The organism is Photobacterium sp. TY1-4 (genome assembly GCF_025398175.1).
GTDB lineage: Bacteria > Pseudomonadota > Gammaproteobacteria > Enterobacterales > Vibrionaceae > Photobacterium.
Window position 1 is genome coordinate 858,359 of record NZ_CP099734.1, and the last position, 57,671, is coordinate 916,029.

The following is a 57,671-nucleotide window of genomic DNA, read 5'->3' on the forward strand; positions in this document are numbered from 1 at the left end:
TTTTGTAATTAGAGCCACTAGTTACGGCAATCCCCGCCTTGCATTTGGTTATTTTTTCTCATGAAAAAGTAGGCCATCTATTGGTTCACATGGGTATGGCAGGAGAAGAAAGGCTGACAAAACAATGCAGGGCCACCGTGAACCGGTGGCCCTGCAGGTCGGTGTGGTCGAGAAGAAACCGGGGATGTTTACAAGGTGCCGGTTTGCTCAAAGGCTTCGAGCTGGCTGAGATAAGGCGTGATATCGCCGATGTTCTCGCGCACCCACTGGGCATCAAAATAGGTATCGAGGTAGCGCTCACCGCTGTCGCACAGCAGGGTGACAATCGAGCCGGTTTCGCCGCGGGCTTTCATTTCACTGGCCAACTGCAATACGCCGTACAGGTTGGTGCCGGTTGACGCCCCGGCTTTACGGCCGAGCAGTTTTTCCAGCCAGTGCACAGTGGCGATACTGGCAGCATCCGGGATGGTGCGCATGTCATCGACCACATCGGGAATAAAGCTTGGTTCGACCCGTGGTCGGCCAATGCCTTCAATCCGGCTGCAGGCCGGGCTGATCAGGCTGAGATCCCGCGACTTGTAGTAGTCATGGAACACAGAGTTTTCCGGATCGACCACGCACAAGCTGGTGGCATGCATCTGATGGCGGATATAGCGGCCGATGGTGGCAGAGGTGCCGCCGGTGCCCGGGCTCATGACAATCCAGGTTGGGATCGGATGGGCTTCCAGCTTCATCTGCTCGAAAATGCTGTTGGCAATATTGTTGTTGCCGCGCCAGTCGGTGGCGCGCTCGGCGTAGGTGAACTGATCCATGTAGTGGCCGCCCAGCTCTTTCGCCAGTCGACGGGACTCATCATAGATTGCGCTCGGGCTGTCGACGAAGTGGGCCCGGCCGCCGTAGAACTCGATCTGTTCGATTTTTTTGCGCGCCGTTTTGCGCGGCACCACGGCAATGAACGGCAGGCCCAGCATCCGGGCAAAGTAGGCTTCAGAAACCGCCGTGCTGCCGGAAGATGACTCAATGATCGGGGTATCTTTACCAATCCAGCCGTTACACAGGGCATACAGAAATAGCGAGCGGGCCAGACGGTGCTTGAGGCTGCCGGTCGGGTGGGTGCTTTCATCTTTGAGGTAGATGTCAATGCCGTCCAGGCTCGGCAGATCCAGCTTGATCAAATGGGTATCGGCTGAGCGCTGATAATCCGCTTCGATGGTACGGATAGCATGGTTGATCCATTGTTGATCATGGCACATGGGGGAGACCTTCTGATTTCGGCTGCGTGAAACGGGCGCCGGATATTCATTATCGATAGGGAACATATTAATCGAATGCACAGAAAAAGCTTTGCTTAATTTGCTCTGGAATCACTAAAATAGAGAAATATTTTCTACTAATGTTGAGTTTTATAGAAATGTATCATCTGGATCAGACCGACCGGGCACTCTTGCGCCGATTGCAGCAGGATGCGACGGTTTCACTGGCGGAGCTGGCCGAAGCCGTGAACCTGACGACCACCCCGTGCTGGAAGCGGCTCAAGCGGCTGGAAGAGAGCGGGATCCTGCGCCAGCGGGTGGCATTGCTGGATCCGGTGAAATTAGGACTGACCTTTACCGCGTTTGTCCAAATCAAAACCAGCGACCATTCCAAAGAGTGGTATCACGCTTTTGCCGACACCGTGGTTGATTTTCCGGAAGTCATGGAGTTTTACCGGATGGCCGGTGAATACGATTACATGATGAAGGTGCAGGTGGCGGACATGACGGCGTTTGACTTGTTTTACAAAAAACTGGTTAACAGCATTGAAGGGCTGACCAATGTGACCTCGACATTTGCCATGGAATCCCTGAAATATACAACTGCTTTACCCCTCTAAAGTACTGTATAAAAAAGCATATTCATTAGGATTTATAAAATGGTGCCGAGGATTTCTTCGTATTCCCGGCTTTGGTTCGCTACATCTTTGATTATCTGTCTACTTTTCAGATAATAACCCCATCTGTTCCAATCGGGGAGCAGCGGGGATTGCCCCGTTTCGAATCGGTTCCGTGACCTTGTCGGCTCGCGCGCCGGTTATCTTCTTGTCAGGATACGGTTTCACACCTTCCGTTTTATCCGCAGAGCATTTGTTGCTCTGACTCACTTTGATTCATCATAAATTAAATGATGGCATGCCTGTTTCTGTGGAGGGATTATGCAGATTTTCTGGCAGCTGAGATGGTATTTTCGCCAGCAGTGGCGCCGTTACGGCGGGGCGATTGCTATCTTGGTTCTGGTTTCGTTATTTGAATTGTTGCCGCCGCGGGCAATCGGCTGGATCGTTGATGGCGTGGTCGCCGGGACGATGCAATTGCCGCAGATGCTGGCTTGGCTGGCCGGTCTGGCCGGCTTGTGGTTTGGCGTTTATCTGCTGCGCATTATCTGGCGGGTCTGGTTGTTTGGCGCCGCTGCCGAACTCGGAACGGTGCTGCGCAATCGCCTGTATCGTCACTTTTCATCTCATCCGCCGATTTTCTTTGAGCGTTATAAAACCGGCGATCTGATGGCGCGCTCGACCAATGATGTCAACGCGGTGGTGATGACAGCCGGGGAAGGCGTGCTCACCGCAGCAGACTCGTTGATCACCGGGATCGCCGTCCTGCTGGTGATGACTACCACGCTGAGCTGGGAGCTGACACTGCTGGCCCTGTTGCCGATGCCGCTGATGGCGTTGGCGGTCTTCCGGTTTGGCCGCCAGCTTCATACCTGTTTTTCCAAATCTCAGGCCGCTTTTTCGGATCTGACCGAAAAGACTCAGGAATCCCTCAATGGCGTGCGGATGATCCGGGCGTTCGGGTTAGAGCAGCGCCAGCAGGCGGATTTCGCTGCGGTGGTGGATCAGGTCGGAGAGAAAAACCTGGCGGTGGAAAGAGTCGATGCCAAGTTTGATCCGGTGATCCAACTCACCATCGGAATGTCGTTTTTCCTCAGCGTGGCCGGGGGCGGTTATATGGTGTCGCAGGGACGGCTGAGCCTGGGGGATCTGACCGCGTTTGTATTGTATCAGGGCCTGATGGTCTGGCCGATGCTGGCGATGGCCTGGCTGTTTAACATTCTTGAGCGCGGCTCGGCGGCCTGGGAGCGCCTGCAGCATATTTTTGATGAATCCCCGGAAATCGTCAGTGGCGAGGTGGCGCTGAAAGCCTCGCGCCAGTCGTTGACCGTTGACATCCAACAGTTCTGCTGGCGCAGCCAGAGCCATCCGGCGTTGAGTGAGGTTCATTTTACCCTCCGGCCCGGCATGCTGCTCGGCCTTGCCGGGCCGATCGGCAGCGGTAAATCGACCCTGATGTCGCTGCTGCTCCGTCAGCAGGAGCTGGCACAAGGCCGTATTTGCTACGGCGGCGTCAGTATTATTGAGGCGGATCTGAACCAGTGGCGCAGTCGATTTGCTGTGGTCAGCCAAAGCCCGTTCCTGTTCTCCCGCTCGGTGGCGGATAACATCGCCCTGGGCAAACCGGATGCGTCGATGGCTGAGATCCGCGAAGCGGCGCGTGCGGCTTGTATCGATGAAGATATCAGCCAGTTCCCGGCCGGGTATGACACCCTGGTCGGTGAAAAAGGGATCACACTTTCCGGTGGGCAGAAGCAGCGTATCGCCATTGCTCGGGCTTTGTTGTTGGGGGCGGAAATTCTGGTGCTGGATGACGCGCTGTCTGCCGTCGACGGCAAAACCGAACACCGGATCCTGACCAACCTGCGCCGGAAGAAACAACAGACCGTGATTGTGATTGCCCACCGTCTGACCGCGATGGAGCAGGCCGATACCATTCTGGTGCTGCAACATGGCCGGATTGCCGAGCAGGGCAACCACGCCCAATTGTTGGCCGCCGGCAGTTGGTATGCCGAAATGTATCAATATCAGAAACTCGAACGCGTGATTGAGGGGGCGCAATGACCGATCATACCGTCAATAAAGCCGTGTTGCGGCGGCTGCTCAGCTATGCGCTGCATGACAAGAAAAAACTCGGCTACGCCATTTTGCTGTTGCTGGTTGCTTCTCTGGCCGATGTCTCCGGCCCCTGGTTGATCCAGCATTTTATCGATCACTACATCGCCAAGGATCAGTACCCGCTGGCGATGGTGGCGGGACTGGCGCTGGCTTACGTGACCCTGATGGTGACGGCGGCCTGGTTTCGCTATAAACAATCGTTACAGTTTAACCAGATCGCCATCAGCGTGGTGCAGCGGGTCCGCAAGCAGCTGTTTGAGCGGATGATTAACCAGCCGCTGTCGGCGTTTGACTATATGCCGACCGGCAAGCTGGTGTCGCGGATCACCAATGACACCGAGTCGATCAAGGACTTTTATGTGTTTGTGATTGGTTCGGTGTTGAAAAACTTAGTGCTGATCGCCGTGATGCTGGTGGTGATGTGTTTGCTGAGTCCACGATTAGCCGCCGTGGTCGCCGTTTTGCTGCCGGTGGTTCTGGCGATCATGGTGATTTACCAGCGCAAAAGCGCCGATGCCTACCGGACCATGCGCGATTTGCTGGCCGATATCAACGCGTCGATGAGCGAGTCGATTCAGGGCATGAGCCTGATCCAGCTGATGCGCCAGGAAAAGGCGTTCAGCGAGCAGTTTTCCGCGCTGACCCGTCGTCATCTGGCCTCGCAAATCGGGGTCATGAAGCTGAACGGATTGCTGTTGCGACCCCTGATCGATTTCCTCTCCGGGGTGGCCCTGCTGTCACTGGTGGCTTTGTTCGGGGTCAGCGGCACAGAGCTGATTGGGGTTGGGGTGCTGTATGCTTTCATCAGTTATTTGGGCCGGGTGACCGAGCCGCTGATCGAGCTGACCCAACAGCTGTCCTTGTTGCAACAGGCGATGGTCGCCAGTGAGCGGATCTTCGGCTTTATCGATGCCAAGCAGCAAGCTTACGGCGATGATACCCAACCGCTGGTATCCGGCCGGCTGGCCTGTCGTGATGTCTCGTTTAGTTATGACGGTCAGCAATCGGTCCTGGATGGGATCGATGTCGAGCTGCCGCATCGCGGCTTTCTGGCGCTGGTCGGTCACACCGGCAGCGGCAAGAGTACCCTGGCCTCGCTGATGATGGGTTTTTATCCGCTGACGCAGGGAGAGCTGACGCTGGACGGTCGGCCGCTGTCTTCACTGGCTCAACCGGTATTGCGTGAAGGAATTGCCATGGTGCAGCAGGATCCGCACGTGCTCAGTGACACGGTGCGGGAAAACGTTAGCCTGGGACGGCCGGTCAGCGATGACGCCATCTGGCAGGCGCTGGATAAAGTCGGACTGGCGGCGCAAATCCGCCTGTATGATGCGGGGCTGGATACCCGGTTGGGCAGCGGCGAAGCCAATTTATCTGCCGGTCAGAAGCAACTGCTGGCGCTGGCCCGGGTGCTGGTGGCCCGGCCGAAGATCCTGATCCTCGATGAAGCGACGGCAAATATTGATTCCGGCACCGAGCATCAGATCCAGCAGGCGCTGCAGATTCTGCGTCAGGATATGAGTATCGTGGTGATTGCCCACCGGCTGTCGACCATCATCGAGGCCGATGAAATTCTGGTGCTGAGCCGGGGGCAGATCATCGAGCGTGGGAATCACCCGCAGTTGCTGACGCAGCAAGGCCATTATTGGCAGATGTACCAGCTGCAACAGGCCGGTGAACACCTACATCAGCTCGAAGAAGCCGCAGGTGTCCCGGAGGTGTCATAAACCTGACACTCAGATGACATTCCCGTGACGGCTGTCACGTATAACTCCCGCCACAGAACTGAACACTGTACAGCAGCCATGAATTCAGCGCTGCTGTACAGTGACGACTACTTTCTCTGACGCATCAGGCCTTCCTGCACGGCCGAGGCAACCAACTCACCTTGCTGGTTATAGATCTCGCCGCGCACCAGGCCACGCGAGCCACTTGCCGACGGACTGTCGATGGCATACAGCAGCCATTCGTCCATCCGGAACGGGCGGTGGAACCACATGGAGTGATCGATGGTTGCGACTTTCATGCCCGGGGTCATCATGGTGACGCCATGGGGATGCAGGGCAGTGACCAGGAATCCCCAGTCAGACGCGTAAGCGAGCACATACTGGTGGATCCGCGGATCATCGGGCATCGCGCCGTTGGCCTTGATCCACAGGTATTGCTTGGGCGCTTCGACTTTAGGGGCCAGCGGATTGACGGGGGTAACCGGGCGAACTTCAATCGGACGTTGTCGGCCGAAGGTTTCGACCGCCTGTTTCGGCAGTTTGTCCGCAATGGCGTGGACCAGCGCTTGTTCCGAGAGCAGCGATTCCGGCGGTGGTACGTCCGGCATGGTGGACTGGTGGTTCAGTCCGGGCTCTTCAGCCTGATAGGAAGCCGTCAGGTAGAAAATCGGGCGGCCGTACTGAACGGCTTTGACGCGTCGGGTACTGAAGCTTCGGCCGTCGCGCAGGTTTTCGACATCGTAGATGATCGGCTTTTGCGGATCACCCGGACGCAGGAAGTAACTGTGAAAAGAGTGGACCTGGCGGTGTTCGTCGACGGTTTCTTTGGCAGCCGACAGGGATTGACCAATCACCTGACCGCCATACACCTGCGGTAGACCCAAATGTTCACTCTGGCCACGGAATAACCCTTGCTCAAGCTGCTCTAAGTGTAACAGAGTGAGAAGTTCATTCAGTTCTTTGCTCATCGGAGCTCCAAGTTCCATGTTATTATTTGTTGATTTTTACGGATTGTTTGACATGAATTCAAGTCACGACGTTATCTATCTGTAAAATATTCAGTTTGTCTCTAGGTTTAAAGGGGAGAGGAATGAAAAAGCTTTTTACACTGTTCTCAGCGTTAATGGTGGTATTGGTAATTTCTGCGTGTACGAACTTAATGCAGCAAAACGCAGATATCGGGACAGTGGAAGGCACGTTGGCATATCGTGAAAGAGTGGCCCTGCCGGCCAATGCACGGATCACCGTGACCTTAGCGGATGTGTCTAAAATGGATGCCCCTGCCGAAGTGATCAGCCAGCAAACGTTCCTGGCCGACGGACAACAAGTGCCGTTCGCATTCCAGCTCGATTTCATGAAAGATGAAATTAAGCCCAATCATACATACGCAGTCAGTGCCCGCATTGAAGTGGGTGACAAGCTGTACTTTATTACCGATACCCGCAATGCGGTGCTGACCGACCCTGCGGCGACCACCAAGCTGGATATCCGACTGGTGAAAACGAACTAATATTACCTGAGCGCCTGCACACAGCTTGTGCGGTCGCTGTGACCGCGGTTGTTACAGCCCGTCCCAGCGATAGCGTCTCAGCGGCAGTTTCCCCGCCTCCGACACCTCAATCCCCTCGGCCAGCAGCCTTTGTCGCTGGCGATGTAAGTCCTCCCCTTGTTGGGAAATCATTCCTGCAGCATTGACCACCCGGTGCCAGGGCAGCGTTGAGCCTTCCGGCAGCGTCGCCAGTAAACGCCCGACCTGGCGGTGATAGCCGGGGTAGCCGGCAAACTTGGCGATGTCACCATAAGTCGACACTTTTCCTGGGGGAATTTGGTGAACCTGGCTATAGATTTGGCCTGCAAAATCGTCCATATTTAAACCTGAACCAAACAAACATTCCGATAGTGGCATAAATTCTGCAATTTTCCTACGTGCGCTATCGGTCAACGCATGGAGGAGCATCGATGTTGTATGCCGCGTTGCTTGTTGTGGTCAGTATTGCACTGACTGTATTGGGGGTCAGTGCGTTAGGGCATAGCCATGGAGAGCTGCCCGCGTTAGCACTGGCTATTCCCGCTTTATGGCTGCTCCCGCAAGGGGGGATCTACGCCTGGTTACTGTTGGTGGCGCTCGGCGCATACGGGATGGTGTTACCGGAGCAGCCGCTGGCGCTGTCAATCAGCCTGTTTATGATGATGCCGGTGTTTGCAGTCAGCTTCTCGCCCAAAGGCGGCTGGCAGCTGGCGGCTTTACTGATCTCGATTGTGCTGGCGATGGATGTCGGCCTGATGGCCTTGCAAGGGGAAGGCAAACTCGCCGGTTCGGCGTCCTATACCGTGATTCAAATTCTGGCGGTGGCTTTAATGTGGTATGTGGGCCGTTGCTGGCGTCCGGTGCATGGCAACACCTGGTGGCCGCTGTTTCTGGTGGTGCCATTGTGGGTCGGCGGGATGGAGCATGCGGCGCTGGTCGCCCTGTGCATCACCGGCCTGATTGCCGCCTTGCAGGAGATGATGAAGAGCAAGCTTCATGACTGGGTGCCGCGATTGGCCTGGATCCTGCCGGCTGTCGGCTTTGCCACCCTGGTGCTGGTGCCTTATTTCGACGTGCCGAATCCGATCCTGGTGGCTTGGCTGCTGGTGCTAGGGGGGGCCTTGCTGGGTGAGTTCTTGTTGCAAGAGAGCGAAGAAGAAATCTAATTGCCTGATTTTTCAGGTGAGCTGTTGTAATCCATCACTAAATTGTCATTTTTGGGTAATAAAACAGCAGTCAGTCGAAAAAGGCTGGCTGCTCCCTTGCATTGTATTCCACGTTCACGGATAATCGCTCTCGTTCTCGCAGCAAAGCATCCTCGCTTCTGCTCTAGAGACAAAGAATCTATGGAGGCCCCCATTGGTCCTCCCGCAACACTAACTTGTGAACCCGGTCAGGCCCGGAAGGGAGCAGCCGCAGCGAGCGATGTGTGTGCCGGGATGTGGCTGGTGGGGGCTTCCACCCATCTGGCGTTTGTGTAGTTTGCACCATAAGCCTGCATAATTCCCCTAAAAGCGTACATAATTGGCACCATAAGTCTGCATAAGCTATTTTTGTTGTAGTTTAACAACAAATCGGGTGAGGGCTTATGTATCGTCGTCAGCTCAAACACTCTCGAGTGAAGAACCTTTTCAAGTTCGTCAGTGCCAAGATGAACCAAGTGATGACCGTTGAGTCGTACCTTGAGTACTCTCCTAAAGTCACCTCATATATTGCTCAGCCTGAAGGCTTTTTTATCGCTTTGCCGAAAAAGGCTGTCCCTATACACCGGATTTCGAGGTGACGGAGAGCGGCCAAGTGGAATGGCTTGAAGTCAAACCCTATTCAAAAGCACAACATTCGGACTTTTTCATTCAATTCAAAGCGAAGCAAGCCAAAGCGCAAGAGATAGGTATTCCATTGATTCTGGTGACAGAAAAGCAAATCAGGGTGAATCCAGTATTAAATGGTAATCCTCCCATTTTTAACCGCAGTTAAAAGTAGAAGTTAAGCAGCCATCAACGGTGGTTTCCCTCAGTTGGCTTTGTGTGGTCGCTCATGATTGTAGAACCACAACCATTTTGTTGCATAGTCCTGAACTTCTTCCAGTGAGTCAAACAGATGCTTGCTCACCCAGCTATATCTCATCGTACGATTATGACGCTCAATATACGCGTTCTGTTGTGGATTACCTGGCTGAATATAATCTATTCGTATCCCTTTTCTTTTTGCCCACGCTGTAAACTCATGGGAAATGAACTCGGGACCATTGTCACAACGAATGGCAACTGGTGTGTCGCACCATTCTATAAGCTGTTCCAAAACTCTAATCACACGCAGTGTCGGCAGCAATAAGCCTGCTTCAATCGCGATACCTTCACGATGGAAGTCATCGATGATATTGAGTAGCCTATAGCTCCGTCCATCCGACAGTTGATCATGCATAAAGTCCAACGGCCAGACTTGATCGGCGCGGGCCGGCTCTTTCCATGGCTCCGGCTTGTTTCGGTTGAGCCTTCTCCGGGGACGTATCCGCAGGTTCAGTGCCAACGCACAATAGATACGGTAAACCCGCTTATGATTCCACAGGAAGCCTTTAACATTGCGCAAATAATCAAAACATAGCACGAAGCCCCAGTCACTTTGCTCAGAAGTGAGCGTGACAAGCAATTGAGTTATCTCAACGTTTTCCGTTGCCATCTTAGGCTGATAACGGTACCCGGTTTCGCTGATGCTGAACCACCGGCAAGCCTTGCGAATGCTAATTGAAAATCGCGCCATCGAATGCTGAGCAAGCAAGCGTCGCTCACAGGGCTTTACCACTTTTTTCCATGGCGTCTTTGATGACTTCTGCCTGTTTTAAGATCGCCAGGATCTGACTGTCCGTGTACCGTGATTTTTTCATGCAGAATCTCCTTTCGTTTAGGTTACGAGAAAATTCTACTTTTGGCTGCTGTTATTTTTCGCGGGGATTACCTTTGAACGCTAGCGAAAAATCTGCTTTGGTATCTACTCACACCGTGGGGATCTGTTCAGCTCACACGTATTGTCGGTGGTGGGAACATGTATGAAACGAGGGTTTTCTGCGCTGGGTATCATCAGCGGCATCGTGATGGCGGTCATTCGAAAGCAGACCCACTCGGATTTTTTGGTCTCATTCCTGCCTAGTCAATCCCCTCTGGTGAAGGATTACATCGTCGCATGATTGCTGCTGCTATTTGTATAATAAAAATATGCACCATTGAGCATATGCGTTCTAAGATATGAAGGAAGGTTCATTTAAGTCATTCTATTCCCAACTTTTTTGGGCAACAAAGTAACGGAGTACACCATGACAAAAGCACTCGTTTTTTTTTCAGTAGCGCTAGGAGGACTGGCTTGGTCGTCTGCACCTTACAGTGCAACAGCCAGTGGGACAATTAATGTATCTATCACGCTGGAGACTGGATGCGTCGTGAATAGCCAGCATATGCTCAATGGTGATACGGGCGGGAATTTCGGAACGCTGGGCTTCGGGAGTGTACCGACTGTGTTTACCCAACAGGATGTCGCGGTGAATGGCGGTGGCGCTAATGGTATTTCGGTTGTCTGCTCGAGTGGAACCACGCCGCAGTTTTCGATCACGAGTGGGGCGAATGACGGCAGCGTTGATGGTGGCTCCCCGGGAAACCACGCCATGAAGAATGGCGCGAATGTAATCAACTACGCTATTTTTACGGATGCTGCCCGCACGAATCAGCTCGAGAATGGTGTCGCAGTCAATCTTGCCCCGTTTACAGATAATACCCCCCAGACAATTGAGCTCTATGGCCGGGCATATGGCAGTAGTAATGTGGCTGGAGCATATAGCGATACGCTTAATGTGACTTTGAGCTGGTAACCCTGTGTTCAAATCTGTATTGATCGCGGTTTTCATATTGGCCAGTAGGCACGGTTTGTTGCATGCGGCGACCAGCGATACGTTTCAAGTTTCTGCGACAATTGAGGACGGCTGCCTGGTGAATGGTGCTGTCGCCGACCCGGATCACGTGCTCGGCATCATCGCGACGATGGACTTTGGTAGCGTACCGGTAACACTTCCGACAGCTGTTTCGGCGTCGCTGATTTACCAGTCGACTTTTACACTCAGTTGCACGCCGGGCATCACGATGAATGTTTCGGTCAATGGCGGCACCAATCAAACCGATGGTAGTCGCCATCTCAAACACCAAAGTGAGCCAGAGTTGATTGCTTATCAGTTGTATCGGGATGCTGCCAAATCGCAGGCTCTTGCAATTGGGGTGGCTTATCCGGTCGATACGAGTTCGGATCCTGATGATATAAAAATATTCTTGTGGGGATTGGCCACAATCACAGGAAACGAGCCTGCGGGAACCTATTCTGATGCATTGACCCTGACGCTGTCGTGGTAACTGTTATCGGTGGAGAATATAAAATGCATGGTTTGTCGATAAAATGGGGAATGGTATTTTTTCTCTTGATGTGGCCTGTCATTTCGGCCGCAAACTCGTTGCTGATCTGGCCTATTTACCCGAAAATTCTGGCGAACCAAAAGGCGACTTCTGTTTGGATTGAAAATCGGGGAAGGAATACGGCTTTCTTACAAGTTCGTATTTTCCGTTGGGATCAACGTGACGGTCAGGATATTTTCGCCACGCAAACACAATTGCTTGCAACGCCTCCATTTGTTCAGATCCCTGCCGGTGAAAAACAGCTGATCCGTGTGATCGATCAGACACTGGAAAACCAGACTCAGGAGTATGCTTTTCGAGTACTGATCGACGAGCTTCCGCCCCTCCGGCCCCCGGGCCAGCCGGAAGATCAGCATTCGAGGATGGGGGTGAATATTCGAATGCGCTATTCCCTGCCTTTATTTGTGTACGGGAAAGGCTTCGCAGAGGCTGGGGCACAACGTATTGCTACACCCTCTTTGCAAGCCTGGCTTGTAACTGAAGCGGGGGAACACTACCTCCGGATCTGGAATCATGGCCGTTATCATGTTCGCCTTACCAATATGGATGTGAGCACAGATGAAAACTCTGCTCAGTTCAGCATCCCCGGCTTGGCTGGGTATATTCTTCCGAATCAGTATAGGCAATGGCCTATTTCATCTGTTGCATTTTCCGGTACCCGTTTGAGTTTCGAACTATATGGAACACGTTATACGATTCCACTCAATCGTGATGCTAGCTAGGTTCATTTCAGGGTGCTGGGTGCTTGTTCTTTTAGGGGGATGGGTCGCCACCGGATATACCAAAGAGCCAGTGCCTGATTTACAGGTTATTCCTTTGTCACCGGAAGTTTATTCCGAAGCATTGTTCAATACTATGACCTTGCAACTCGAATTGATTATCAACCAGAATCCGACTGGGGTGGTGACAACTGTAGAGCGTCAAGAGAATGTATTTGTTGTGCCGCGTCACAGCTTAATCAATGCCGGCCTGGTTGCCGAACATCTTCCTGAAGCGGCACTCGTGAATGTAACAGCATTGTCAGATGTGAGGGTGAACTATCTTCAGGCGTCACAGCAACTCGCTCTGGAAGTACCCACGAGTTGGCTGCCGGTACAGTTTTACTCAGCACACGAAAACAATCGGTATCTCCCGGCTAAATATGGCCGGGGAGGGCTGATCAATTATCGGCTTTTTGGTACGCGTAGTACTGACGGGCAGGAAGAGTTGTCACTTAGTCATGACTTCCGGGCATTTTCTGAGTGGGGAATCGTTTCGTCAACCGGCGTGTTCAAACATCAATGGCAAGAAGCTGATACTGATAAATCCCGGTTAGATAGTTATACCCGGTTTGACAGTCGGTATGAGTATGCAGATCAGGATCGTTTAGTGCGATGGGAAGTTGGGGATTTTATTACGCGACCGTTAGCCTGGACTCAGCCAGTACGCATGGCCGGGATCCAATTTTCACATGACTTCTCTATGCGGCCGGATATCGTAACGGCGCCGTTGCCTGCATTTTATGGCGCAGCTACTGCGCCAACAACATTGGAGTTATTTGTGAACGGACTTAAAACGGATGAGCTACAAGTTGAGGCTGGTCCGTACGTTATCAATAATATTCCGATGATATCCGGCGCCGGTGAAGCAACGGTGATTGCCACTGATATACAGGGGCGGCAAACTGTGATCACGACGCCGTTTTTTCTTGCTTCGCAGTTGTTGAAAGCTGGCTATGCCTCATACAACATCAGTGTGGGGGCAATGCGGGATAATTTTGGATTGAAATCCAACGACTATGCAGACGGTGCTTTAACGGGAGCTTGGCGGTATGGTTTGTCGGACTCCCTGACACTTGAGTTACAAACTGAGGCCTCTGATGATCTCTTGGTATCCGGGAGCGGCTTGGTTGCCAGTATTTTTCGTCTTGGAACTTTAGATACAGCAGTACGAGTCAGCCGATATCAGCAACGCAGTGGTTACGCATGGTCTGCTGGTTATAGTTATCAGGCGCAGGGAATGAATATCAGTCTGCGAACACAACGGGAAGCAGCGGTATTTACGGATTTGTCGCAAGTCAATGTACACCCTTCTATGCCCAGTGATTCTCAGAGCCGGGTCACTCAGGCTACATTCGGTATGAGCCTGGGAGCGTTCGGTTCACTTTCAGGGGGATATTTTGATATCGATCAGAATGATTCGCGCTCGCGAAATGTCAACCTGACATACAGTTATACTTTACCTTTCCAGATCAATATGTCTGTATCGGCTAATCAGGAGATTGGTGGCGATACGGTAGCCCTTGCTCAGTTTACACTGCCGCTCGGGCCTGAAACCGGCAATATCGGATTATCCCTGAAGCGGGAAAATGAGGGCAGGGTGGCTGGTCGTGTCAGCTATAGTCGACATGCTCCCATTGATGGCGGGTGGGGGGAAGCATTTCCCATGATTTCAATGAACAGCCTACAAACCGTGGTCAGTTTGATCTCACCTATCGTGCGCCATGGGCGCAGTTGCGCGGAGGCTTGTCCGGGACTGCCGGGTCGTATAATCATTTTGCTGAGATCGATGGTGCACTGGCTGTAATGGATAACCAGTGGTTCGCAGCCAACCAGGTTAATGACAGCTTCGTGGTGGTTAGCACTGATGGTTTTGAGGGAGTGCCGGTAAAATATGAGAATCAAGTCGTGGGACATACAAATGGCAGTGGCTATTTCCTCGTTCCCTGGTCAACCGCATATTACACCGCAAAGTATGCGATCGATCCGTTGGGGCTACCGGCGAATGCGCAAATGCCGGAGATCGAGCAATTTGCCTCCGTTCATGCCGGTTACGGTTATTTACTGCGTTTTCCTATTCGGCTGCAGGTCGCACTGAGTCTGACCGTGACCGATTCGCTGGACCAGTATTTGCCGCTGGGTACCTATGGTGTGAGCGAATCGGGCCTCAGCGGTCAGATTGGTTGGGATGGGATGGTCTATTTTGAAGGCATTGAACCAGGTCGTTTTGTTACGTTTTATCCGGTAGGGTCATTACCATGCCGTGTCTGGACCGAGGGAATGTACACGCGCGATGTTGAAGGAATACAAACCTTGGGCTCCCTGCGTTGTTATCCGCTCAACCAAGGAAGCCAACCATGAGAACTATGTTCCTCTGTCTGATATTACTTCAGCTCAGCTTTCTGTCACCAGTCCTCGCCTGTACATTAACAGCCTCGTCACCGTTAGCACAATTTGGTTCGGCATCGTCATTCACCGTAAAATCCGCCCCGCAACAAACATCTGCCCAACCACATGCCGGCTTGTCTTGCGATTTCTCTAAGCTCTTGTCGGTGCTAAGCGGTGATCGGATTTCAGTGACTTTGGTCAGCGCCGCCAGCGGGCAGTTAACGACTGCAAGTGATCCAGGCTCAGTGATCGACTATCAAGTTTTTGGCAATCCGGATTTGACGTTTCAATATATTTTAGGCCAGACCTATAACTATTTTGAAACCGAATTGATTGATGTACTCGGATTATGGGGGGGGACAGCCGAGTTTCCGCTCTATATACGAACGCAAAACGGGAGTAATTTATCTGCCGGCCTCTATACCGACCAAATTACTGTTTTCTGGGACTGGGATTACTGCTCAGGAATTGGTGTTATGGGGGCTTGTTTGGGGCGAAGAAGTGGGACGGCACAGAGTCTCATCACCTTAGAACTGACAGTGACGTCTGATTGTGTCATTACGGCTCCGGATTTGAATTTTGGAACGGCACCTCTTGTCGCAGGCTTTGTACCTGTAAATCAGACAATTACCCTGACTTGTACCAAGGGGAGTGCGTACAGTATCGGCCTTGGAGATGGCGCTCATGTCAGTGGTAGCCAGCGACGAATGAGTTCAGGAACGGATTACTTGGCTTATGAAATCTATAAATCGGCAGGAAATGAGCGGTGGGGGAGTTTAGGGGGAGAGCGTCGTGAGCACACTGATGCGAACAACCGTAGCGGGCTCCCAGACGGTCTGACCCCCCAAGGATTTGACTATCGGGGGGTCATCTTGTCGGGCCAGGTTACCCCGCCCCCGGGAACTTACAGCGATAGTGTTATTGTTGATGTGCATTTTTAACGCTCAATAGGCGTTTATCATCATGGGTACGGTGACATAAAAAGCATAAAGTAACGACCAAGCTTTATCCCAAGCCCTCCCCTTCAAATTACTCAACAGTCTCTGTAAACAGCTCTAGATCTTACAGGAGCGGCTCACCACACCGAACTCCATCAGCACCCAGACTATTAGTTGAACCCCTGGATTACACGCCCCCAATTTTTCATTTAACCGGTACAGATGACGATCGATTTCAAACCTCCGTATTTCACTCATTGCTGTAGAGCCTGACTGATGCAACGGGGATACGTCGCTCGCCGCACCGCGAAGGCGGGAAGTGGTATGGGAAAACGACATGCTGCGGTTCAAAAAACAGATAACACAAACACTTTAATTGTTCATTTTGTCACCCACACACTTGCATCAGGAGCAGCACTCGACTAGATTGGCCCGGTAATTCCCTCCAGCCTTTTCCACGACCGACCAAGGTATCACCTTTTATGGCGCAATCCCCGACGTTGAAAGTTGATCTACGTAAATTGATTCTATTACTGACCGTTGTCAGCGTATTCGTCACGATGAGTAATTCGTTTTACTCTATTTATAAAGTCCAGCGTGACCTGCTGATCAAAAAAACGATGGAATCCAACCAGGTTTACGCGCGGAAAATGGCGGAAACGACGGACACCTTCATTGAATCGGCCCAGGAACAACTAGCCTTTAGCGCTCACCGATTAAGTTCATTGATGCAGGACGAATCGCAGCTAATGGCGGAGACTGATCGGCTGCGCCGGCAAACCAAAACCTTCAACTCCGTGGTCATTGTAAACGCAACGGGAAAAATTGTTGCCGTATCTCCGGAAACCCTGCAAATCAAAGGGATCCGCCTGAGTACAGAAAACTCAATGCAGTCTTTACAAGCCAAGCGGCCTCTGGTGACCGATCCCTTCGTTTCACCTGCAGGAAACTACCTCATCAGTATTTCCCACCCTATTTTTTCTGTGCAGGGGAAATACCTGGGTTATATCTCTGGAAGCATTTACCTGGAAAAGAAAAATATCTTGTCTGATGTTTTAGGCAAGCACAGTTACCAGGACGGCTCTTATCTATATGTTGTTGATCGCAATAAAACGCTGATTTATCACCCGGAACAATCCAGGATCGGAGAAGTGATTGACAATAACGATGCCATCAATTACGTACTCTCCGGCAATCAAGGCTCAATGAATATGATGAACTCTTTAGGCATCGACATGTTAGCCGGATTCTCGCCTGTTGAGCGTACCGGATGGGGGATTGTTGCCCAACGGCCGAAAGTCAGTACACTTTCCGAGCTGGACGAGCAAATGATGGCGGTGTTTGTCACGACCATTCCGGTCGGACTCCTGACCCTTGCTGGGATCTGGATCTCAGCCATCTTTATTTCACGGCCCCTCTGGCAATTGGCCCGGGAAGTGAAAACACTGGATCATAGCGATACTGTTGAGCACATTCAGGATATCCGCTCCTGGTACTTTGAAGCAGCACAACTGAAAGCCGCGATCACCAAATGCCTGGATATGATGGCACGAAAGATCAGCCAATTAGATGCCGACAGCCATACCGACCCGTTAACCAACCTTTTTAACCGGCGCGGAATGCTGAAGGCCTTAGATGCTTTCAGTGACAATCATCAGGCCTTTTCCGTGATGGCCTTAGATATCGATCGATTCAAACAGGTCAACGATACCTATGGTCATGATGTGGGAGATAGGGTGATAGCCACCGTTGCCGAGCTGATGCGATCTCATGCCAGGCAAGGAGATGTCCTGTGTCGCTCGGGTGGTGAAGAATTTCTCATTTTTCTCACCGACACCGACCTTGAGCACACGTTTAAGGTTGCTGAACGCCTAAGGGAAGCCATCTCAGCTTATGAGATTCCTTCCGTAGGAAAAATCACAGTATCTATCGGGATTGCGCATTGTACGGGGGAACACGCCCATGTTCATGATTCCATCAAACGGGCAGACAGCGCCCTGTATGCGGCTAAATCCAACGGACGAAACCGCACCGTGCGCAGTGATGAAAAGTTGCTTGTCTAGCGGTCAGTTATGGCAGAAACATGAGTTGCTCCTGTCGCAACTCATGTTTGAATATTAACGCATGGGTGACTTGTCAGTTCAGGCTACATTCTTAAACGAGAATAGGGAGTTGACTAAGTCAACCAGGGGCAGCTTTCATGACTAAAGCTGCTTAGCAAAACTCCCTACAGCCTCGTCAACCTTTTCAGCTCCCAAGCGAATATCATTCATCACCTGCCCGGCTTCGTTTGAAAGCTGAAGGGCCTCTGATGCCTGTAATAAACTTTGCTTGATTAAAGTCACGGCATTTTCCGTTAATGACAAGTTTTCTGACACCACAGCCACAATTTCTTCGGTGGTCTGGCTAGTTCGCGACGCTAACTGACGCACTTCATCAGCCACCACGGCAAACCCCCGCCCCTGATCACCTGCCCTGGCGGCTTCAATTGCTGCATTCAGTGCCAGAAGATTCGTTTGGCCAGCAATACCATCAATGCTGGTTACCAAGTCATTGATTTTTTGCGACTGGGTATTTAAAGCCTGAATTCCCTCGTTCGCCCGAGTCATTTGTGATGCCAACTCTTCAACCTTATGAATTGTCGCCTCGATGACTTCCATCCCTTGGGATGTCTGTAGCCCCGTTTCTGTCGAGACTTCATGCGCTATTCCTGCCGCCTCAGCAATTACATTTTCACGCACGACTTGGTCTGTAATCACCGTGGCAAACTTCACGACCTTATACAGTTCACCATGGGCGTTATAAATCGGATTGTACGAGGCTTCCAGCCAAACTGTATTCCCGTAGCTGTCAATACGCTTAAAACGATCTGAAACAAATTCACCTCGGCCCAATTTCTGCCAGAAAGCTTCATAAGCCAGGGATTTTGCATCTGAAGTCTCACAAAACATCCGGTGATGCTGGCCAATAATCTGAGATTTTTGATACCCCATAGAGGCCAAAAAGTTCTCATTCGCATCGACAATAGTCCCGTCCAGGTTAAACTCAATTACAGCAGTCGAACGATGCAGCGCCTTAATCAAATCTTCCTGTTCACGGGAAGTTGTAATCGTTCTGGTCAACTCTGAAGCATAAATATGAATATGACGAATAATTGCATCAGATTCCACGATTGGCTGGAGAATCGCCCTTAACCAAGCGACATCTCCATTATTCTTTCTAACTTCGATGGCACCGTTCCAATGATGCCCCTTCTTGATTGCTTCCGCCATCCGCTGACAGTGCAAGGTATTCCGGGATTTTTCAGGCACTAAATCCGTAATATGCTTTCCCTGAATGACCATCTCATCCAATTGAGTTTCTTGTTGGAATAAAGAGTTTGCAGAAAGGATCACCCCGTGACTATCTAGGGTTAAACGTAACATACTCGACTCTAGACTCGATTTCACTTGCGATAAGACATTTAACTCGTTTTTCAGTTTTTGATGTTCTTGCTGCGCCGATCTATTAAAAAACATATGGTGTCTCTTCTGAGGTTTAAGCATCAAGAAAAACGTAACCATAACGTATTTTTTGCACTACACAAAGTTCAGGTGGAGACAATCAACGCATTTTAATAAATTATAGCCGACTGATAGTGCAGGTTTGGCAAATACACGTCATAACACCGACAGATTAAATACAGCAAATGTTCAATCCGCAAGCAACGCAGTAGTGCAACGAATATGCGGCTGGACAAAGGATATGAGATATTATTGCTCGGAAGTATTTCCTGGGCTGGACAGCCAGGCGGCGATCAGTCGGTGAGAGGATAATATAGGCGTTCGAATAACCTCCAGAAACCCCGAACGTATCACGTCTGACAAATAAGCCGCGATAATATATGCTTTACCCATTACGCCTGCCAGACCAACATCGCCTCAACCATCATTGATAAAGGTGGTGATTATTTACTTGCAGTTGAAGGTAACCAGGAAACACTGGCTAAAGCTGTACGTCAGGCGTTGTCTGCGAAGACTTCGATTCAGAGCGCCCCTGAAAATGTCACGGTGGAGCAAAGCCACGGACGAATCGAAGCCCGAGAATATCATGTACTACCTGCTGGTGAGTTGGTACAACAGTTTCCTGATTGGAAAGGGCTCAACAGCATCGGCGTTAACATTGGTTATCACATTGATAAATCAGGTAAAGAGTCACTCGAATATCGCTATTACATCAGCTCAGCTGAGTTGGAGAAAGAGCGTTTTGCCACCGCTGTGCGTGGCCACTGGGGAATTGAAAACAGCCTGCACTGGGTACTTGATGCATCAATGAACGATAATGCTTGTCAGATTTATCGCGGAGATGCAGCTGAGATCATGGCCTGTTTTCGGCACATTGCACTGAACATGTTGCGAGCCGAAACCTCGAAAAAGGCTAGTATCCGACGTAAACAGAACATTGCAGCGATGAATTCCGCTTATCTGGACAAGGTGTTACTGGCTGGTTTTAAGGCGGCGCTCAAAAAATGAGCATTCATGCTCTCGCCCTGTCCCAAAAGCCATCACTGATGTCGATGGACTCTTCTATACTTCCATGTTTATTCAAAGCTATTCCTTGCTGTTTTATTGTCCAGATAAATTAAAATCAGAAACTCAATTGACATGATTGTCCTCTGAGTGATGATGAGTTTTATATTTTTTTGATTTTACGCTGGTCTGACAAGCAATAATTTCTGACGTACGGTTAAGATAAACTTAACTGTGGATCGCCACTCACACGGTAGACACTCATCTGGCGTTTGCTATCTGTACCGCCAGTTAACATCGTTAATTCATCTTACTTGTTAATCGCATCTCTGTCGTTCAGGGGCTTTGTGAGTGGCCTCGTTGCTTGCCTTAAACTTACTCGGCCCCAGCACCTACTTGTATGCTCGCGGCTTGAACATACTCAATAAACAAATCAACTGATTTGGAGGTTCTGGCCGGGTTCCAGACCATATGAATATCCCAGCGGGTCTCTTCTGCAAACGGGATGAGTTTGATGGCGTCATAAATGCCGAGAATAGACTTCTTCGGGAGAATCGCCACGCCGGCATTGGAGAGGATTAAGGTGATAATAGTTTGAATGTCAGCAGAGATATTGGTGATGTTATGTGATCTGTCTTTCAGTAAGGCCATGGTTTTGATATTCATCATGGATTTACTGTGATTGCTCATCATCAATAAATTGAAATTCTCCAGATAGAAATCAATCTGATCTTCAGTATAGAGATCTTTGGATACGGCCAGCACAAATTCATCGCTGGAAATCGGCATGCTGTGGAGAACTTTAGATTTCGGTTGCCGCATAAATCCAATATCTAAAGAGCCGGAAAGTAATTGTTCCTCCTGCTCAAAAGAACAGATATCCGAGAGTGAAATGGAAATATTTTTATACTTGTTCTTAAATTCTCGAATATAACCCGGCAGGAAATCATTACTCGATTTTCCGAAACCAATCGATAAGCTGGCGAAATGATTCTGGGCGACACTTAAAATATGATCGTTTGTTTTCTGGATGTGCCGATTTAAGGCAATGATCTCATCGATGATCAGCTTCCCTGTATCGGAGAGTGTCGCCCCCTGATTATCCCGGATGAATAGCTCAATGTCGTAGGTTTCCTCAACATTCTTGATTTGCTTGGACAGTGCCGGTTGTGAAATGCAAAGGATTTCGGCGGCGACTCTGAAGTTCTGGACTCTGGCCAGGGTTTCAACGGAATGCAAATACTTGGGATTGATCTTCATAACTTTTGGTTATCACCCTTCAATAAAAGTCACTAGGCACTATAGCATAACAGTGGATAATTCCAATTTGTCATATTGAGTTGGAGGTGTTTGAGATGCAGTTCTGTGTTTTAGCAAAAGAAGATGTATTTATTTTTGAAGATATTCATACCGAGTGTTCATCGGAAATTATATTGAGCTTATTAAAGCAGGGTTTTATTTACCTGCCGGTGTCCATTGAGGCCAATAATGCAGAAAACGCCCGCGTTTGTTTTCACAACCGATATCAATGGGCCGATCTGACGCAGGCATTTCAATCTAAACAGGTGTTGCGGTGCTAAGGGGATCTTAAAACTCGGTGAGATTTGACTTGATTGATCACTCGGGTGGCAGTGTGACCAAGTCCATGATTCACCCATCATGGGCGGCATGGCGTGAGTCATGCGAACCTTTTTCTGGAGAGCACGTCATCAAACGCACCGTCGATGCTGGGGCGTTTGATGGGTGCCATGTGACCCCCTTTCGTTTTATACCCGGCGCGAGAGGGTGATTGCCACGATGCCAATGCCACAGGCGATCAGGACGGTGCCGAGGTTCTGAGCCGCACCCGCCAGACCCAGGCCACTCCCAATCAGCAGATAATACATCAGTCCGAATAGGGCGCCGGCACTGCCTGCTTGCTGTTTGTAATGGTTCAATGCCATGCTGAGTACATTGGGGATCGCAATGCCGAATGCCATCACGACCATCATCATCGGGGCGAGAAACCCAATCGAAGTTAACATGGCATCCACACCGACAGCACCCAGCGTAAATAACATGGCGGCGACTTGTAATAACCGGGGCTGCGATACATTTTTCGCCAGCAGGTATTTGTTGAGGTAACTGCCCAGCAGCGAGCCCAGCCCCAGCACAACGCCGCTGTAACCGAATTGTTCCGGCGTGAAGCCAAGCGCTGCCAACTGAAATCCGCCCAGCTGGTAATAAGAAAACAGGGCGATGTTGTATAACGCCACGATCAGGGCAGATTGCCAAATGTGCCCATCTTTCAGCATTCGAGCACTGAGAGAGCCGAGCTTGAACGGCTGCTTGGTGGTTTGGGTTTCAGGCAACCGAAAGAAGTTATAGCAGAATAAACCAAGGGCCATCGCAAAGAGCGCGAAGAACACATAGGTGTGGCCGCCGGCTTGGGAGAGCTGGCCGCCCAGGAACATGCCGATCACTGGACTGATGGCGATCCCCAATCCCATGACACTGAACACTTTGCCGAGGGCTGCGCCATCGAATGCGTCACGCAGCATGGTTTGGGTGACCACAGAGCCGACCGCAATGCCGAAAGCACTCAAAGCGCGAGCCATCATCAGTACGGCGAAGCTTTCCGTTTGCATGGCGACAAATGCCGCCCATCCGTAGATCACCAGGCCCAGCAGCATGGTTGGCCGTCGGCCTAATTGATCCGCCAGAACGCCCCAGACGGCAACGCCAACAGCGAAAGCTGAAAAGTACACCGATAATGTTTGCGCGGCCTGTGTTTCAGAGACGGCGAATGATTGTGCAATTGAACCTAAAGCCGGGCTGTAGATGGTCTCGACAATCTGCGGAAACATCAACATGAGCACCATCAGCCACAGAGAGGGTTGAGTCTTCATTGTTTTTTCTCATCATGCTTGAACTTGGCGCGCAGTGTATACTGGCGTTTGTCAGGCAGGTTAACGATATTCAGACTCAAAACATCAAGATTCGGACAAATGGCGATTATTACTCAACAGACAGTGTTTGATGCGGATGCCTTGGCGGCGAGCGTGATTGGGATCGCTGCCGATGTCGGTCAGCATGACTCGGGGGTCCACCAGCACCGGAAAGGTCAACTCCTGTATGCGCCGCAAGGGTGCATGACTTTTGTGCTGGACGATGCCCTGTGTCTCTTGCCGCCGACCAAGGCGGTCTGGATCCCGCCTCACACTTCACATCGGGCCGTAATGACCAATGTTGTCGCTTACCGTTCTCTTTACTTCGATGCTGCGGTGTCCGAGGGGCCCGATGCGGTGACAATGATTGAGGTCGATGCGTTGCTCAAGGCCTTGATTGATAAAATGGCGTTCTGGCCCTGGGATAAAGCGGAAGGGGAGATGACCAATACCGTGGCGCTGTTCTGGGAAGAGTTTTTTGCCGCGAAACGTCATTTTTACCAGTTGCCGTTGCCGTCAGATCCCCGGCTTAACCAGTTCCGGATGCAAATGATGCAGGAGGCGTTCTTAGCGCCGCCGGCTGCCGACTTGGCGCAAGCGGTTGGGCTAAGCACCAAAACCGTCACCCGGCTGTTCAAAGTCGATACCGGCATGTCTTATCAGGCGTGGCGGCAGCAATGGCGTGTGCTCAAAGCCATTGAACTGTTGTCTGCCGGGATGCTGGTCGCGGATGTGAGTGCCTGGCTGGAGTTTTCATCCGACAGCGCGTTCATTGCCTTCTTTAAACAGCAAACCGGGCAAACGCCGTTGAATTTTATCAAGTCCGCAGCGGTTACGGACGAAGGCATCGCTCGTTGAGCCCCGCACCGTTTTCCCGGCAACCTGCGGGTTGATATGCTGAAACCGGCACAATCTTGATGCTTCAGGCATTCATCGTCCGTGGCGACTTGTCACAATCTCAATATTCTGAGGTTGAAACGACGGCCCTCGCCATCGAGATCGCCCTTGATCAAGGCTAAGAAGGGAAACAGAAGCGAGCCTGCGGCTGCACGGCGGGCTCGCTTCCTGTAAATAGACCGGGACTGATCCATATCGGCATCAACAAGACGGGCTGTGACCAGCAATCCCGGCAGGTTACGACTGCTGCTCGACCAGTGCTTCTTCCGGCTTTGGCTTTTTTTCCGCCAGGATTTTGATCACGCCTTTTTGCAGGATCAGGTTGTTCGGGTAAGTGATGATATTGCCGCTCTCGTGGCGGAGGATCACGTGGAACATGGTAATTTCAATGATCACGCCGCTGATATCTTCGTCCTTGTCTGAGACTTTAACTTTGTCGCCGATACGGTAGGGAAACACGAAGAAAATCAGCACGCTGGCGGTAAGGTTGCTGAGAATCGACCACTGCGCGAACAGGGCAACCCCCAAGACCGCGAAAATCGAGGACAGGAACAGGGATATATCCCCGAAGCCTAAATCGAGAATAATGGTAAAAATCGCGATAAACATCAGGAACGCCGACGCATTGAAACACTTCAGCACAAACTGGGTGCGCTTGAGTGTCACGCGCTTGTTTTCAGCCAGCGTTTCGATCCACTTTCGGCCAATGCGCCGGATGGCGACATAAGCCAGAATTAACAGCAGCCCCAGGGCAATCTGCTTGACGAGCATGTTGGACTGAAGAAACTCAATCATCAAATAAACCTTAATTTTTTCAGAATAATCACTTCAAGGGCCACCACAATCAGGAGGCCGATACAGAACACCGTAAATGCGACCGGGTTTTCAACGCCGGGGATCCCGCCGATGTTCACGCCGAGTAGTCCCGTAAAGAAACCGGCAGGCAGGAAAATACCTGCAATCACCGAAAACAGATAGGTATTTCTGTTCATCATCTCGGCTTGCTGCTGATTAACGTTCGCGAGGTAGAGGTTGATTTGGTCGATGTAGAACTCAATCGATTCATTGAGCCGCGCGATGGTGTCGAGGCAGTTCTTAAAATGGTTTTTCTGAGCGCTCAGCGCCGGGATATCCGCATGCAGCAGATCATCAAACACGTAGCGTTGCGGCTTGAGGTAACGGCGAAGCCGGAGCAGCCGGGAATGCAGGGCATGCAGGGCTTTGACATCGACCTGGGTGTCGATATCCAAATCATCAATTCGCGTTTCCACCGGAGCCAGGAAATCAGAGATAATGCCGCTGATCCCGTTTGAAATCTCGACCAGCAAGGACGGCAGGCTGTCCGGACCGGCACCATCTTCAAGCTGTTTGACCAAATTGGACACCGCGCGCGAGGACAGTTTACGGGTGGAAATCAGTGCGCCCTTGTACCAGAGGATGCGCAGGCTCAGCATGTCATCCGGCGCCGAACCTTCATTGAGGTTGATACAGCGCAGGATCATCAAAAAACAGTCGTGGTTGAACTGTTCAAACCGGGGCCGGGTATCATCCGTGAGCAGGGAGTCAATAATCGCATCCGGCAGGGCTTGTGCTTCCAGCCAGTCCCGTAAACCAGCGGCGTCGCGTTGGCAGTGGTACCAGTGACCCGAACGAATTTCCCGGGCTTCCGGCGGGTTTGGTTGCGCCGTGCCCGAGGTGAAATCCCAGCTGGAAATCATAAAGCCGTCCATGCGGTATCTCCTTATGCAAGTGAATGTGTTATTAACCATCCAAAGCGCACGTATTGCAACGTTTTTCGGCCGTGTATTTGGATGGTCATCATTCAATTACCGGGTCATTCTGGGGTACTATGCCCACTGGACGTGCGACGGCAAGAATGCGCTCACGTGACACACAAACATTGGAACGGACGGCAGGAGGAATCATGGCGCAGGAGCTTTATATCGGCGTGATGTCGGGCACCAGTATGGATGGGGTCGATACCGCGCTGGTCGCGATTGAAGGGGAGCGCATTGCGTTACTGGCCAGTGACGATTTTCCGATGCCGGCCGCGTTGAAACAGCAACTGCTGGACATTTGTCTCGGCCAGCAAACCAGCCTGGTTGAAATCGGCCGGTTGGATCATCTGCTGGGCCATCTGTTTGCCGATGCGGTGAATGCCTTGCTGGCGAAATCCGGCTACCAGCCTTCCCAAATCCGGGCGATTGGTAACCACGGCCAGACCGTGTTCCATCAGCCGACCGGTGACACGCCGTTTACCATGCAGCTCGGCGATGCCAATATCATTGCTGCCAAAACCGGGATTGATACCGTGGCTGATTTTCGCCGCAAAGATATGGCGCTGGGCGGTCAGGGTGCGCCGCTGGTGCCTGCGTTTCACAAAACAATTTTTCATTCCACCGACTCAAGTGTGGTGGTGCTTAACATCGGCGGGATTGCCAATATCTCGGTGATTTGCCCGGATGCGCCGGTGTTGGGATACGATACCGGCCCCGGCAATATGCTGATGGACGCCTGGTGTTATGAGCATACCGGCGAGAAGTTTGACCGGGACGCAGCCTTTGCCCGTCAGGGCGAGGTGAATCTGCCGCTGCTGGCCAAACTGATGCAAGAGCCGTATTTTGAGCTGTCGCCGCCGAAAAGCACCGGCCGGGAGCTGTTTAACTTGCCCTGGCTGATGGCGCAGTTAGCAGACATGCACGTGTCGGCGGCTGATGTTCAACGCACTTTGTGTGAATTTACCGCCGTCACCATTGCCAATGAGGTGCGCCGTCATCAGACCGGCCCGAAGCCGGAGCTGCTGGTCTGCGGCGGTGGGGCACGCAATCCGCTGTTGATGGCGCGGTTAGCCCAGCTGTTGGACGACTGGCAGGTCGCTCCGACCAGTGCCAAAGGCGTGGACCATGATTATATGGAAGCGATGGCGTTTGCCTGGCTGGCACAGCGTCGGCTTCATCATTTACCTAGCAATTTACCCGAGGTGACCGGTGCCAGTCGGCTGGCCTCTCTGGGTGTTGTTTATTATGCGTAGCCGTGTTGATACGACGGCGTGAAAGGACAGATATGACTCACGATACATTGCTCGCCGATCTTGCCAAACTGGTGTCTGAAGGGCGAAACCCGGACACCATGGATATCGATCTGCTGCCTGCATTGGAGATCGTCAAGCGGATGAACCTGCAGGATCAGCAGGTGCCGCTGGCGGTCGAAAAAGTGCTGCCGGAGATTGCGCAAGCGGTCGATCAAATCACCGCAGCGTTCGAGCGCGGTGGGCGACTGGTCTATATGGGCGCGGGCACCAGTGGCCGGTTGGGCGTGCTGGATGCCTCGGAGTGCCCGCCAACATTCGGGGTGTCGGATCAGATGGTAGTCGGCCTGATTGCCGGTGGACCGGAAGCGATCCTGAAAGCCAAGGAAGGAGCGGAAGACTCGCCGGAACTGGGCGTCGCCGATCTGAAAAGTATTCAGTTCAGCGCGCAGGATGTGCTGGTCGGGATTGCAGCCAGCGGGCGGACCCCTTATGTGATTGGCGGGCTGAATTATGCCAATGAGCTCGGTGCAACCACGGTGTCGCTTTCGTGCAACCCGGACTCCGCGATTGCCGAGATCGCGCAGATCGCCATCAGCCCGGTGGTCGGCCCGGAAGCCCTGACCGGCTCGACCCGGCTCAAGTCCGGCACCGCGCAAAAGCTGGTGCTCAATATGCTGACCACGGCCAGTATGATCCGTCTTGGCAAAAGCTATCAAAACCTGATGGTGGATGTGAAAGCGACCAATGAGAAGCTGGTGGCCCGTGCGGTACGGATTGTGATGCAGGCGACCGACTGTGAACAGGCGCTGGCGGCCGCCACGCTGGCGCAAACGGCAAATGATGTGAAGCTGGCGATTTTGATGATCTTGACCGGATTGGATCGGGACGCGGCCCGGCAGCAACTGGCGCAGCAGCAAGGCTTTTTGCGTCGCGCAGTGGAAGCACAGGCGACGGATGAAGATTAAAGCCCGCACAGGCGGCGGAGGCTTTGATGCTGAATCCCGCTGAAACCGCCTCCCCTGCCTTGGATGCGACGGCCGGAGCCATTGCGGCGCTGCGCATGCCGCAGTTTACGGCGCAGTTTGTTGCCTTGCTGTCGCAGCTGATTGATTTCGACTGTGTCGTGATCCTCGGCTACCGGCAGGGCAAACATCCCATTTATCTCTATGATTCGATTCAGCGTCGTCGGGAGTTACTGTTTCAGCGTTACCTGACCGATTCATTTTTGCAGGACCCGTTTTATCTGGCGCTGACCCAAGGCGCCGAAGAGGGCGTCTACAGTCTGAGCGAGGTTTCCCGGCGGATCAGACAGTCGCCGGATTACCGGCAGCAGTTTTATGATCAAACCGGCTGGGAAGATGAAGTCAGCCTCTCGGTCCGGTTGGACCCGACACGCTGGATTGTGGTCTATCTGGGCTATCTTGATCGGCCACTGCGCGCGGCATCGCCAACGCAGCTTGCCGCGTTGAAACAGCACTATGGTGTGTTGCGGGCGTTGTGCGTGCAGCACTGGCAACCGGCTGATTTCAGTCTGGCCCAGCCGCCGGGCGAACAGGCGGTGATGCGCCTTGCCGTCGATCAGGCGCTTGCCAGCTTCGGCCAGTCGTTGCTGACGGCGCGAGAGCAACAGGTGACGGCGCTGCTGGTCCAGGGGCTGGATTCGCGGGAAATTGCCGAGGCGTTGGACATTGGGATCGGCACGGTCAAGAACCACCGCAAGCGAATTTATGCCCAGCTTAAGGTCTCCTCCCTCAGCGAACTGTTTCAATTGTTCCTCAATCACCTGATTGCGGCGACCTGATCGGCAACCAAGTCGCCGATCTGTCCCTTTAGGGATATCGTCCTGGCCGCTGCCCTTCTTTACGCTTGCTGATTCATCCATGAAGAGCAAGCAATCCATGACTTCTGAACTACTCCAAGACCTGAACTGCCGGGGCCTGATCGCCCAGAGCACCCATCCGCAATTATTGGCCGAGACATTGCAGTCACCTCTGGCGGTCTATTGCGGCTTTGACCCGACTGCGGGCAGCCTGCATATCGGTCATCTGGTGCCGTTGCTCATGCTCAAGCGTTTTCAGGATGCGGGGCACCGGGCCATCGCCCTCGTAGGTGGGGCTACCGGAATGATTGGCGATCCGAGCTTCAAAGCGGCTGAGCGAAGCCTGAACGAAAGTTCGACCGTGGCGCAATGGGTGGCGGATTTGAGCGGGCAAATCGAGCGGCTGATGACGCCGCATTTGGATACGCCGCTGACGCTGGTAAATAACGCCGACTGGCTGGGACCGTTGGATGTGATCACTTTTTTCCGCGAGGTCGGTAAGCACTTCTCGGTCAATGCGATGGTGAACAAGGAGTCGGTCAGGCAGCGACTGGCGCGCCCGGATCAGGGGATCTCATTTACCGAGTTCAGCTACAGCCTGCTGCAAGCTTATGACTTCACGCAACTGAATCAGCGATTCGGTTGCCGTTTGCAAATCGGCGGCAACGATCAGTGGGGCAATATTGTCAGCGGGATCGATCTGACCCGGCGACTGAACCAAGCGCAGGTGTTCGGCCTGACGTTGCCGCTGATCACCAAATCAGACGGGACCAAATTTGGAAAAACCGAAAGTGGCGCGATTTGGCTGGATGCTGAGAAGACCTCGCCGTATGCCTTCTACCAGTTCTGGCTTAATACGGCCGATGCCGATGTGTATCGTTTCCTGCGTTACTACACCTTTCTTTCGTGTGAGCAGATAGAGGCCATTGAAACGGCCGATCGCGCCGGGAGTGGCAAACCGCAGGCCCAGCGGGTGCTGGCAGAGGCGCTGACCTGCTTTGTCCATGGCAAAGCCGGGCTGTTGAGTGCGCAGCGGATCACCCGGGCGCTGTTTGGCGGCGAGGGCCACACCAGCGGCCATGTTCATTCGCTGACCCTGGCGGAACTGGACCAACTGGCACTGGACGGATTGCCGTGTACGGCGATCAAGATAGATCAGGACACGCCGCTGGATGTGCCGCAGCTGCTGATGACAGTGGAGCTGGCCAGCTCCAAGCGCGTGGCCAGAGAGCTGATCACCAGCGGGGCTGTGCGAATCAATGGCGAGCGGATTGCTGATGAGGTGATCTCACCGGGTCTGGCGCTGTTTGAACGCTACCTGGTGTTGCAGCGGGGGAAAAAGCAGTTTCACTTGTTCAGGCTCCAGGGCCCGTGTAATCAAGTGTAATGTACATTTGCGCGCAAAAATAAGAATTTATGTCATGTAGCTGTGCCGCGTGATTCACGGGCATGCTTCCGTGAGTGCGATGAAATGAGCATGTTTATCCCTCACGCGTTGTACCGCCGGGATTGTTGCTGAGGGTGGCAGCAATCCCGGCAACTATTCAGACAACCCTGTTGTGACAGGCGCTGCAACCCTGTGTGTTGTAACACGGTACTTCGCAGCACTTTTTTCTGTTCCAGCTACCCATTCGACATGGAATGGGTGGCTGTTTTTTTGCGGGTTAGGTCGCTGGGGTGGGCGCAGTGTTGGCTGGCGATGCTGGTGTGAGTTCGGTGTCGTCGGCAGGCTCCGGCCAGTGGCTGCGGGTTTCCAGGATCTCCGACAGGCATTTGAAAAACGCATCAACCATCGCCGGGTCAAAGTGGCTGCCGGCTTCGCTGCGGATCAGGTCGGTCGCCTTGTCGATCGGCCAGGCCGGTTTGTAGGGACGGGCGCTGGTAAGAGCATCGAAGACGTCGGCAATCGCAACAATCCGGGCAGAAACGGGGATCGCTTCGCCTTTGAGACCGACGGGATAGCCACTGCCGTCCCATTTTTCATGGTGGTACAGGGCGATGTCCCGGGCCATGCGCATGAGCGGGGAGTCATCTTCACCGATGATCTCTGCGCCGATTTCGGCATGACGGCGCATGACGGCCCACTCATCCGGATCCAGTTTGCCCGGTTTTTGTAAAATTATATCCGGGATCCCGATCTTGCCGATGTCGTGCATGGGGGCAGCGTGGAGCAAATTTTCGGCCTGGTATTCGCTGAATCCGGCTGCCCGGGCAATGATCTGGGCATAGCGGCTCATCCGGATCACATGCAGGCCGGTTTCATTGTCTTTGTATTCCGCGGCGCGGCCGAGCCGCTGCACGACGGAAAGCCGGGTGGATTTGAGCTCTTCCATCCGCACCAAGGAAAGATGATTCTTGATCCGGGCCTGGACGATCGAAGGGCTGACCGGTTTGGTGATATAATCCACGGCACCCAGCTCAAACCCCTGGGCTTCCTCGTTTTCACCCGACAGGGCAGTAACGAAGATCACCGGGATATGCCGGGTCGCATCGTCGCGCTTGAGCGTTTCACACACCTGATACCCGGACATGCCCGGCATCATCACATCCAACAGGATCAAGTCCGGGGTTTCGCGCCGGGCCAGCGCCAGGGCGCGCTCGCCGTCTTTGGCAAACAGCAACCGGTAGGAAGTCGCCAGAATATTTTTCAGGACCTGCAGGTTGGTTGGTTCGTCGTCCACCAACAGCAGGGTTTTCTTGTCATTCAACATCGTCATGGCAGGCTAAACTGTGCTTTTTATAGGTGATTAATAGATCTGCCGCGCGTTCCGGTTCGAAATCGTGGAGTGCTTCCGCAACGTTGTCGGCCACATCAGCCGGAAGTTGCATTTTCAGCCCGGCAAACATTTCTTCCGGAATCTCCCCTTGCTGGAGCAGGCTGATCAAGGTATTCAATTGCTTGATATCTAAAGGTTCAACCGGTGTGAGGGACGCTTCCGCCGTTTCTGGTGTAGGTGAGTGTTCATCCAGTAGTTCGGTGATTTCAGTCAAAGACTGTTGGTACATCTCGAGCAGGGATGGAATTTCCGCGACATCTTCCTGTTTGAGTAGCGCTTCGATATTCTCGGCACAACGGGCCAACTGCGGCAGGCACAAGTTCCCGGCAATGCCTTTTAACCGATGGGCTGGTGCAATGGCTGCTTGCGGGCTCTGCGCAAAGGCAGGTGTCAGGCGATCTTCTGTCCCTTCGCTGTCCATAAAGCGTCGAATGGCATCCAGGTGTTTCTGGGTGCTGCCCCACAGGGTTCGGCCCATTTCATAGTCGATCGGAAGCTGCAAATCATTCTTGCGCAGCTCCGGATACATATGCTGACTGGCGGCTTGGCGGCCAAGGACCCGGGCGATTTCTCCCGTCAGCTCGATCACGCTGATCGGTTTGCAGGTAAAGCCATCCATGCCGGCCGCTTCGGCCTGGCGCTTATCCTGCTCCATCACACTGGCCGTCAGGGCAATCACCGGGGTCGGGGACAGTCCTTGCTGAGTTTCATAGCGCCGGATCGCCTGGCAGGCTTCATGGCCGTTCATGTCGGGCATTTGCACATCCATCAGCACCAGATCGAACGGTTGCCGACTGAAGTGCTCAACCGCTTGCCGGCCGTTGCGCGCGGTGACCAGCGTGTGGCCGCGGGATTCCAGCAAGGCGGTGAGCAGTTCGAGGTTTTGTGTTACATCATCGGCCACCAGAATATGCAGAGGCGGCAGACGCATTTCTTCATCGCCGTAGATATTGCCTTCCACCGGTTTGCCGGTGTTCAGCGGCAGGGTTACCCGGAAGGTGGTGCCTTCGCCCACAGTGCTGGTGACACTGATGTTACCGCCCATCAGCTCAACCAACTGACGGGAGATGGTGGTGCCCAGCCCGGTGCCGCCAAACCGGCGAGTCATACTTGAGTCGGCTTGCGAGAAGGGGGCGAAAATTTTCTCTAACCGATCGGCAGAGATGCCGATACCGCTGTCTTCGACTTTAATGATCACGCCTTTGCCGCGGGTTGCCGGGCGAACCCATAAAGTGACATGGCCGCGTTCAGTAAACTTCACTGCATTGCTAAGCAGGTTGAGGATCACCTGCTGGATCCGCAGTGGGTCTCCGCGGAAAAATTCGTTGAGCTGCGGCGCGTAGTTTAGCGACAATCGCAGCCCTTTTTTGCGTGCCGCCAGTGATAATGTGGCGATGACCTGATCGCAGACCTGATGCAGGGAAAAATCCCGCACTTCCAGTTCGGTCGAGCCGCTTTCCAGCTTCGCCGAGTCGAGAATATCGTTGAGCAGCGCCAGTAAGGATTTTGCCGAAGAGCGGACGATCCCCAGGTTCTTTTTTTGCAGCTCGTTGAGCGGGGTGTTCATCAGCAGCTCGGTAAAACCGAGAATCGCGTTCATCGGGGTGCGGATTTCATGGCTCATATTGGCCAGAAAAGTGCTTTTGACCTGAGCGGCTTCAATGGCCTGCTCTTTGGCATGGTGCAGATCGGCTTCCATTTTTTTCCGCGCGGTGATGTCAGTGACAAAGCCGACAAACTGGCGGGTGCCCTTAATCCGGGACTCGCCCACGGCCAGGCGAATCTCAATCGTCCGGCCGTCTTTGCGTCGTGCGGTCACTTCCCGGCCTGAACCGATGATTTTCTTGTTGCCTGTGGTGAGGTAGTTCATCAGGTAGCCGTCATGGGCGCTGCGGTAGGGCTCCGGCATCAGGGTGCTGATATTTTTTCCGGCCACTTCAGCTTCGGTGTAGCCAAAAATACGCTCGGCAGAGGCGTTGAACGAGAGGATCTCTCCCTGCGCTGAAATTTTGATGATGCCGTCGACTGCCGTGTCGAACATCGCCTTGAGCTCAGTTGCGGTTTCCTCCGTTTTTCTCAGCAGCGCTCGGTAGCGGACCAGGGCGTTGAGCGCAGCAACCGTCAGGCTGAGCAAAATGGTAACCACTGCAATCGCCACAGCCAGGGCGTAGTGCTTCTGGCTGTGTGGATCAAAGCCCGGCTCCATTTGGCCGACGAACCGGGTGGCTTCCATCGCGGTATAGTGCATGCCGGCAATTGCCAGGCCCATGACTAAACTGGCAAGCAGGCGGATTTGATAGCCGGGCAGCGAGAGTTGTTTTCGCAACCCGAAGCTGATCCACAGCGCCAGCGTCGCCAATCCGGCGGCCACGATAATCGACAGGCTGAAAAAGAACGGCTCGTAACGCAACGCTGGTCCTAAGACCATGGCGGCCATGCCGATATAGTGCATGCTGCCGATCCCCAGTCCGACGATGAGGCCGCAAATTAGCAGCTTCGGCCAGTTGACCTGGCGTTTGGCCAGCAGGTTCAGGGTAACGAAGGCGGCCAGAAAGCTCGGCAGTATCGACAGCAGGGTAATCCCGGGGTCGTAGGATACCGTGGTGCAGATCTCAAAGGCCAGCATGCCGATAAAGTGCATCGACCAGACCCCGATCCCCAGGGAGGCCGCGCCGGTCAGCAGGTGCATGCGCTGCATCAGCGGGGAAGCTTTTCGTTTGGCCGCAGCCGCCAACGACAAGGCCATGAAGGAGGCGCCGACGGCAATGCACAGGGACAGCAGGACTAACCACGGGCTGTATTGACCGGTGACCAGCAGAGAAGGGTCCGGCTCATTGATAATGAAATACTGCTGCAGAGAAAACATGGATGCTGACTTTGAGGCTGGCGTGAGAATGATGACGGGCATGATACGCGAAACCGGGACAGAACCATAGGAAACATCATGAACATTTCGGGGCGATTTCATCTGCCCCGAATTGGGGCTTCAGCGTTGTTCAATGCCTGTTGCGTGTCAGCGCTCGCGGGCTTGATGGCTCAACCGGCAGCGCATTCAGGGTATCAGCACATCAGGGGGTCGCTGCAGCCGTTTGCTGCGCTGCCCCGAGCTCGGGCCAGGCCCAGTAGCAACTGGCATTGCCGGCGGTATTAAAACTGTAAAAAGGTTGATCCGGGTAGGATTGCTGCCGTTTGACCTTGTCCACAAAACGCTTTAGATACGCGGTGCTGGGCTGATCCGGGAAGCGGTTGATATAGGCCAGCATCCAGCCGACACCCCAGGTCGCGTTGTTGGTAAATGCCTGGTAATTCTGATTTTCAGCCGCGAGGCCCCGGCAGGCAAAGCAGGTTTGTGCGTAGTCGATCATCGTGCTCGGATCATCCATCGAGTTGACAAAGAAGTCGACGGCCCGGTGAATGGCCTGATCATTGTAGTCATACAGGTTATCCCCTTGCTGGTGGGCGATTTCCGCTATGGTGACCAGGTTGGATAAGGCCAGATTGGTGTAGAAGGTTGCCCAGCCGCCCCGCTTGGTTTCTTCCTTCAGGCTGCCGTCGTCGCGGACATGGGCAGAAGAGAGGATGTCCTGCGTCGCATCCAGTCCTTTTTCATACCAGGCGGGTTGATTGGTGGCGATGCCATAGAGCATCTGCATATGGGTCCGCATCAGGCCATGGTTGTTGTAGGTGCTGGTTGCCGAGCGGGATTTGATCCGGCTGGCGGAACGCACCATTTTCCCCAGCCAGGTTTCAATCTGCGCAGTATCTGCCGGCGTCACGTTCGGAGCATCTTTGATCATATACCAGCTGATCAGGGCATAGATGGCCAGGCTGCGTTGGGTAAAGCGGCCATTCCCGTCATCGCCGTTGCGCTCAATCTGGGTGAAATAATCATCCCGGGCCCAGTCCTGCAGGTGAGTTAATACAAACTCGGCACTTTTCGGGTTGCCGAGAAAACGGTAAGCGGTGGCTTCAGCGGAAATATTTTTCAGTTGCTCACGGGCATAGCCGCTCGATAGGCTGGGCAGCGCCGGGATCGGTTTGTTGATGACGAACTGCTCATCATAGCGGTCGAACCCAAACAAAGGGACATGGTCACACAGCTGCAGGGAATTGCTCGCCGTCAGGGTCGCTTTGCGTTCGTTGTCGTTGACAACGAGCCGATTCGGTTGGATCTGCCGATCTGTTTGGGCGAGTTCTACGGCCGGAGCGGAACATCCCGAAATGACTAATGTGATTGCCAGAGTACAGGCTGATTTGTCAGTGCTCATGAGTTTCATCCTTGAATCGAGTGCATCGGTGTTCGAACAGTGGCTTTGTTTTGCTGGATTGCGAACTGTCTCTTAATCATAGAAAGTTATTCAGGCAGTAGGGTCAAGCTTGCCAGACGTTTTATCCCGAATAAACCCAGTCTGTGATCTGATGCCGGATGGAAGGGTTGCGCAGGCGGTTTTTCTCTGCAGCCAGCGCGACAGAGAGACGGAAAAATGTCAAAGTTTTGACCTCTGTCACTCTATTTAGCGAAAGATTGATAAAACGCATAGCCCTTCGCGTGCTTTGTGCATAATGTCTGTGATGTTCGAATGATTGAAATGAAAGGTTACAAATATGTCTGATGTGCCAGCAACTGTTACACAAGCTGCCGAAGTCGTTCAGCCGGTAGCGGAATCTTCAGGATCCATTTGGGGATACGTAGCAGGTGGTGTGCTGCTTCTGGTCCTTGCCGGATTCTACGGGTATAAGAAAATCAATACCCCGAGCTTTATGATTAAGCAGGTCAGAAAACGAAATATGAAAGAGCTGCAGAAACAAGGAGTCGAGAACTCCGAGTTTGTGCAGGATCTGGATAAGTTGCTTGACTCTGTGCTGACGTATGCAAACGACAACAAGAAAAAAGGCACGGATGTGGTGAAATTGCTGAGCCCGCTCAATGATACGGCCCGGATTAAAACCCCGCGCGATATGTATCAGTCCATGATCTATATTGCCAACGAAATCCGCGATGCCGGGTTGGCCCGTGAATTCAAAGGGCGTGCGAAAAATGTGAAAGCGAGCTCTTCACTGATGAATGGCTTGCTGAAACGCGCCGGGATTTAATACTCAGCGTTTCGGTACTTCATATCTTCTAACCAGTGGATGACTCCACTGGTTTTTTGTTCTTTCCGGTAGAAGAAATCACGCCAGTGTTCATTTTTCATATCAATATGGTGGCGATACCCGGTCATATATGCGAAATAGTGCGGTTATATTAACACTTACAAACACATCTGGTTGCGTATTTCGGGGCAGTTGAGTAAGTTGTCAGCCTTCTCATATTGGCTGGTTAAGGTTATGAAATATAAAATATTAGCGGTTGCTGTTTCGTCTGTTTTCGGTCTTGTCGGTTGTGGTGGTGGGGGTGATAGCTCCTCAGGAAAAGCCACGCCGGTTATTTCTACAGCAGATTTCGCCGGAACAGTAAATAAAGGGATTCTCTCAAACGCTAAAGTTGAGGTCTGTGATAGTTTTGACGCGCAAGGCTGTCATACTGGTGCGGGCTATTATCAGCAAACGGTCACGAATGCTAGCGGTAAATATAGTGTTCAGGGCGCTCCACTGGATAAACCAATCTTAGTCGCTGTCTCCAAAAAAGATGGCTCGACAACAATGAAATGCGATGTTGAGCAGTGTGTTGATACCAATGGTGCTCCGGTTGGATTTGGGCAGAGCTTTGTGGTCAGTGACGGTTGGCAATTGAAAACGATTTTGCCTGCTGCAAATACAGCGACAGACGTTGTCAATGTGACATCTTTGACTGACATTGCCGCAAAACAAGCACTGAAAGATGCGGGTGGTTTAACCGTAACGACTGCGGGCGCAAATGTCGCGAAGGAAGTCGTTGAGAAATTATTCGGGTTGGAAGGCTCTATTACAGAATTAGGTGCCGTTGACCTGACAGATCCAACGCAAACGGAAAGTGCGTCTCCTGAAGAAATGAATGTTGCTCTGTATTCGGCTGCTGTGATGAGCAGTGCGGTAGATACAGATACCATGATCCAAAATAATGCGGGAGCTTATCAGATCTCGCCAACTGTATTGAAGATTATTGATGCAGCCGAAAAGTTAGTTAGCCGGGATCAGGGTGAGCCTCTGGTAAAAATATCATCAGCCAGCCAGAAAAAGTTAGATGATCATAAACACGCTCTAACGCAAGGGGAAGGCAGCTTCAAGGATATTGATAATGACGGAACGCTGGATCCAATCGAGGTCGTTCCTCAACCACCGTCAACCGAGGCTGTTCAGGCTGCGAAAGCTTTTATCAATGATGTTCGCACCACTTATATGTCAGTCCAGAATGAGGGCGATCTGAAATCAGGTTTGGAGAATTTTGCTGCTGAGCTCGAGGACGTCGCACCATTAGCTGAATCTGATGCTCAGCAAGTCGTATTGAACGTACAACATGCAGTTGAGGCGATTGCTGCATTCTATTTGAATACACCTGATAAAGCGCCGGAAGGCATTCAAGTTAAGGCCGAGTTAAAGGACACTGGAACTGAATATACCGCAACGCGCACAGACGCCAGTACTGGTTCGGTGACAGTTGTTGCTTTGGTGAAGCAGTTTGAGGAAGGTGATGAAAACACGCCGACGAATATCAACCTTGAAATTACTGATGTTCGTAGCCAATATCAAACGGTTACGCTTGCTGCCAAAGGTGTCGCAAAAGTTGTCAATGCAACTTTTTCCGATAAAAACTCTGAGACTCCCTCAGAGCCAATATGGACATATGACAGTGAGTTTGCTCTGAAAAGTGATCGGGTCTCGTTGGAACTATCCGATGTATCTTTGGCCGTCAACCGCGAGGGCGCTCAGCCTGCAGAATTCACCGGGCTTGTTTCGTTGAATGTCGAAAATCCAACCTCAACTGGAGCGGAATTTTTAACAGGCAATGACAGCAATGTATCTGGCAGCGAACAACTGAAAGCACAGTTCGCATATGCCAAGATTCAATTTAGCGGGGATATTGCGACGGGCACGGATTCACTGGGAGTCTACCTGAATCTGATTGCCGATAATAAACACGGTTATCAGCATTCTGAGTGGACAGAGATGTATCGTTCCTGTGATTATTGGTATCCCTTCCACTGTACAGAACTATCCCAAGGAGACCATTCTGCAGAAAGTGCAGATGCGTTCGTTGAGACATATTTTACAGTTGAAGTAAAAACCAGTGTGAATAATGCGCTGAATAATGCGATAGCAGCTTCAGTCAAACTTGAGATTGACCGTGCAGAGTTTGATGTTGCAACGGCGAAAGTCACGGTTCATTACAATGATGTCGATACAATTATCGAGTCGCCTGTAGGCCTGTATAATAACCCGCTTAAACCAAGTGTAACCGTTCGAAACACGACTGGTGCTGTGGCAATGCTTAGTAGCATTGAAAAAGAAGTGGCAGGCCTGATTACCATTCATGGTGAAAAAGTCGCATCGATTCAAGAGCTGGATAGTGGTTTAGTTCTGGTCCGTTACCGTAATGGTGACTTTGAAACATTATTTTAAGATATGAGTTAAATAGGGAGGCTTCGGCCTCCCTACTTTTTATTTGAGTTTTCAGTAGTAACATGTTGATTTTTTCTACAGCAGCTTCGCTGAGTTTATTACCATTTTCTGCCATCTCCGGTCAGGGGATGGATGTTTATTTGTCGACAAATGCAATGGCCTATGCGGAGAATAATTCGGCTTACCAGATCATTAAAGGAAAGGAAGGGACCTATCACGGTAGTGAGAGTGCGTTTACTTTTAATGAAGCTGCGCTTGGCACACGGTTTAATCAGGTCTCCTTTTCGTTGATCTCTCGGTACGACTGGTTCCTCGGTTTTTCAAAGGACACGATGGAATTGTACGGGACTACGGTTAATGGAACACTGATCGAACCGGATAAGCGCTATGATTTATACCTGAAGACAAATCATATTAAGAGTGATGGTTTTCGGTTGGGGTATCAGTATGACTTTCATCAATCCATTAAATTTTATGGGGCAGCATCATACCTGAAAGCGAAGGAGTTGATGGTTGGTGAGACGAGTGGTTGGGCGTCACTCACAGGAAATTGTGGAGATGACTTCGAGTGTTATTCCGGAGAAGTGAATCTTTCTTATACCTATACCGAAGATAAGCTTTTCGATCGCGTAACCGATGCACCTCAAAGTGAGTATGGGTATAGTTTTGATGTTGGTGCTGACTGGCAGATATCAGAGCACTGGTTGGCCTCCGTCTATGTGCAGGATGTCTTCAGTGAGATCTTATGGCATGAGTCACCGTTTACTAACGCCAAAGCAACGACGGCAACCAGTCAAATCGAAGACGGTAAGATAAAAATTAATCCCGTGATTACGGGCCATGAAGGGAACCGGGACTTCAAGCAGAAATTACCGATTAAATACAATGCGTTAATCGGTTACTCGTTTGACGGACACGCAACTTATATGCGTAGTTTTCAGGCCTATGATACGACTTTGCTTCAATTAGGCTATCAGTATCAAAGAGGGAGTGCTCAGTACCGGGTCAAAGTCTACCCGGAGCTATGGGCCTTAGGGCTTGAATATCAAGGATCTATGTTTAATGTGGCTGTCACGAGCGACTCCTTTGACTATCAGAAATCCGCTTTGCTTGAAATTAAGCTCGGGTTATCTATCCCGATCTATTGATCGCGCCAGCCCATCAGTCGTCGACTGAACTAGATTTTTATAGGGGTAAACCTGAACATGAAGATCGTCACGGCAGGGTTGTGCCCGGCTTGCTAGGCTCAAAGGAGCCTGGCTGAGAGTCGAATCAAATGTGCCGTGGCGGCTGGGTTTGACGGCGTGTCGTAGTGAGAGGGGATGGCGTATGAATGTTCAGTTAACGATTACCATTGCGGGTCCAGATCGTCCTCAGTTGATCAATCAACTGGCAGCGCAGAGTCACGAGTTGGGCGGAAAATGGCTGGTCAGTAAAATTCACCGACTGGATAACCAAATCGTGGGGTTAATTAAAGTCGATATTCCGGAAGCGTCTGTGGCTGCGCTGAAACAGGTCTTTAACCGGTATCCGGAGCTGCAGCCCAGAGTGCTGGAGATCCCGCAACCGACAACATCGGCCGATTTGGTCTCGCATAAGCTGAAGGTCGAGGCGGATGATCGCGCGGGAATTGTCAACGATATCACGCATATTCTGGATGATCTCGGGGCGGAGATTGTCCATATTGAAAACCACCGGGTCGGCTTGCCGGAGCTCGGCAGAACCCTGTTTTTTGCCGAGTTGGAGATTGAGGCGCCTCGAGAATTGAACCTTGAGCAAATGCAGGAAGCGCTTCAGCAGGCGGAAGAGCAGCTGCGGGTACATATTATCAGCTAGTTTGCGGGCTCAGTTCGCGAAAAAAGGCTCACATCGGTGAGCCTTTTGTTTGAGCAATGATCAGTACCGTCTACTGCCGTCCGGCAGGGTACGAAGAATGCTCATAATCCACATATATTGCTCGGGTTGCTTGCGGATCATGGCTTCAAGTACCTGGTTCATCGAACAGGCATCGGTGTATTCATCGCCTGACGGGAAGTCAGTCATCGGCGGCTGAATGCTAATTTCGAACCGCCCTGTTTCCATATTAAAGGCTGGAAACACCGGCAGCACGGCGGCATTGGAAAGCTTGGCTAGTTTCCCGACGCCTTTGACGGTGGCTTTTTCATGACCGAAGAAGGGGGCGAAGACGCTCTGTTTGAGCCCATGATCTTCATCCGGCAGGTAATAGGCCAGGTAGCCTTCCTTGATCGATTTCAGGTAGGGTTTGATGCCCTGGTTGCGCTGGTAAATCCGGCCGCCGAAAATTTTGCGCTGGCGGTTCATCAACCACTCGGCAATCGGGTTTTGCTGCGGACGGACCATCGCAACCATCGGCATCTCCTTGGCTGCAAAATACAGCGCTGTGAAATCAATGGCCCAATTGTGGGGGACCAGCATGATGATGTTCTTGTTTTGCTCCCGCAGGGCCTGCAGGTGGTGCTCACCGGTCACGTCGTGTTGGTTCAGGATAAACCGACGCCCTTTGATAAAAGGTTGGGCAAACCCAAGCAATACGGTCCCAGCCGTAGCATAGGAGCGCTCCAGCAGGGCGAGTTGCTCCTGCGCGGAAAGCTCGGGGAAACACAGTTCGATATTCATCAGGGCTCGGCGTTTGGCGCCATTGTTTTTACTGACGAAATACTTGGCAAGGCGGGTCGCAAGCGCCGCCCGAGCGCGATGGGGAAGCATGGCCAACAGGATGGCGAGCGGCAGCCCAAGCCAGGTCGGCCAGTGCTTAGGGTGAAGAAACGATGTGTTAAAAACGGGGCTGTACTCGTTGTACTGTTGCTTGCTCATGCTGACTTATTCAACGGTGTAGCAAAAATCGGAGCGCACGGTGCCCTGACGTTGACAGGGTCGGTTGGGGGGCACGGGAGTTGGTTGTGTGGGTGCGGTTGATTTCTGTTTGCCGGTTGAATTCCAAATTGTTGAGAATGAACCGGGAATTGTAAGTCTTCTCCAAGCGGAATCAAGTGTTATCCCCAAGTTCTGTTGGGAAAGACGCAGCGCCGGCCAATTCTGGGTTGAAGCTCGCGTTGGTCACGCGAGGCCGTAGTGACACCGGGATAATCACCTTATACTGGCGGCGGCTCAATAAGAATTGAATGAAGGTGGCGAGTGATGAAGACCGTTTTTGCACACCGGGGGATCTCGACTCTGGCGCCGGAGAATACGCTGGCGGCTTTTGCTCTGTGTAAACCCCATGGGATCGGGTGGATTGAATGTGATGTGGATATTTTGGCCGACGGGACGGTGGTGGTTTCACATGATGATACACTGGATCGTTGTACGGACCGGAGCGGTAGCTTGTATGATCTTCAGGCGGGCGATCTGGCGCAGATTGATGCCGGAAGCTGGTTTGCCGATCAGTATATGGGTGAGCGGATCCCGACGTTGGCTCAGCTCATTACGCTGGTCAACCAGGATCAGCTGAATATCAATGTCGAAATCAAATCGTGCAGCGCGGGCTGGGCAATGACCGAACGGCTGATCGACAATGTGATTGCAGCCCTGGATCATCTGGATGACGGGCGTCAGCTGATTGTGTCGAGTTTTAACCATCAGGCACTGGCAGAGTTTAAGCGGCGGCGGCCACAAACGGCTGTGGCTTGTCTGTATGAAGCCGGGCAGCTCGGGGAAGACTGGCTGGCGGTCTTGCAGCAATGTCAGGCGGAATTTATCCACCCGGCCGATCATGGCCTGACACAGCAGATGATTGGCGACTTCAAAGCCGCAGGCTATCGCGTCAATGTCTACACCGTGAATGATTTAGCACGGGCCAATCAGTTGTTTAACTGGGGCGTGGATGGTGTATTTACCGATATCCCCCACTGTTTTCCGGCGAAATATCGCGCGATAGGGTCGTGACTTTCGGCCGGTTCACGCAATGAAAAAAAACGCCTCCATTCGGAGGCGTTCATCAGCTGTCGGTGTCGGGAATTAACCTTCCTGACTGGAAGCATCCTCAGTGTCAACCGTCGCAGGCTCTGTGATTGCTTCTGGTTGAACCGGCTGTGTCGCTTCTGCTGCCTCAGTTTCAACCGCTGCTTGCTTCATAGGTGCCGTATTTACAGCTGGAGCTGCTGGTACAGGCGTTGGTGCTTCCGGTTTCGAAACCGCTTCGGCGGCTTGCTTAGCAACAATGAGCTGGGCTGTCAGCTTGCCAACTTTTTCTTCCAGCAGGGCGGCACGGGTGCGCTGATCCTTCAGATCCTGACGTAGCTTTTGCTGAGCCAGCATGGTTTCCTGCTCGCTCTTCAGGTTGTCCTTGATATATTGCACTAACCCTTCGCCTTGTTTGGTGAGGGCTTGATCGCGCATGTCATCGGCACCCAAGGCTTGCGTAATGTTAAGCAGGATCTTCTCGTAGCTCAGCACATGGCGCTCATAGTCGCTCTCCGGCATCGCTTTCAGTTTCTTCACCACCGTGGCAATTTGCTCGGCATGCTTGAGTGAGAAAACGGCCTCATCGACTTTGTCGATAATTTGTGCGGTTGCACGTGGCTCTGCCGCGATAAAGGCTTTGGCCGCAGTCACAGCAGCTGCTGCCTGGCTGAGTGTTTTCGGCGCATGCATGTCAATTTTCGCCAGCTTCAGGCGCTTGAGCTCTTGTTGTGCGTCAGACAGGTAAATCTTGGTGACGGTCTTGACTTCCAGGGCGCGCTGTTTGGTGACCAGTTTCGGCTGACCGTTGATGGCATCGTCGGTATTTTCATTGGCGACATCATCAACCAGGCGTTTCAGTTCGCTCTCGAGCTGGCGGGTCGTGGTTGGATAATATTTCGCGGCGTCGATTTCTTTCAGTTGGTTATGGTAACTGAAGGCTTCTTCCAGAATGGTCAGCACTTCGGTCCGGATCGACTTTGCTTTATTGATGTGGGCATTAAATGTCGCAATGCCTTCTTCGGCGGCCTGGATGTTGGTCTTCGAGCTGAAGAAGCCACTGGAGCTGTTGGCCTCAGACGGATCCAGCTCGAATTCCTTGTAATATTCTTTAGCTTCAGCAAGGGCTTGCTTGGCGTCAGTGACGGCTTTGGTTGCAAACCAGTCCAGCTCGGTCTCTTTGGTCGATGCCAGCAGTTTATCTGCCGCGTCAATTGATTGTTTTACCTTATCAATTTGGATTGCGGTCTGTGATTGATTGGTCTCCAGCGGCAGGCTTTCGACGGAATCAGAATTGGAGTTTGAGGCACAGCCGGACAGGGTCAGCGTGACAGCAGCTGCAATAACGGCAACTTTCAGTTCCCTCTTCATAAAAGCTCCTTGGCAATAAAAATATGATAAGTATGTGTCATGATGAATCTAATAATAATAGATGTGTGGGTTATTCTAGGTTTATTTTGTTGCAAGTTAAACAACCCGAACAAAATATATTGTGACACTTTTATCTTGTGCAAGTTTTTATATTTTATTGACGGTTTTGATAATTGATTGGTCATTATTTTGACGGGTTTTGATGATTGTCATGCCGCTGGATACCGCGAGAGGAATCGGCATCGCGGGCATGAAAATCAGGCTCCGACCGGGAGAAGAGGCAGGTGTAGAGCGCTGTGTGAACGGGGGACGGCAGGCTCCGGGGGTGGATGAGCCGCGAACGGCTCAGCATCACTGACGTTTTTTCTTCATGTCCTGCAGAACCATTTCCAGGGCTGAAATGGCAATATCCGGTTCAATCTCATGGGTTTCCAGCAAATAAATTAAGTCGACAGCCAGTTTGATATCTTCCGGCGCATCGTCCAGAGAAGAGGGCGTATTTTTAGGCTCGGTCATCGTGTGGTTTCTCTTCATTGAAAGTGAGTTCCGGGTTCGGGCATCCATGGCCCAGGTACGTCTCCATCGCTGCATGCAGCAACTGGCTGTGCGGTGCAATAAGCGTCTGGTGATCGTGACGGTATCCGCCGCCGATCACTGCTGCTACGGGGATCATCTGCTCCCGGCACAGGCGCAGCACCAGGCGATCCCGTTCATATATCCCGGCCAGGGAGACATTAAAATAGCCCAGCTCATCATGCTGATGGATATCCACGCCGGCATCATAAAGCACCAAGTCGGGCTGGTGCTGGGCCAGGGCGAGATGCAGGACACCGCTGAACGCATCCAGGTAATCGGTGGTATTGGTGTCGCGCGGCAGGGCCAGATCGATATCAGAGTCCGGCTTGCGGGCCGGAAAGTTTTTCTCGCAGTGCACGGAGAAGGTGATGATATGGTCATCATCTGCCAGCAAGGTCGCGGTCCCGTCACCGTGGTGAACGTCGCAGTCGATGATCATCACTTTGTCGATCCCCGGCAGGGTCAGGGCATGGCGGGCAGCAAACGCCAAATCATTGACCAGGCAAAAACCGCTGCCGAAGTCATGGTGGGCATGGTGGTAGCCGCCGCTGAGGTGAATGCTGATCCCATACCGGCAGGCCAGGTCAACGCTCAGACGAGTCCCGGCGGTTGAGGTGAATGTCCGATCGAGGAGTTGCTGGCTCCACGGAAAACCAATCCGCCGCATTTTGGCCGCCGGAAGGGTATTGTTGAGCAGGGCATCGATATAGTCGGGATGGTGCAATCCTTTGAGCTCATCTGCCCGGATGGGGACCGGCTGGTGGATTTCAATGTCTGAGCGCTGCAGGAGATCCAGCTCATCCGTCAGGTGTTGATAAAGTCGGCGGTACTTGCTGATCGGATAGCGGTGATTGGCCGGGAGCTCTAATTCTGAATAAATCGGATGATAGACCAGAGGTAGCATGGATTATCCTTTTCGTTCCCGTGTGCTGATTTCTTGCTCGATTTTCGCTAGTGCGGTACGGCAGCGTGACAGCCTGCCTTCCAGCGCCAGAATTTCTTTTTGCAAGGTTTGTTGCTCAACCTGGCTGTGGCATCGGTTGATCTGTGCTTCTTTATCCCGCTGCATGGCGGCCAGGCGCCGCTCCCAGTCCTGATGCTGTGCCAAATCCTGATAGAGCTCGTGGATTGGGCGTCGGCGTTTGTACTGGGGCTTCGGCTCGCGACGACGGATTTGCTGGGTGGCCAGTTCGCGTTGAATCGCCTGGATCTGGGCAATCACTTTGTCGCAGATGTGCTGGGTGCGTGAGGGAAGCAGTTTCCCGGCCTTGTGCTCACGCTGCAGGGCGGTGATCTCGTTGCGCACTTCGTTAACACAAGGCGTCAGCAGTTTACCGCGACAGAAAAACAGTTGCTCGTCGAATAACGGGCGGGGCGCTTCACCCCGCTGGCGGTCAATGTTGGCCGCTTCAACTGCGAGTTGTTCCACAAGGGTTGTAAACCGGTTTAAATCAGGCATAGAGAACGTCGTTTATAACCAGGCTTGCCAGGCGAGTTTGATCGCAAGAGCAATGACGACGGTGACAAACACCGGTCGGATGAATGTCGCGCCGAAACGAATGGCTGAATGCGCGCCAATGTAAGCGCCCAGCATTAAGCATATGCCCATGGTCAGCCCCAGGGCAAAGTTAATATGTCCCAGAACGGCAAAGGTGATCAGCGAAGTCAGGTTGCTGGTAAAGTTCATCGCCTTGGCCAACCCTGAGGCCATCAGAATATCCAGGCGATAGAGTGCCATATTTGAGACGGTCCAGAATGCCCCGGTGCCCGGGCCGGCCAGCCCGTCATAAAACCCGAGGCTGGTTCCCTGCAGCCACTGCTTTTTACGAAATTTTCCACATCGCTCGGGAAGCCTGCGGGTGTGTGCTTTCGGGTGAGGGTGCCAGACCGTATAGACGGCAGCCGCCAGAATGATCAATGGCAGGACTTTTTCCAGCCAATCGGTACTGATGAGATCGACAACCAGGGTCCCGGTGATGGCGCCAATTAAGGTTGCCACAAAAGAGGCACGCCAGAAACGAGGAGAAAAGAGCTGCTTGCGATAGTAGGTCCAGGCTGCGGTGGACGAAGCAAAGGTCGCGGCCAGTTTGTTGGTGCCCAGCGCGATATGCGGCGGCAGCCCGATAGAGAGCAACGCCGGGACCGTTAGCATCCCGCCGCCGCCGGCAACCGCATCAATAAATCCGGCCGCAAGAGCCACCAGACCGAGGATGATCAGCATACTCGGTTCAATCATTTCTATCATTTCGCGTTATTCTTGGCGTCAAATATGGTTCAGGGGTATTCGATGACCCGTTTAAATGGCGGTAGTGAATCAAGCAGCGCTTTTCCGTAGCGGCGATTGATGATCCGGCGATCAAGCAGCACGACTCTACCAGAATCTTGCTCCTTGCGCAGCAGACGTCCGACCGATTGGATGAGTTTTTTGCTGGCTTCGGGGACCGAAATTTGTAAAAACGGGTTGCCGCCCCGGCTTTCGATATACTCGGCGTGGGCTTCTTCGACTGGCGAAGTCGGGACCGCGAACGGGATCTTGGTAATGATCAGGTTGGTGAGCAGTTCGCCAGGTAGATCAAGTCCTTCAGAAAAACTACCGGTGCCAAATAAAACGCTGGTTTTACCTTTTTCACAGTTTTCTTTATGTTTTTTTAGGGTGAGGCTGCGGGATTCTTCCCCCTGAACCAGCAATTCCCAGCGGTTTTTCTTCATCAGGGGTTTGAGGGCATCAGCGACCTGGTTCATTTGCCAGTAAGATGAAAACAGCACCAGGCTGGCTTTTTCGCCTTCGAGATATTCCGGCAGTGTTTTGATTAACAGATTGGTGAACTGCTGGGCTTGAGGTTCAAGCGGCATCGCCGGGATCACCAGCCGGGCATTGTTCTGGTAATCAAACGGGGATGCCAGGGCCAGAAATCGCGTGGCTTCTTTTTCAAAAATTCCGGCCTGGCGACAGAAGTAATCGAACTGGTTCAGGGCTCTCAAGGTGGCCGAGACCAGCACGGAGCCGGCAGCCCGGCTCCAGAGCAGTTGATCGAGCCGGTGTCCGACTTCGAGCGGCGAGACTTCGATGATGTAGTCGCCTTCCCGATCCGGGCTCTTTTCAATCCACCGGGCTAAAGGGGCGCCCTTGTCTTTGTTAGGCTGTGCCATCAGCAACCAGACCTTTTCCAGGTTTTCCAGCCGTTGCAGGTAAAACCCGGACTCCGCCAGGGCCTGATCACCAAGACGCGGGCTGATTTCGTTTTCCTTGACGCGCTCTGCAATCAAATCATGAATTTTGCCGAGAGACTTGGCGGCTTTCTTGCTGGCTTCTTTGCATCCTTTGGCTTCTTCTTCCAGCCAGGACGGCAATTCGCCGTGTTCAAAGCGCAGGATCCCGTCTTTGTTGAACAGGGCCGGGTCAATCTGGGCTGAGATTTGCCGCAGTGCCGGGATTAAATGGCTGATCGCCTCATTCAGGGCACTCTGAAAACGACCTGCCTTTTGGTAGTCTGCCATCTCAGCCAATTTTCCGGTTGATTGATTGAGTTTTTCCAACCAGTTGGCGGCCCCTTTCAAACTGGCTGCGGCGGAAGAAAAGTCGCGTGCGACCTGGGGCAGGTGATGTGCCTCATCAATCAGGTAAATGGTCTGCTCCGGCTCCGGCAGAATAATCCCGCCGCCGAGTTCAATGTCGGCCATCAGCAAGGCGTGGTTGGCGATGATCACATCTGCCTTTTCCAGATGTTCGCGAGCTTTGCTGAACGGACAGCTGCGGTGCTTGGGCATCCCCGCGTTACAGCTGTGTTTGTCGGCGACGATTTGCTGCCACACACGGTCGGGGACCGCGGTCGGCCAACTGTCTTTGTCACCATCCCATTTCTGGCTTTCCAGTGCTTTGTGCATCCGTTTCAGTAATTCGAGATCGGATTTTTTGGGTTTCTCTTCCCAGAGTGAGACTTGTTGATCACTGCCGGTGACGCAGCTGGCTTCCAGTTTATGGGCACAGCAATAGCGCTGGCGTCCTTTGGCCAGGATAAAACTGAACTCCTTGGGGAAGATCTGGTTAAACAGGGGCAGATCTTTATGGATGAGCTGCTCTTGGAGCGCCACGGTTGCGGTGGAGATCAGGACTTTTTTGTTGTTGAACAGGGCGAACGGAATGCCGCCTAGCAGATACGAGAGAGATTTACCAATGCCGGTACCGGCTTCGGCCACCAGCATCCGGTGCTTAGCATGGTATTCACCGGCCAGCGTTTTGGCGATTTCGGCAACCAGATAGTTCTGCGCGCGTCTGGGAATGAAGTTGTCCAACTGGATCCCCAGGTTCTCATAGCATTGTTTGATATCACGTTTTATCTGGTTGTGTAACATATCTGAAACTTTGTAAAGGCAGGGAGTCGCATTATAGCACGAACATCTAATTGTGAGCGGCAGCGTGTTCTGAACATTAATTTGAACAAAATGCGATTTTGCTCACGAAAATAGATTGAACCTTGGCGGGCTATCCTGGGGTTTCCTTAATGAACAATGAATTAACTATTTTGAATGGTGTTTTTTAGTTTTTTGTTCTGATATTTGTTGTTTTTTTGCCTTTTTTTGGTGTTTTCACATGTCGGTTCACGTTGATGATAAGTGCCACATCATGGTGTTGGGGCGGTTTATCATAAAAAATGAATAGTAAGCCTGGTTATAAGTTATTGTTTTGTTTGGTTGTTTATTTTTTTTGAGGTGTTTTTTAGATTATTTGACACGGAGATAAAAGTTCTGTCAGGATGAGCTCACAAGTTACTGACCTGCGGTTCATTCCTTGCTTTATGTTGTAGGGGAATTGATGGGCCTCAGGGATATAAAGAAAAGGAATTCTGGAAACAGGAATTCCAGTCTAAATAAGAAAAGGCAGTGGATATCATGAAAAAGACACTTCTAGCACTATCAGTACTAGCAGCAGGTTCTGCGAACGCAGGTGTAAACCTATATGACCAACAAGGCGTAATCGTTGACGTATCTGGCGCAGCGGAAGTTCAATACTTCCAGGGTTATGCAAAAGACAGCGATTCAGCTTTCCGCTTGGATGACGGTGATCTGGCTTTCAACACTACAGTTCCTGTAACTGACAGCCTGAACGCTGTAGCTGCAATGGCTTATGAATACGAAGACGGCGACGTAACTAACGATGAGCTGTGGGTTGGTTTCCAAGGTGACTTTGGTACGCTGACTTTCGGTCGTCAGTACCTGCTGGCAGATGATGCTGGTATCGGTAAAGACTACGAGCTGGGCGGTGACGGCCTGGACTTCGTTGTTGCAAACGGTGACCAAGTTGCGAAATATGTTTTCGACAACGGCCAGTTCTACGCCGGTGTTTCTGCACTGCTGACTGAAACTCAGAAAGCAGATGCTGTAACGGGTAAAGACGTAGACGAAGCTCAGGTTATTGAAGGCCGTTTGGGTGCGCGTTTTGCTGACCTGGATGCGCGTGTATACCTGTACTCTGGCTCTGACATCGCATCTTCAGACATCTTCGGCACAGCTTTCACTGGCGGTGTGATCGACGTTGAAGGTTACAACCTGGAAGCTGAGTACGTTATGGGCGCTATCGCGCTGGCTGGCTCTTTCGGTCAAGTTGAGTACAAAAACGTTGCAAACTCTGCAAACAAACTAGATGTAGACACAGCAGCACTGGCTGGTTCTTACACTATGGATAAGACCACTTTCGCTCTGGGTTACACATACCTAGACTTTGACACTGATGATGTAAGCGCTGTTTACGCGAACGTAACTCAGCAACTGCACTCTAACGTGAAAGTATACGCTGAAATCGGTAGCTCTGACGCAGATGATTCTGAGTTCGGTTACCTGGCAGGTATGGAAGTACTGTTCTAAGGTGTCTTAACCTGAACACTGATAAAAGCCGCCTTTCAGGCGGCTTTTTGCTATTCTAGCGCTTTGGCATGATGACCATCAGGAGAAGGAAGAAAGATGAAGAAGTTGCTATGGGCGGCATTGCTGGGGCTACCGGCATTCGGGTTGCAAGCGGCGACGTTGTCGGTTGGCGAGAATATCGAGTTACTGGTTGTTGACGGCAATGCGGTCGAAAGTTCATTCTGGTCACCAACCCAAAGCGTTGAGCTGACAGCGGGGAAACACCAGGTGGTGATCCGCTACGACGGTGAGTTGAAAAATGGCTCCAAAACGACGATGTTTACCACCCGTCCTTACCTGTTTGAGCTGGATGTGCCGAGCCAGGATGCCAGTATCGTGATCCCTAACTTAAAGACGCTCTCACAGGCTAGAGCGCATTTTGATCGGGGACCGGAGTGGTCGCTGGCGCTGGCAGACGGATCGTTCAGGGTTCTGAGCTATGTCGAGCTGGAAGGGAAGGGGTTCGGGTCTTTCAGCAACATGGAAGAGCTGGTTGCGGCGTATAACCGTGCGCAGGGCATTACCTTTGAACAGGGCTATGCTGTTGATTTAGCCAAAGCGACGGTCGAAGTGACTGAGCAAGGGGAAGTGTCGATCACCGGTGATGCCCTGGCACAGCTGAAACTTTGGTACAGCAAAGCCGACGCCAACGACAAAGCGGCATTTAAGGCATGGGCGGCCGAACAGGACGCGCTATAGCCAGCCAGATGTGCTGCACCGTCTCGGGACGGAAGTAAACGTCTTGTACGCACCCCTTGCCGAACAGTGGTTGTTATCACTGCGATACTCATGAGTCGTGGTGATAACGACTATGGCTCCGACAATGATGACAGCGGGGCTGCGCCGGATCAGCGTCCAACTCATGGAGCGCAATTGTCTCTTCACAATCGGTGCACAACCCGTACATGCCGAGCTTGATGGCACATACGGCGGCATCGACGATCTCCATCCGTGCGGCCAGTGCATGCAGGTTGCCGAGATAGGAAGACGCCGCCATGTGAATGAGCGCGTTCAGATCAGCCTGCTCAACGGCTGTGGCGGACGGAACCAGCGTATTGAGCAGTAATTCGTGTTTCAATTCTTTCAGCAGTGTATCATGCTCCTGCTCTAATCTTAGCTTCAGCTGTTGGTAGATTTTTTCTGACGTTGTCATCGCTCTTATATTATGTTTAGAAGTGGTGAATTCAGTCTAAAACGCTTGGCGGGATTGATTGTGATTTGAATCAATTCTTTATACAGTAATCTACGGAATAGCCCTACTCTTGACAGGTTTTTGTCGCTTTCTTGATCAGATATAGTACTGCCCGCGAAAGATCTGTGGCCAATGAAGCCTCAGACAATCAGCAAGTCAGTCATATTCAATATCGAAGAAGGAAGTGATTCATGGAGCAGGATTTTAAAGATCCATATAGTTTTAAGTATTTTGTTGGTTTTCTGGTTGTAATGGGACTGCCGACACTGCCGGCAAGCCTGACCTGGCTGGGGATCCTGAGCCAGTAATTGACCGGGCAGAGCACCACACGCTCCCGCCGGTCAGGAAGGAGATGTGATTCAAGTGATTAAGCAATTTATGTTGCTGCTGATCGGGTGGCTCTGCGTTGGGTTGGGAGTTGTGGGAATTTTCTTGCCGCTGCTCCCGACCACACCCTTCTTGCTGCTGGCCAGCGCCTGCTTTATGCGTGGCTCACCCCGCCTGAGCCGATGGTTACACCAGCACCCGCATTTTGGCCCCATCTTGCACAATTGGCACCAGCATCGTGCGGTTTCCCGGACCGTCAAACGCCGCGCCAATCTCATGATTGTGCTCAGTTTCCTCCTCTCGATTTATTGGGTTCCCTTACTCTGGCACAAAATCATGCTGATCAGCATGGCGACGGTGTTGTTGATTTGGTTTAACCGCCTGCCGGTAATTGAGCCTTCCGCTGCTTCCCCGGTGACAAGCCACCAAAAATAAACGGGGATATGGTCACCACACCCAGCGGCTGGATGGGGCGATCATTTGATACAGGACAAAGAACCCCGGGTATCAGTTGCTCCGGCATGCGAAAATCACTAGTATTTGAACCCAAATTGATTTGGTCTGCTGTCTGCATACGCCCGCGGCAGGCTTTCTCGTGAGCGCAAACACACTGTGTTGTATCTCCTCGCGGTGTAATGGAAAACAATGATGACTCAAGACAACTATGCTTTGATTAAGAGCAGTATTCAATCGATCCCGGATTACCCGAAACCAGGCATTTTGTTCCGCGATGTGACCAGCCTGCTGGAAAACCCGACCGCTTTTAGTGCGACGATACAAGTGCTGATCGCGCAGTATAAAGATAAAGGGATCACCAAAGTGATTGGTACCGAAGCCCGTGGTTTCCTGTTCGGCGCACCTTTGGCGCTGGAGTTGGGTGTCGGTTTTGTTCCGGTACGCAAACCGGGCAAATTGCCACGTCAGGTGATTGGCGAAAGCTACGAGTTGGAATACGGCCAGGATACGCTGGAGATCCATGTCGATGCGATTGGTGAAGGCGATAAAGTGCTGTTGGTCGATGATCTGCTGGCGACCGGCGGAACGATTGAAGCCACGACCAAGCTGGTCCGCCGTCTGGGCGGCACGGTGGAAGATGCGGCTTTTGTGATCAACCTGCCGGAGCTGGGTGGTGAAACACGACTGAAGAACATCGGTCTGAATGTCTTCAGCATTTGTGATTTCGACGGCCACTAAGGCCAATCGGGTCACAACCGGTGACCTGGTGAATCCTTGGGCGCTCGTAAGGCGCCCTCTCGCTCCCCAATCCTCCCTGTGCTAGCATAGCTGTCTTGATTCTGTAAGGTTAGTTAACATGAGTTACCAGGTTCTGGCACGGAAATGGCGGCCGCACCAATTCTCAGATGTTGTCGGGCAATCCCATGTCCTGACGGCGCTGGGCAATGCTCTTGAGCACAACCGCCTCCATCATGCTTACTTGTTCAGCGGGACCCGTGGCGTCGGCAAGACCACGATTGCCCGAATTTTTGCCAAAGGTCTGAATTGTGAACAAGGGATCACGGCGACCCCATGTGGTCAGTGTGAAACCTGTCGGGAAATTGATGATGGGCGTTTTGTCGATTTGCTTGAAATCGATGCGGCTTCACGGACCAAAGTGGAAGATACCCGTGAGTTGCTGGATAACGTTCAGTACAAGCCAGCCCGGGGCCGTTTCAAGGTCTACCTGATTGACGAGGTTCATATGCTCTCTCGTCATAGTTTTAACGCCTTGCTGAAAACCCTGGAAGAGCCGCCGGAATACGTGAAGTTTATTCTGGCGACGACCGATCCCCAGAAACTGCCGGTGACGATTCTGTCACGCTGTTTGCAGTTTCATCTGAAGCATCTGGACAATACACAGATCCAGACTCAGCTCGAGCATGTGTTACGTCAGGAAGCGGTGGATTTTGAGCCGCGTGCGTTGAGCCTGCTGGCCCGTGCGGCGGAAGGGAGTATGCGTGACGCCCTGAGCCTGACGGATCAGGCCATTGCACTGGGCAATGGTCAGGTCCAGGCTGAGTCCGTGTCGGCGATGCTCGGCACCCTCAATACCGATCAGGCATTGTATTTGCTCGAAGCGATGGCCGCGGGTGAGGCTCAGCCGGCGATGGCCTGCCTTGAAGAACTGGCGGGTGTCGGCGTGGCGTGGGACAGCCTGCTTCAGGAGCTGGCAGCGCAGTTGCATCGCGTGGCAATGGTTCAGGCGCTGCCTGCGTCCCTGGATGCCACCGCGCCGGATGCAGAGCGGGTGATGGGCCTGAGCAAACAGGTGTCGCCGCAGGAAGTTCAGTTGTGTTACCAGATTGCACTGCAGGGACGGCAGGATCTGGCGTATGCACCGGACGGTCGCACCGGATTGGAAATGGTATTGTTGCGAATGCTGGCGTTCCGGCCGGTGGCCAGCGGTGGGATCACGCCGCAGGTTGTCAGTGTGCCGGCCTCAGAGCCCGCGCCAGCACAATCCGGTGCGACGATGGCGCATTCGGGGCAGGGACAACCGGCGATGTCCGCGCCAGCACCAAGTCCGCAGGCAATGCAGCGGGTCCAGGCACTGAAAAGCCAGATGTCCGGTCATCCGGCGCAATCCGGCCCCGAGCCTGTTGCTCCGGAGATGATGGCACAAGGTCAGATGCAGCCGCCCGTGCAATCGTCCATGCAGCCATCCACGCAGCCATCCACGCAGCCGTCGATGTCGCCACAAGCTATGCCGCCACAAGCTATGCCAGACCAACCGGTGGCGCCGGAAGCGGGCATGATCCCGCCAGGTCAGCCTGCTCGGTCGGTCCAGCAGCCAATGCCTTCGCCGAGCCAACCGGCTCAGCACACGTCATCGCAGCCATCGTCGGCGGCTTCCGGGCTGCTGGCCGCGAGAAACACGCTGCGCAGTCAGGCCAAGCGGGGTCAGGACGGGCAGCCTGCGGTAAAAAAGGGCCAACCGGCGCCAGCTAAAAAAGTCGCAACCAATGTGCTCGACCGAATTGCTTCCAAGCATTCAGGTCAGCCGGCTCCTGCCCATGGAGCCTCTGCGATGCCGGCGTCGCCAGCTGTTGAGTCGCCACAGCCTGTGGAGCAAGAATATCGCTGGCAACCCTTGTCTCAGCCGGAGCCGGCTGCGAAGAAGGCAGAAGTCGCCCCGGCTGAATTAAAGCGGGCGCTGGAGCATGAAAAAACGCCGGAAATGGCAAAATTACTTGTCAAAGAAGCGGCAAATCAGGATAGTTGGTCCGATTTGGTGACCCGGCTGGACGTCGGCCGAATGGTACAGCAGCTGGCGCTGAACTCCGCGCTGGCACGCGAAGAGAGCCAGGTCACTTTGTTCTTGCGTCCATCGCAAAAACACCTGGATACCCCGAAGGCCCGGGATCAGCTGGCACAGGCTTTATCTGCGCTGTATGAGGCCCCCATCGAATTATCCATCGAATTAAGTGATAAAGGGCGTTCGCCGCTGGAATGGCGGGAAGCGATTTATCAGCAAAAACTGGATCAGGCCAAACAGAGTTTGCACACTGATCCGAACGTGACCTTTATCTGTCAGCGTTTTTCTGCTGTGCTTGATGAAGAGAGCGTGAGACCCTTATAGACAACCAGACCCATAGAGAGAGAGCATATGTTTGGTAAAGGCGGTATGGCTAACATGATGAAGCAGGCGCAGCAAATGCAAGAGCGCATGCAGAAGATGCAGGAAGAGATCGCAAACATGGAAGTCACTGGCGAGTCCGGTGCCGGCCTGGTGAAAGTGACTCTGACGGGTAGCCACAGCGTGCGTCGCGTTGAGCTGGATGACAGCCTGATGGAAGACGACAAAGACATGCTGGAAGATCTGATTGCGGCAGCATTTAACGATGCCGCGCGTCGAATTGAAGAAGCACAGAAAGACAAAATGGCCAGCGTCACCGGCGGGATGAACCTGCCGGCCGGCTTTAAGATGCCATTCTAATCCATGCGGACCAGTGTTTTACTGGAGCAACTGATGGAGGCCTTGCGGTGTTTGCCGGGCGTGGGGCCGAAGTCTGCCCAACGGATGGCCTTCAGTTTGTTGCAACGAAATCGCCAAGGCGGCTTGCAGTTGGCAGATGCGCTCAGCCGCGCCATGACGGATATCGGTCATTGCCAGAGTTGCCGGACATTTACGGAAGAAGATGTCTGCGCGATTTGCGCCAACCCGCGCCGGCAGGAAAGCGGCCAAATCTGTGTGGTTGAGAGCCCGGCTGATATCGTGGCCGTTGAAGCGACCGGACAGTTTTCCGGTCGCTACTTTGTGCTGATGGGCCACCTGTCACCACTCGATGGGATCGGCCCGGCCGATATTGGCCTGGACGTCCTGGAGTTTCGCCTGCAGCGCGAGTCAATTTCCGAATTGATCCTGGCGACCAATCCGACTGTTGAAGGTGAAGCGACCGCTCACTACATTGCTGAATTGTGCAGTGAATATGACATTCCCGCGACCCGGATTGCCCACGGGGTTCCGGTGGGAGGGGAGCTGGAGCTGGTGGATGGCACGACGCTGTCACATTCATTTGCGGGCCGACACAAGCTGTATTGAGCCGGCGCCTCCCGAGCGATGGCGCTTCTTTTGCGGCGCACCGACATGAAAAACCAACGCCAGTGCAAACGGGCGTTGGTTTTTTTTTGGGGCTGGGCAGGGTACAGGCGACGGGAAATTGGCCTGAACCGGGCGGAAGCCTTGCGCAGACGTCGCTAGAGAGAGTAGAGAATATTGGACCCGTAACTGAGGCTGGTTAACAGCAGCGCTTTTTCGTTGAGAATATCAATTCGCCGGCTCTGCTGGGCATCCATCCTGAAGATTTGGCGGATCACACTCAGGTGCTCCGGCTGGAAGTCCTGATTCTGGCCGGACGTCACATCTTTGAACTCTCCCGGCGTGGTCAGCAGGTATCCGCCGCTCAGATCCCATTGCCCGGTTTCGGAGATATGCAGGGTCAGTGGCTGTTCACTCTGGCTGAATAGTTTGAGCAGGGTGATCCGCGAATAGGTCTGGTTGGGCAGATAAACCACATGGCTGCTCTGCTCAACCCGGCGCAGCATCCCCAGCTTTTCCAACTTGGTCGGCTCGATCCGGCTGACTGACATCGATTGCCACTCCCGCGAC

49 protein-coding genes, 1 other RNA gene and 4 pseudogenes (1 of these 54 cut by a window edge) are annotated in these 57,671 nt (G+C 52.6%); 33 read left to right on the forward strand and 21 right to left on the reverse strand.

Going from position 1 to position 57,671, the window contains the following annotated elements; translation table 11 throughout:
* Window positions 1-188: 188 nt before the first annotated feature.
* Window positions 189-1,253 (reverse strand): PLP-dependent cysteine synthase family protein, encoded by a 1,065-nt coding sequence (locus tag NH461_RS04275; protein WP_261602025.1) that lies wholly within the window; start codon window positions 1,251-1,253, stop codon window positions 189-191.
* A gap of 158 nt (window positions 1,254-1,411) precedes the next feature.
* On the opposite strand from NH461_RS04275, the gene NH461_RS04280 reads away from it, so the two are divergent.
* From NH461_RS04280 to NH461_RS04290, 3 genes are all read left to right on the forward strand, one after another.
* Entirely contained in the window at window positions 1,412-1,873 is a 462-nt protein-coding gene (locus tag NH461_RS04280; protein ID WP_261602829.1) for an Lrp/AsnC family transcriptional regulator, read from the forward strand.
* Window positions 1,874-2,191: 318 nt separating this feature from the next.
* The gene (locus NH461_RS04285; protein ID WP_261602026.1) at window positions 2,192-3,934 is read left to right on the forward strand and encodes an ABC transporter transmembrane domain-containing protein; all 1,743 of its coding nucleotides are present in this window, start codon (window positions 2,192-2,194) and stop codon (window positions 3,932-3,934) included.
* Window positions 3,931-5,715, forward strand: coding sequence for a SmdB family multidrug efflux ABC transporter permease/ATP-binding protein (locus NH461_RS04290; protein ID WP_261602027.1), 1,785 nt, complete (start codon window positions 3,931-3,933; stop codon window positions 5,713-5,715). Before NH461_RS04285 ends, NH461_RS04290 begins: the two co-directional genes overlap by 4 nt.
* Window positions 5,716-5,822: 107 nt before the next feature.
* On the opposite strand, the gene tesB is transcribed toward NH461_RS04290, so the two are convergent.
* Window positions 5,823-6,683 (reverse strand): acyl-CoA thioesterase II, encoded by an 861-nt coding sequence (gene tesB / locus NH461_RS04295; protein WP_261602028.1) that lies wholly within the window; start codon window positions 6,681-6,683, stop codon window positions 5,823-5,825.
* A gap of 122 nt (window positions 6,684-6,805) precedes the next feature.
* Here tesB and NH461_RS04300 point away from each other — a divergent pair, with 122 nt between their 5' ends.
* On the forward strand, window positions 6,806-7,225 hold the full coding sequence (locus NH461_RS04300) for a YbaY family lipoprotein (protein ID WP_261602029.1): 420 nt from the start codon (window positions 6,806-6,808) through the stop codon (window positions 7,223-7,225).
* A gap of 51 nt (window positions 7,226-7,276) precedes the next feature.
* On the opposite strand, the gene NH461_RS04305 is transcribed toward NH461_RS04300, so the two are convergent.
* Entirely contained in the window at window positions 7,277-7,582 is a 306-nt protein-coding gene (locus NH461_RS04305; RefSeq protein ID WP_261602030.1) for an MGMT family protein, read from the reverse strand.
* A gap of 92 nt (window positions 7,583-7,674) precedes the next feature.
* Between NH461_RS04305 and NH461_RS04310 the strand changes: the two genes are divergently transcribed.
* From NH461_RS04310 to NH461_RS04320, 3 genes and pseudogenes are all read left to right on the forward strand, one after another.
* On the forward strand, window positions 7,675-8,409 hold the full coding sequence (locus tag NH461_RS04310; protein ID WP_261602031.1) for a hypothetical protein: 735 nt from the start codon (window positions 7,675-7,677) through the stop codon (window positions 8,407-8,409).
* Window positions 8,410-8,600: 191 nt separating this feature from the next.
* Window positions 8,601-8,697: signal recognition particle sRNA small type (ffs, locus tag NH461_RS04315), an RNA gene on the forward strand.
* Between the two features lie 307 nt (window positions 8,698-9,004).
* A pseudogene (locus tag NH461_RS04320) lies at window positions 9,005-9,220 on the forward strand (hypothetical protein); the annotation flags it as partial.
* 36 nt (window positions 9,221-9,256) lie between these two features.
* Here the strand turns inward: NH461_RS04320 and NH461_RS04325 are convergent.
* Window positions 9,257-10,127, reverse strand: a pseudogene (locus NH461_RS04325) (IS3 family transposase).
* Window positions 10,128-10,553: 426 nt separating this feature from the next.
* On the opposite strand from NH461_RS04325, the gene NH461_RS04330 reads away from it, so the two are divergent.
* The 7 genes and pseudogenes from NH461_RS04330 (at window position 10,554) to NH461_RS04360 (ending at window position 17,841) form a co-directional block, all read left to right on the forward strand.
* Window positions 10,554-11,102, forward strand: a complete 549-nt coding sequence (locus NH461_RS04330) for a spore coat U domain-containing protein (RefSeq protein ID WP_261602033.1) — start codon at window positions 10,554-10,556, stop codon at window positions 11,100-11,102.
* Window positions 11,103-11,106: 4 nt separating this feature from the next.
* Window positions 11,107-11,634, forward strand: coding sequence for a spore coat U domain-containing protein (locus NH461_RS04335; RefSeq protein ID WP_261602034.1), 528 nt, complete (start codon window positions 11,107-11,109; stop codon window positions 11,632-11,634).
* Window positions 11,628-12,416: a molecular chaperone gene (locus NH461_RS04340; RefSeq protein ID WP_261602035.1), complete on the forward strand. Its 789-nt coding sequence runs from the start codon at window positions 11,628-11,630 to the stop codon at window positions 12,414-12,416. Before NH461_RS04335 ends, NH461_RS04340 begins: the two co-directional genes overlap by 7 nt.
* Before the next feature lie 739 nt (window positions 12,417-13,155).
* Window positions 13,156-13,989: pseudogene (locus NH461_RS25790) on the forward strand (fimbria/pilus outer membrane usher protein); the annotation flags it as partial.
* Between the two features lie 110 nt (window positions 13,990-14,099).
* Window positions 14,100-14,813: a fimbria/pilus outer membrane usher protein gene (locus tag NH461_RS04350; protein WP_315903234.1), complete on the forward strand. Its 714-nt coding sequence runs from the start codon at window positions 14,100-14,102 to the stop codon at window positions 14,811-14,813.
* Window positions 14,810-15,781 carry a spore coat protein U domain-containing protein gene (locus tag NH461_RS04355; RefSeq protein ID WP_261602038.1) on the forward strand — a complete coding sequence of 324 codons (972 nt, stop codon included), beginning with the start codon at window positions 14,810-14,812 and terminating at the stop codon, window positions 15,779-15,781. Before NH461_RS04350 ends, NH461_RS04355 begins: the two co-directional genes overlap by 4 nt.
* Before the next feature lie 479 nt (window positions 15,782-16,260).
* Window positions 16,261-17,841 (forward strand): sensor domain-containing diguanylate cyclase, encoded by a 1,581-nt coding sequence (locus NH461_RS04360; protein WP_261602039.1) that lies wholly within the window; start codon window positions 16,261-16,263, stop codon window positions 17,839-17,841.
* Between the two features lie 141 nt (window positions 17,842-17,982).
* Here NH461_RS04360 and NH461_RS04365 read toward each other — a convergent pair whose 3' ends face one another.
* Window positions 17,983-19,296 carry a PAS domain-containing methyl-accepting chemotaxis protein gene (locus tag NH461_RS04365; RefSeq protein WP_261602040.1) on the reverse strand — a complete coding sequence of 438 codons (1,314 nt, stop codon included), beginning with the start codon at window positions 19,294-19,296 and terminating at the stop codon, window positions 17,983-17,985.
* A gap of 384 nt (window positions 19,297-19,680) precedes the next feature.
* Between NH461_RS04365 and NH461_RS04370 the strand changes: the two are divergent.
* Window positions 19,681-20,289: pseudogene (locus tag NH461_RS04370) on the forward strand (ISAs1 family transposase); the annotation flags it as partial.
* A gap of 372 nt (window positions 20,290-20,661) precedes the next feature.
* On the opposite strand, the gene NH461_RS04375 reads toward NH461_RS04370, so the two are convergent.
* Window positions 20,662-21,546, reverse strand: coding sequence for a LysR family transcriptional regulator (locus tag NH461_RS04375; protein ID WP_261602041.1), 885 nt, complete (start codon window positions 21,544-21,546; stop codon window positions 20,662-20,664).
* 86 nt (window positions 21,547-21,632) lie between these two features.
* Between NH461_RS04375 and NH461_RS04380 the strand changes: the two genes are divergently transcribed.
* Entirely contained in the window at window positions 21,633-21,866 is a 234-nt protein-coding gene (locus NH461_RS04380; RefSeq protein WP_261602042.1) for a hypothetical protein, read from the forward strand.
* Between the two features lie 186 nt (window positions 21,867-22,052).
* On the opposite strand, the gene NH461_RS04385 is transcribed toward NH461_RS04380, so the two are convergent.
* Window positions 22,053-23,174, reverse strand: coding sequence for a multidrug effflux MFS transporter (locus NH461_RS04385; protein ID WP_261602043.1), 1,122 nt, complete (start codon window positions 23,172-23,174; stop codon window positions 22,053-22,055).
* A 99-nt stretch (window positions 23,175-23,273) separates the two neighbouring features.
* Here NH461_RS04385 and NH461_RS04390 point away from each other — a divergent pair, with 99 nt between their 5' ends.
* Window positions 23,274-24,071, forward strand: a complete 798-nt coding sequence (locus NH461_RS04390; protein WP_261602044.1) for an AraC family transcriptional regulator — start codon at window positions 23,274-23,276, stop codon at window positions 24,069-24,071.
* Between the two features lie 276 nt (window positions 24,072-24,347).
* On the opposite strand, the gene NH461_RS04395 is transcribed toward NH461_RS04390, so the two are convergent.
* Window positions 24,348-24,905 carry a mechanosensitive ion channel family protein gene (locus tag NH461_RS04395; RefSeq protein ID WP_261602045.1) on the reverse strand — a complete coding sequence of 186 codons (558 nt, stop codon included), beginning with the start codon at window positions 24,903-24,905 and terminating at the stop codon, window positions 24,348-24,350.
* Window positions 24,905-25,840 carry a CorA family divalent cation transporter gene (locus tag NH461_RS04400; protein ID WP_261602046.1) on the reverse strand — a complete coding sequence of 312 codons (936 nt, stop codon included), beginning with the start codon at window positions 25,838-25,840 and terminating at the stop codon, window positions 24,905-24,907. Before NH461_RS04400 ends, NH461_RS04395 begins: the two co-directional genes overlap by 1 nt.
* 194 nt (window positions 25,841-26,034) lie before the next feature.
* On the opposite strand from NH461_RS04400, the gene NH461_RS04405 reads away from it, so the two are divergent.
* From NH461_RS04405 to tyrS, 4 genes are all read left to right on the forward strand, one after another.
* Window positions 26,035-27,141: an anhydro-N-acetylmuramic acid kinase gene (locus tag NH461_RS04405; protein ID WP_261602047.1), complete on the forward strand. Its 1,107-nt coding sequence runs from the start codon at window positions 26,035-26,037 to the stop codon at window positions 27,139-27,141.
* Between the two features lie 32 nt (window positions 27,142-27,173).
* Window positions 27,174-28,106 carry an N-acetylmuramic acid 6-phosphate etherase gene (murQ, locus tag NH461_RS04410; RefSeq protein WP_261602048.1) on the forward strand — a complete coding sequence of 311 codons (933 nt, stop codon included), beginning with the start codon at window positions 27,174-27,176 and terminating at the stop codon, window positions 28,104-28,106.
* A gap of 26 nt (window positions 28,107-28,132) precedes the next feature.
* Complete coding sequence (locus NH461_RS04415) at window positions 28,133-28,942, forward strand: helix-turn-helix transcriptional regulator (protein WP_261602049.1); 810 nt, start codon at window positions 28,133-28,135, stop codon at window positions 28,940-28,942.
* Window positions 28,943-29,039: 97 nt separating this feature from the next.
* Complete coding sequence (gene tyrS / locus NH461_RS04420) at window positions 29,040-30,347, forward strand: tyrosine--tRNA ligase (protein ID WP_261602050.1); 1,308 nt, start codon at window positions 29,040-29,042, stop codon at window positions 30,345-30,347.
* A 277-nt stretch (window positions 30,348-30,624) separates the two neighbouring features.
* Here tyrS and NH461_RS04425 read toward each other — a convergent pair whose 3' ends face one another.
* The 3 genes from NH461_RS04425 to NH461_RS04435 form a co-directional block, all read right to left on the reverse strand.
* Window positions 30,625-31,677 (reverse strand): HD domain-containing phosphohydrolase, encoded by a 1,053-nt coding sequence (locus NH461_RS04425; protein WP_410000092.1) that lies wholly within the window; start codon window positions 31,675-31,677, stop codon window positions 30,625-30,627.
* Window positions 31,661-34,603, reverse strand: a complete 2,943-nt coding sequence (locus tag NH461_RS04430) for an MHYT domain-containing protein (protein WP_261602051.1) — start codon at window positions 34,601-34,603, stop codon at window positions 31,661-31,663. Before NH461_RS04430 ends, NH461_RS04425 begins: the two co-directional genes overlap by 17 nt.
* 202 nt (window positions 34,604-34,805) lie before the next feature.
* Window positions 34,806-36,005, reverse strand: coding sequence for an alginate lyase family protein (locus NH461_RS04435; RefSeq protein WP_261602052.1), 1,200 nt, complete (start codon window positions 36,003-36,005; stop codon window positions 34,806-34,808).
* 337 nt (window positions 36,006-36,342) lie between these two features.
* Here NH461_RS04435 and NH461_RS04440 point away from each other — a divergent pair, with 337 nt between their 5' ends.
* From NH461_RS04440 to NH461_RS04455, 4 genes are all read left to right on the forward strand, one after another.
* Window positions 36,343-36,831, forward strand: coding sequence for a hypothetical protein (locus tag NH461_RS04440; protein WP_261602053.1), 489 nt, complete (start codon window positions 36,343-36,345; stop codon window positions 36,829-36,831).
* A gap of 234 nt (window positions 36,832-37,065) precedes the next feature.
* Window positions 37,066-39,276 (forward strand): hypothetical protein, encoded by a 2,211-nt coding sequence (locus NH461_RS04445; RefSeq protein WP_261602054.1) that lies wholly within the window; start codon window positions 37,066-37,068, stop codon window positions 39,274-39,276.
* Between the two features lie 62 nt (window positions 39,277-39,338).
* Window positions 39,339-40,424, forward strand: coding sequence for a hypothetical protein (locus tag NH461_RS04450; protein ID WP_261602055.1), 1,086 nt, complete (start codon window positions 39,339-39,341; stop codon window positions 40,422-40,424).
* A 181-nt stretch (window positions 40,425-40,605) separates the two neighbouring features.
* The gene (locus NH461_RS04455; protein ID WP_261602056.1) at window positions 40,606-41,112 is read left to right on the forward strand and encodes a glycine cleavage system protein R; all 507 of its coding nucleotides are present in this window, start codon (window positions 40,606-40,608) and stop codon (window positions 41,110-41,112) included.
* A gap of 60 nt (window positions 41,113-41,172) precedes the next feature.
* Here the strand turns inward: NH461_RS04455 and lpxM are convergent, their stop codons facing one another.
* Window positions 41,173-42,111 carry a lauroyl-Kdo(2)-lipid IV(A) myristoyltransferase gene (gene lpxM / locus NH461_RS04460; RefSeq protein WP_261602057.1) on the reverse strand — a complete coding sequence of 313 codons (939 nt, stop codon included), beginning with the start codon at window positions 42,109-42,111 and terminating at the stop codon, window positions 41,173-41,175.
* Window positions 42,112-42,435: 324 nt separating this feature from the next.
* On the opposite strand from lpxM, the gene NH461_RS04465 reads away from it, so the two are divergent.
* Window positions 42,436-43,182 (forward strand): glycerophosphoryl diester phosphodiesterase, encoded by a 747-nt coding sequence (locus NH461_RS04465; protein WP_261602058.1) that lies wholly within the window; start codon window positions 42,436-42,438, stop codon window positions 43,180-43,182.
* A 72-nt stretch (window positions 43,183-43,254) separates the two neighbouring features.
* On the opposite strand, the gene NH461_RS04470 is transcribed toward NH461_RS04465, so the two are convergent.
* From NH461_RS04470 to dinG, 6 genes are all read right to left on the reverse strand, one after another.
* Window positions 43,255-44,568, reverse strand: a complete 1,314-nt coding sequence (locus tag NH461_RS04470) for a hypothetical protein (RefSeq protein ID WP_261602059.1) — start codon at window positions 44,566-44,568, stop codon at window positions 43,255-43,257.
* A gap of 351 nt (window positions 44,569-44,919) precedes the next feature.
* Entirely contained in the window at window positions 44,920-45,084 is a 165-nt protein-coding gene (rsmS, locus tag NH461_RS04475; protein WP_261602060.1) for a pleiotropic regulatory protein RsmS, read from the reverse strand.
* On the reverse strand, window positions 45,071-46,048 hold the full coding sequence (locus tag NH461_RS04480) for a histone deacetylase (RefSeq protein ID WP_261602061.1): 978 nt from the start codon (window positions 46,046-46,048) through the stop codon (window positions 45,071-45,073). The genes rsmS and NH461_RS04480 overlap by 14 nt, the downstream gene beginning before the upstream one ends.
* 3 nt (window positions 46,049-46,051) lie before the next feature.
* Window positions 46,052-46,603 (reverse strand): primosomal replication protein, encoded by a 552-nt coding sequence (locus tag NH461_RS04485; protein ID WP_261602062.1) that lies wholly within the window; start codon window positions 46,601-46,603, stop codon window positions 46,052-46,054.
* Between the two features lie 12 nt (window positions 46,604-46,615).
* The gene (locus NH461_RS04490; protein ID WP_261602063.1) at window positions 46,616-47,389 is read right to left on the reverse strand and encodes a sulfite exporter TauE/SafE family protein; all 774 of its coding nucleotides are present in this window, start codon (window positions 47,387-47,389) and stop codon (window positions 46,616-46,618) included.
* 29 nt (window positions 47,390-47,418) lie between these two features.
* Window positions 47,419-49,497, reverse strand: a complete 2,079-nt coding sequence (dinG, locus tag NH461_RS04495; RefSeq protein WP_261602064.1) for an ATP-dependent DNA helicase DinG — start codon at window positions 49,495-49,497, stop codon at window positions 47,419-47,421.
* Window positions 49,498-50,034: 537 nt separating this feature from the next.
* Here dinG and NH461_RS04500 point away from each other — a divergent pair.
* Entirely contained in the window at window positions 50,035-51,006 is a 972-nt protein-coding gene (locus NH461_RS04500) for a porin (RefSeq protein WP_261602065.1), read from the forward strand.
* 96 nt (window positions 51,007-51,102) lie between these two features.
* Window positions 51,103-51,744 carry a DUF2057 domain-containing protein gene (locus NH461_RS04505; protein ID WP_261602066.1) on the forward strand — a complete coding sequence of 214 codons (642 nt, stop codon included), beginning with the start codon at window positions 51,103-51,105 and terminating at the stop codon, window positions 51,742-51,744.
* Window positions 51,745-51,832: 88 nt separating this feature from the next.
* Here NH461_RS04505 and NH461_RS04510 read toward each other — a convergent pair whose 3' ends face one another.
* The gene (locus NH461_RS04510; RefSeq protein ID WP_261602067.1) at window positions 51,833-52,198 is read right to left on the reverse strand and encodes a conjugal transfer protein TraR; all 366 of its coding nucleotides are present in this window, start codon (window positions 52,196-52,198) and stop codon (window positions 51,833-51,835) included.
* 417 nt (window positions 52,199-52,615) lie between these two features.
* Here NH461_RS04510 and NH461_RS04515 point away from each other — a divergent pair, with 417 nt between their 5' ends.
* The 5 genes from NH461_RS04515 to recR all read left to right on the forward strand — a co-directional run bounded on the left by NH461_RS04515 (window position 52,616) and on the right by recR (window position 57,104).
* The gene (locus tag NH461_RS04515) at window positions 52,616-52,999 is read left to right on the forward strand and encodes a YbaN family protein (protein ID WP_261602831.1); all 384 of its coding nucleotides are present in this window, start codon (window positions 52,616-52,618) and stop codon (window positions 52,997-52,999) included.
* A 213-nt stretch (window positions 53,000-53,212) separates the two neighbouring features.
* On the forward strand, window positions 53,213-53,758 hold the full coding sequence (gene apt / locus NH461_RS04520; RefSeq protein ID WP_261602832.1) for an adenine phosphoribosyltransferase: 546 nt from the start codon (window positions 53,213-53,215) through the stop codon (window positions 53,756-53,758).
* Between the two features lie 118 nt (window positions 53,759-53,876).
* Complete coding sequence (gene dnaX / locus NH461_RS04525) at window positions 53,877-56,141, forward strand: DNA polymerase III subunit gamma/tau (protein ID WP_261602068.1); 2,265 nt, start codon at window positions 53,877-53,879, stop codon at window positions 56,139-56,141.
* Between the two features lie 27 nt (window positions 56,142-56,168).
* The gene (locus tag NH461_RS04530; protein ID WP_261602069.1) at window positions 56,169-56,498 is read left to right on the forward strand and encodes a YbaB/EbfC family nucleoid-associated protein; all 330 of its coding nucleotides are present in this window, start codon (window positions 56,169-56,171) and stop codon (window positions 56,496-56,498) included.
* A gap of 3 nt (window positions 56,499-56,501) precedes the next feature.
* Window positions 56,502-57,104 carry a recombination mediator RecR gene (gene recR, locus NH461_RS04535; RefSeq protein WP_261602070.1) on the forward strand — a complete coding sequence of 201 codons (603 nt, stop codon included), beginning with the start codon at window positions 56,502-56,504 and terminating at the stop codon, window positions 57,102-57,104.
* 155 nt (window positions 57,105-57,259) lie between these two features.
* Here recR and NH461_RS04540 read toward each other — a convergent pair whose 3' ends face one another.
* On the reverse strand, window positions 57,260-57,671 hold the 3' portion of the coding sequence (locus NH461_RS04540; RefSeq protein WP_261602071.1) for a regulatory protein ToxS. It continues 140 nt past the right edge of the window; the window shows 412 of its 552 coding nt (coding positions 141-552); its start codon lies beyond the right edge, outside the window — the gene reads right to left on this strand; the stop codon is at window positions 57,260-57,262.

Bases quoted from the DNA above. Each gene is read 5' to 3' on its own strand.
- NH461_RS04275 (WP_261602025.1), bottom strand. From the start codon at position 1,253: ATGTGCCATGATCAACAATGGATCAACCATGCTATCCGTACCATCGAA.
- NH461_RS04280 (WP_261602829.1), top strand. From the start codon at position 1,412: ATGTATCATCTGGATCAGACCGACCGGGCACTCTTGCGCCGATTGCAG.
- NH461_RS04285 (WP_261602026.1), top strand. From the start codon at position 2,192: ATGCAGATTTTCTGGCAGCTGAGATGGTATTTTCGCCAGCAGTGGCGC.
- NH461_RS04290 (WP_261602027.1), top strand. From the start codon at position 3,931: ATGACCGATCATACCGTCAATAAAGCCGTGTTGCGGCGGCTGCTCAGC.
- tesB (WP_261602028.1), bottom strand. From the start codon at position 6,683: ATGAGCAAAGAACTGAATGAACTTCTCACTCTGTTACACTTAGAGCAG.
- NH461_RS04300 (WP_261602029.1), top strand. From the start codon at position 6,806: ATGAAAAAGCTTTTTACACTGTTCTCAGCGTTAATGGTGGTATTGGTA.
- NH461_RS04305 (WP_261602030.1), bottom strand. From the start codon at position 7,582: ATGGACGATTTTGCAGGCCAAATCTATAGCCAGGTTCACCAAATTCCC.
- NH461_RS04310 (WP_261602031.1), top strand. From the start codon at position 7,675: ATGTTGTATGCCGCGTTGCTTGTTGTGGTCAGTATTGCACTGACTGTA.
- NH461_RS04330 (WP_261602033.1), top strand. From the start codon at position 10,554: ATGACAAAAGCACTCGTTTTTTTTTCAGTAGCGCTAGGAGGACTGGCT.
- NH461_RS04355 (WP_261602038.1), top strand. From the start codon at position 14,810: ATGAGAACTATGTTCCTCTGTCTGATATTACTTCAGCTCAGCTTTCTG.
- NH461_RS04360 (WP_261602039.1), top strand. From the start codon at position 16,261: ATGGCGCAATCCCCGACGTTGAAAGTTGATCTACGTAAATTGATTCTA.
- NH461_RS04365 (WP_261602040.1), bottom strand. From the start codon at position 19,296: ATGTTTTTTAATAGATCGGCGCAGCAAGAACATCAAAAACTGAAAAAC.
- NH461_RS04375 (WP_261602041.1), bottom strand. From the start codon at position 21,546: ATGAAGATCAATCCCAAGTATTTGCATTCCGTTGAAACCCTGGCCAGA.
- NH461_RS04385 (WP_261602043.1), bottom strand. From the start codon at position 23,174: ATGAAGACTCAACCCTCTCTGTGGCTGATGGTGCTCATGTTGATGTTT.
- NH461_RS04390 (WP_261602044.1), top strand. From the start codon at position 23,274: ATGGCGATTATTACTCAACAGACAGTGTTTGATGCGGATGCCTTGGCG.
- NH461_RS04395 (WP_261602045.1), bottom strand. From the start codon at position 24,905: ATGATTGAGTTTCTTCAGTCCAACATGCTCGTCAAGCAGATTGCCCTG.
- NH461_RS04400 (WP_261602046.1), bottom strand. From the start codon at position 25,840: ATGGACGGCTTTATGATTTCCAGCTGGGATTTCACCTCGGGCACGGCG.
- NH461_RS04405 (WP_261602047.1), top strand. From the start codon at position 26,035: ATGGCGCAGGAGCTTTATATCGGCGTGATGTCGGGCACCAGTATGGAT.
- murQ (WP_261602048.1), top strand. From the start codon at position 27,174: ATGACTCACGATACATTGCTCGCCGATCTTGCCAAACTGGTGTCTGAA.
- NH461_RS04415 (WP_261602049.1), top strand. From the start codon at position 28,133: ATGCTGAATCCCGCTGAAACCGCCTCCCCTGCCTTGGATGCGACGGCC.
- tyrS (WP_261602050.1), top strand. From the start codon at position 29,040: ATGACTTCTGAACTACTCCAAGACCTGAACTGCCGGGGCCTGATCGCC.
- NH461_RS04425 (WP_410000092.1), bottom strand. From the start codon at position 31,677: ATGACGATGTTGAATGACAAGAAAACCCTGCTGTTGGTGGACGACGAA.
- NH461_RS04430 (WP_261602051.1), bottom strand. From the start codon at position 34,603: ATGTTTTCTCTGCAGCAGTATTTCATTATCAATGAGCCGGACCCTTCT.
- NH461_RS04435 (WP_261602052.1), bottom strand. From the start codon at position 36,005: ATGAGCACTGACAAATCAGCCTGTACTCTGGCAATCACATTAGTCATT.
- NH461_RS04440 (WP_261602053.1), top strand. From the start codon at position 36,343: ATGTCTGATGTGCCAGCAACTGTTACACAAGCTGCCGAAGTCGTTCAG.
- NH461_RS04445 (WP_261602054.1), top strand. From the start codon at position 37,066: ATGAAATATAAAATATTAGCGGTTGCTGTTTCGTCTGTTTTCGGTCTT.
- NH461_RS04450 (WP_261602055.1), top strand. From the start codon at position 39,339: ATGTTGATTTTTTCTACAGCAGCTTCGCTGAGTTTATTACCATTTTCT.
- NH461_RS04455 (WP_261602056.1), top strand. From the start codon at position 40,606: ATGAATGTTCAGTTAACGATTACCATTGCGGGTCCAGATCGTCCTCAG.
- lpxM (WP_261602057.1), bottom strand. From the start codon at position 42,111: ATGAGCAAGCAACAGTACAACGAGTACAGCCCCGTTTTTAACACATCG.
- NH461_RS04465 (WP_261602058.1), top strand. From the start codon at position 42,436: ATGAAGACCGTTTTTGCACACCGGGGGATCTCGACTCTGGCGCCGGAG.
- NH461_RS04470 (WP_261602059.1), bottom strand. From the start codon at position 44,568: ATGAAGAGGGAACTGAAAGTTGCCGTTATTGCAGCTGCTGTCACGCTG.
- rsmS (WP_261602060.1), bottom strand. From the start codon at position 45,084: ATGACCGAGCCTAAAAATACGCCCTCTTCTCTGGACGATGCGCCGGAA.
- NH461_RS04480 (WP_261602061.1), bottom strand. From the start codon at position 46,048: ATGCTACCTCTGGTCTATCATCCGATTTATTCAGAATTAGAGCTCCCG.
- NH461_RS04485 (WP_261602062.1), bottom strand. From the start codon at position 46,603: ATGCCTGATTTAAACCGGTTTACAACCCTTGTGGAACAACTCGCAGTT.
- NH461_RS04490 (WP_261602063.1), bottom strand. From the start codon at position 47,389: ATGATAGAAATGATTGAACCGAGTATGCTGATCATCCTCGGTCTGGTG.
- dinG (WP_261602064.1), bottom strand. From the start codon at position 49,497: ATGTTACACAACCAGATAAAACGTGATATCAAACAATGCTATGAGAAC.
- NH461_RS04500 (WP_261602065.1), top strand. From the start codon at position 50,035: ATGAAAAAGACACTTCTAGCACTATCAGTACTAGCAGCAGGTTCTGCG.
- NH461_RS04505 (WP_261602066.1), top strand. From the start codon at position 51,103: ATGAAGAAGTTGCTATGGGCGGCATTGCTGGGGCTACCGGCATTCGGG.
- NH461_RS04510 (WP_261602067.1), bottom strand. From the start codon at position 52,198: ATGACAACGTCAGAAAAAATCTACCAACAGCTGAAGCTAAGATTAGAG.
- NH461_RS04515 (WP_261602831.1), top strand. From the start codon at position 52,616: ATGTTGCTGCTGATCGGGTGGCTCTGCGTTGGGTTGGGAGTTGTGGGA.
- apt (WP_261602832.1), top strand. From the start codon at position 53,213: ATGACTCAAGACAACTATGCTTTGATTAAGAGCAGTATTCAATCGATC.
- dnaX (WP_261602068.1), top strand. From the start codon at position 53,877: ATGAGTTACCAGGTTCTGGCACGGAAATGGCGGCCGCACCAATTCTCA.
- NH461_RS04530 (WP_261602069.1), top strand. From the start codon at position 56,169: ATGTTTGGTAAAGGCGGTATGGCTAACATGATGAAGCAGGCGCAGCAA.
- recR (WP_261602070.1), top strand. From the start codon at position 56,502: ATGCGGACCAGTGTTTTACTGGAGCAACTGATGGAGGCCTTGCGGTGT.